The 57,671-nt window shown below is 45.3% G+C and carries 55 protein-coding genes (2 of these 55 cut by a window edge); 27 read left to right on the top strand and 28 right to left on the bottom strand.

Annotated elements, in window-relative coordinates; genetic code table 11:
* Positions 1-1,159, top strand: partial view of an NAD(P)/FAD-dependent oxidoreductase gene (locus tag JHD44_RS06595; protein ID WP_199461976.1) — the 3' portion only. Its footprint begins 134 nt before the window's first position; the window shows 1,159 of its 1,293 coding nt (coding positions 135-1,293); its start codon lies beyond the left edge, outside the window; the stop codon is at positions 1,157-1,159.
* On the opposite strand, the gene JHD44_RS06590 is transcribed toward JHD44_RS06595, so the two are convergent.
* A complete protein-coding gene (locus JHD44_RS06590; protein ID WP_199461975.1) occupies positions 1,119-1,610 on the bottom strand; it encodes a hypothetical protein in 492 nt (163 codons plus the stop codon). The two genes, JHD44_RS06595 and JHD44_RS06590, sit on opposite strands and share 41 nt — an antisense overlap.
* A gap of 208 nt (positions 1,611-1,818) precedes the next feature.
* Here JHD44_RS06590 and JHD44_RS06585 point away from each other — a divergent pair, with 208 nt between their 5' ends.
* Together JHD44_RS06585 and ypfH are read left to right on the top strand one after the other, a co-directional pair.
* A complete protein-coding gene (locus JHD44_RS06585; RefSeq protein WP_199461974.1) occupies positions 1,819-2,592 on the top strand; it encodes a pyrroline-5-carboxylate reductase in 774 nt (257 codons plus the stop codon).
* Between the two features lie 142 nt (positions 2,593-2,734).
* Positions 2,735-3,355 (top strand): esterase, encoded by a 621-nt coding sequence (gene ypfH, locus JHD44_RS06580; protein WP_199461973.1) that lies wholly within the window; start codon positions 2,735-2,737, stop codon positions 3,353-3,355.
* Position 3,356: 1 nt separating this feature from the next.
* Here ypfH and JHD44_RS18905 read toward each other — a convergent pair whose 3' ends face one another.
* Positions 3,357-3,863: a 4'-phosphopantetheinyl transferase family protein gene (locus tag JHD44_RS18905; protein ID WP_199461972.1), complete on the bottom strand. Its 507-nt coding sequence runs from the start codon at positions 3,861-3,863 to the stop codon at positions 3,357-3,359.
* Between the two features lie 124 nt (positions 3,864-3,987).
* Complete coding sequence (locus JHD44_RS06570; protein WP_199461971.1) at positions 3,988-4,425, bottom strand: excinuclease ATPase subunit; 438 nt, start codon at positions 4,423-4,425, stop codon at positions 3,988-3,990.
* Positions 4,426-4,611: 186 nt separating this feature from the next.
* On the opposite strand from JHD44_RS06570, the gene JHD44_RS06565 reads away from it, so the two are divergent.
* From JHD44_RS06565 to JHD44_RS06485, 17 genes are read left to right on the top strand one after another with little or no spacing between them, the layout of a single operon-like run.
* Complete coding sequence (locus JHD44_RS06565; protein ID WP_199461970.1) at positions 4,612-5,337, top strand: beta-ketoacyl synthase chain length factor; 726 nt, start codon at positions 4,612-4,614, stop codon at positions 5,335-5,337.
* A gap of 12 nt (positions 5,338-5,349) precedes the next feature.
* Positions 5,350-6,117, top strand: coding sequence for a lysophospholipid acyltransferase family protein (locus tag JHD44_RS06560; RefSeq protein WP_199461969.1), 768 nt, complete (start codon positions 5,350-5,352; stop codon positions 6,115-6,117).
* Positions 6,110-6,376 (top strand): phosphopantetheine-binding protein, encoded by a 267-nt coding sequence (locus JHD44_RS06555; protein ID WP_199461968.1) that lies wholly within the window; start codon positions 6,110-6,112, stop codon positions 6,374-6,376. Before JHD44_RS06560 ends, JHD44_RS06555 begins: the two co-directional genes overlap by 8 nt.
* A gap of 5 nt (positions 6,377-6,381) precedes the next feature.
* The gene (locus tag JHD44_RS06550; protein WP_199461967.1) at positions 6,382-6,627 is read left to right on the top strand and encodes an acyl carrier protein; all 246 of its coding nucleotides are present in this window, start codon (positions 6,382-6,384) and stop codon (positions 6,625-6,627) included.
* Entirely contained in the window at positions 6,627-7,166 is a 540-nt protein-coding gene (locus JHD44_RS06545) for a hypothetical protein (RefSeq protein WP_199461966.1), read from the top strand. The genes JHD44_RS06550 and JHD44_RS06545 overlap by 1 nt, the downstream gene beginning before the upstream one ends.
* 6 nt (positions 7,167-7,172) lie before the next feature.
* Positions 7,173-8,849, top strand: a complete 1,677-nt coding sequence (locus JHD44_RS06540; RefSeq protein WP_325097053.1) for an AMP-binding protein — start codon at positions 7,173-7,175, stop codon at positions 8,847-8,849.
* Positions 8,827-9,597, top strand: a complete 771-nt coding sequence (locus JHD44_RS06535) for a glycosyltransferase family 2 protein (RefSeq protein WP_199461965.1) — start codon at positions 8,827-8,829, stop codon at positions 9,595-9,597. Before JHD44_RS06540 ends, JHD44_RS06535 begins: the two co-directional genes overlap by 23 nt.
* Complete coding sequence (locus tag JHD44_RS06530; RefSeq protein WP_199461964.1) at positions 9,590-10,549, top strand: lipid A biosynthesis acyltransferase; 960 nt, start codon at positions 9,590-9,592, stop codon at positions 10,547-10,549. The genes JHD44_RS06535 and JHD44_RS06530 overlap by 8 nt, the downstream gene beginning before the upstream one ends.
* 5 nt (positions 10,550-10,554) lie before the next feature.
* Positions 10,555-10,962, top strand: coding sequence for an acyl-CoA thioesterase (locus tag JHD44_RS06525; RefSeq protein WP_199461963.1), 408 nt, complete (start codon positions 10,555-10,557; stop codon positions 10,960-10,962).
* Complete coding sequence (locus tag JHD44_RS06520) at positions 10,959-11,525, top strand: outer membrane lipoprotein carrier protein LolA (protein WP_199461962.1); 567 nt, start codon at positions 10,959-10,961, stop codon at positions 11,523-11,525. Before JHD44_RS06525 ends, JHD44_RS06520 begins: the two co-directional genes overlap by 4 nt.
* Before the next feature lie 2 nt (positions 11,526-11,527).
* Positions 11,528-13,822 (top strand): MMPL family transporter, encoded by a 2,295-nt coding sequence (locus JHD44_RS06515; RefSeq protein ID WP_199461961.1) that lies wholly within the window; start codon positions 11,528-11,530, stop codon positions 13,820-13,822.
* Positions 13,815-15,053: an NAD(P)/FAD-dependent oxidoreductase gene (locus JHD44_RS06510; protein WP_199461960.1), complete on the top strand. Its 1,239-nt coding sequence runs from the start codon at positions 13,815-13,817 to the stop codon at positions 15,051-15,053. Before JHD44_RS06515 ends, JHD44_RS06510 begins: the two co-directional genes overlap by 8 nt.
* A complete protein-coding gene (locus JHD44_RS06505; protein WP_325097052.1) occupies positions 14,981-15,595 on the top strand; it encodes a DUF3261 domain-containing protein in 615 nt (204 codons plus the stop codon). Before JHD44_RS06510 ends, JHD44_RS06505 begins: the two co-directional genes overlap by 73 nt.
* On the top strand, positions 15,595-16,761 hold the full coding sequence (locus tag JHD44_RS06500) for a beta-ketoacyl-[acyl-carrier-protein] synthase family protein (RefSeq protein WP_199461958.1): 1,167 nt from the start codon (positions 15,595-15,597) through the stop codon (positions 16,759-16,761). Before JHD44_RS06505 ends, JHD44_RS06500 begins: the two co-directional genes overlap by 1 nt.
* On the top strand, positions 16,761-17,204 hold the full coding sequence (locus JHD44_RS06495) for a hotdog family protein (protein WP_199461957.1): 444 nt from the start codon (positions 16,761-16,763) through the stop codon (positions 17,202-17,204). The genes JHD44_RS06500 and JHD44_RS06495 overlap by 1 nt, the downstream gene beginning before the upstream one ends.
* A 1-nt stretch (position 17,205) precedes the next feature.
* Entirely contained in the window at positions 17,206-17,931 is a 726-nt protein-coding gene (gene fabG, locus JHD44_RS06490) for a 3-oxoacyl-ACP reductase FabG (protein WP_199461956.1), read from the top strand.
* Positions 17,931-19,154 carry a beta-ketoacyl-ACP synthase gene (locus tag JHD44_RS06485; RefSeq protein ID WP_199461955.1) on the top strand — a complete coding sequence of 408 codons (1,224 nt, stop codon included), beginning with the start codon at positions 17,931-17,933 and terminating at the stop codon, positions 19,152-19,154. The genes fabG and JHD44_RS06485 overlap by 1 nt, the downstream gene beginning before the upstream one ends.
* Before the next feature lie 61 nt (positions 19,155-19,215).
* Here the strand turns inward: JHD44_RS06485 and JHD44_RS06480 are convergent, their stop codons facing one another.
* Positions 19,216-19,869, bottom strand: a complete 654-nt coding sequence (locus tag JHD44_RS06480; protein ID WP_199461954.1) for a glutathione S-transferase family protein — start codon at positions 19,867-19,869, stop codon at positions 19,216-19,218.
* A 116-nt stretch (positions 19,870-19,985) separates the two neighbouring features.
* Here JHD44_RS06480 and JHD44_RS06475 point away from each other — a divergent pair, with 116 nt between their 5' ends.
* Positions 19,986-20,864: a LysR family transcriptional regulator gene (locus JHD44_RS06475; RefSeq protein ID WP_199461953.1), complete on the top strand. Its 879-nt coding sequence runs from the start codon at positions 19,986-19,988 to the stop codon at positions 20,862-20,864.
* Here JHD44_RS06475 and JHD44_RS06470 read toward each other — a convergent pair.
* Positions 20,836-21,729, bottom strand: coding sequence for a LysR family transcriptional regulator (locus tag JHD44_RS06470; RefSeq protein WP_199461952.1), 894 nt, complete (start codon positions 21,727-21,729; stop codon positions 20,836-20,838). The two genes, JHD44_RS06475 and JHD44_RS06470, sit on opposite strands and share 29 nt — an antisense overlap.
* Positions 21,730-21,840: 111 nt before the next feature.
* Here JHD44_RS06470 and JHD44_RS06465 point away from each other — a divergent pair, with 111 nt between their 5' ends.
* From JHD44_RS06465 to JHD44_RS06455, 3 genes are all read left to right on the top strand, one after another.
* Positions 21,841-22,566 carry a sulfite exporter TauE/SafE family protein gene (locus tag JHD44_RS06465; protein WP_199461951.1) on the top strand — a complete coding sequence of 242 codons (726 nt, stop codon included), beginning with the start codon at positions 21,841-21,843 and terminating at the stop codon, positions 22,564-22,566.
* A gap of 346 nt (positions 22,567-22,912) precedes the next feature.
* Complete coding sequence (locus tag JHD44_RS06460) at positions 22,913-24,280, top strand: hypothetical protein (RefSeq protein WP_199461950.1); 1,368 nt, start codon at positions 22,913-22,915, stop codon at positions 24,278-24,280.
* A gap of 211 nt (positions 24,281-24,491) precedes the next feature.
* Positions 24,492-25,835, top strand: a complete 1,344-nt coding sequence (locus tag JHD44_RS06455; protein ID WP_199461949.1) for a PPC domain-containing protein — start codon at positions 24,492-24,494, stop codon at positions 25,833-25,835.
* Between the two features lie 62 nt (positions 25,836-25,897).
* Here JHD44_RS06455 and rarD read toward each other — a convergent pair whose 3' ends face one another.
* The 4 genes from rarD to JHD44_RS06435 all read right to left on the bottom strand — a co-directional run bounded on the left by rarD (position 25,898) and on the right by JHD44_RS06435 (position 30,865).
* Entirely contained in the window at positions 25,898-26,800 is a 903-nt protein-coding gene (gene rarD, locus JHD44_RS06450; RefSeq protein WP_199461948.1) for an EamA family transporter RarD, read from the bottom strand.
* A gap of 117 nt (positions 26,801-26,917) precedes the next feature.
* Entirely contained in the window at positions 26,918-29,272 is a 2,355-nt protein-coding gene (locus JHD44_RS06445; RefSeq protein WP_199461947.1) for an ATP-binding protein, read from the bottom strand.
* A 1-nt stretch (position 29,273) separates the two neighbouring features.
* Positions 29,274-30,101 (bottom strand): substrate-binding periplasmic protein, encoded by an 828-nt coding sequence (locus tag JHD44_RS06440; protein WP_199461946.1) that lies wholly within the window; start codon positions 30,099-30,101, stop codon positions 29,274-29,276.
* A 32-nt stretch (positions 30,102-30,133) separates the two neighbouring features.
* Positions 30,134-30,865: a response regulator gene (locus tag JHD44_RS06435; protein ID WP_199461945.1), complete on the bottom strand. Its 732-nt coding sequence runs from the start codon at positions 30,863-30,865 to the stop codon at positions 30,134-30,136.
* A gap of 724 nt (positions 30,866-31,589) precedes the next feature.
* Here JHD44_RS06435 and nhaC point away from each other — a divergent pair.
* Entirely contained in the window at positions 31,590-33,110 is a 1,521-nt protein-coding gene (nhaC, locus tag JHD44_RS06430) for a Na+/H+ antiporter NhaC (RefSeq protein WP_199461944.1), read from the top strand.
* A 101-nt stretch (positions 33,111-33,211) separates the two neighbouring features.
* Here the strand turns inward: nhaC and JHD44_RS06425 are convergent, their stop codons facing one another.
* The 7 genes from JHD44_RS06425 to JHD44_RS06395 form a co-directional block, all read right to left on the bottom strand.
* On the bottom strand, positions 33,212-34,528 hold the full coding sequence (locus JHD44_RS06425) for a Na+/H+ antiporter NhaC family protein (protein ID WP_199461943.1): 1,317 nt from the start codon (positions 34,526-34,528) through the stop codon (positions 33,212-33,214).
* 223 nt (positions 34,529-34,751) lie between these two features.
* The gene (locus JHD44_RS06420) at positions 34,752-37,088 is read right to left on the bottom strand and encodes a glucose/quinate/shikimate family membrane-bound PQQ-dependent dehydrogenase (protein ID WP_199461942.1); all 2,337 of its coding nucleotides are present in this window, start codon (positions 37,086-37,088) and stop codon (positions 34,752-34,754) included.
* Between the two features lie 259 nt (positions 37,089-37,347).
* Entirely contained in the window at positions 37,348-38,481 is a 1,134-nt protein-coding gene (locus tag JHD44_RS06415) for a DUF5666 domain-containing protein (protein WP_199461941.1), read from the bottom strand.
* Positions 38,474-39,286 carry a DUF6502 family protein gene (locus JHD44_RS06410; RefSeq protein WP_199461940.1) on the bottom strand — a complete coding sequence of 271 codons (813 nt, stop codon included), beginning with the start codon at positions 39,284-39,286 and terminating at the stop codon, positions 38,474-38,476. Before JHD44_RS06410 ends, JHD44_RS06415 begins: the two co-directional genes overlap by 8 nt.
* A 73-nt stretch (positions 39,287-39,359) precedes the next feature.
* Positions 39,360-40,694, bottom strand: a complete 1,335-nt coding sequence (locus tag JHD44_RS06405) for a hypothetical protein (RefSeq protein WP_199461939.1) — start codon at positions 40,692-40,694, stop codon at positions 39,360-39,362.
* Positions 40,695-40,705: 11 nt separating this feature from the next.
* The gene (locus JHD44_RS06400; RefSeq protein WP_199461938.1) at positions 40,706-41,941 is read right to left on the bottom strand and encodes an NAD(P)/FAD-dependent oxidoreductase; all 1,236 of its coding nucleotides are present in this window, start codon (positions 41,939-41,941) and stop codon (positions 40,706-40,708) included.
* A 201-nt stretch (positions 41,942-42,142) separates the two neighbouring features.
* The gene (locus JHD44_RS06395; RefSeq protein ID WP_199461937.1) at positions 42,143-42,646 is read right to left on the bottom strand and encodes an Lrp/AsnC family transcriptional regulator; all 504 of its coding nucleotides are present in this window, start codon (positions 42,644-42,646) and stop codon (positions 42,143-42,145) included.
* 206 nt (positions 42,647-42,852) lie between these two features.
* Here JHD44_RS06395 and JHD44_RS06390 point away from each other — a divergent pair, with 206 nt between their 5' ends.
* Both JHD44_RS06390 and JHD44_RS06385 read left to right on the top strand, forming a co-directional pair.
* Positions 42,853-44,559, top strand: a complete 1,707-nt coding sequence (locus JHD44_RS06390; protein ID WP_199461936.1) for a thiamine pyrophosphate-binding protein — start codon at positions 42,853-42,855, stop codon at positions 44,557-44,559.
* A 197-nt stretch (positions 44,560-44,756) separates the two neighbouring features.
* On the top strand, positions 44,757-45,800 hold the full coding sequence (locus JHD44_RS06385; protein ID WP_199461935.1) for a LacI family DNA-binding transcriptional regulator: 1,044 nt from the start codon (positions 44,757-44,759) through the stop codon (positions 45,798-45,800).
* A gap of 62 nt (positions 45,801-45,862) precedes the next feature.
* On the opposite strand, the gene JHD44_RS06380 is transcribed toward JHD44_RS06385, so the two are convergent.
* The 12 genes from JHD44_RS06380 to JHD44_RS06325 form a co-directional block, all read right to left on the bottom strand.
* Positions 45,863-47,038 carry an enolase C-terminal domain-like protein gene (locus JHD44_RS06380; RefSeq protein ID WP_199461934.1) on the bottom strand — a complete coding sequence of 392 codons (1,176 nt, stop codon included), beginning with the start codon at positions 47,036-47,038 and terminating at the stop codon, positions 45,863-45,865.
* A 39-nt stretch (positions 47,039-47,077) separates the two neighbouring features.
* Entirely contained in the window at positions 47,078-48,970 is a 1,893-nt protein-coding gene (locus JHD44_RS06375) for a TRAP transporter permease (RefSeq protein WP_199461933.1), read from the bottom strand.
* A 125-nt stretch (positions 48,971-49,095) separates the two neighbouring features.
* A complete protein-coding gene (locus JHD44_RS06370; protein ID WP_199461932.1) occupies positions 49,096-50,067 on the bottom strand; it encodes a TAXI family TRAP transporter solute-binding subunit in 972 nt (323 codons plus the stop codon).
* A 361-nt stretch (positions 50,068-50,428) separates the two neighbouring features.
* Positions 50,429-51,487, bottom strand: a complete 1,059-nt coding sequence (locus tag JHD44_RS06365; RefSeq protein WP_199461931.1) for a class I SAM-dependent methyltransferase — start codon at positions 51,485-51,487, stop codon at positions 50,429-50,431.
* Positions 51,477-52,076: a gamma-glutamylcyclotransferase family protein gene (locus tag JHD44_RS06360; protein ID WP_199461930.1), complete on the bottom strand. Its 600-nt coding sequence runs from the start codon at positions 52,074-52,076 to the stop codon at positions 51,477-51,479. The genes JHD44_RS06365 and JHD44_RS06360 overlap by 11 nt, the downstream gene beginning before the upstream one ends.
* 104 nt (positions 52,077-52,180) lie before the next feature.
* On the bottom strand, positions 52,181-52,723 hold the full coding sequence (locus JHD44_RS06355; RefSeq protein ID WP_199461929.1) for a copper chaperone PCu(A)C: 543 nt from the start codon (positions 52,721-52,723) through the stop codon (positions 52,181-52,183).
* Between the two features lie 40 nt (positions 52,724-52,763).
* Positions 52,764-53,162, bottom strand: coding sequence for a hypothetical protein (locus tag JHD44_RS06350; RefSeq protein ID WP_199461928.1), 399 nt, complete (start codon positions 53,160-53,162; stop codon positions 52,764-52,766).
* 108 nt (positions 53,163-53,270) lie between these two features.
* Positions 53,271-54,800, bottom strand: a complete 1,530-nt coding sequence (locus tag JHD44_RS06345) for a DHA2 family efflux MFS transporter permease subunit (RefSeq protein WP_199461927.1) — start codon at positions 54,798-54,800, stop codon at positions 53,271-53,273.
* A 12-nt stretch (positions 54,801-54,812) separates the two neighbouring features.
* Positions 54,813-55,877 carry an HlyD family secretion protein gene (locus JHD44_RS06340; protein ID WP_199461926.1) on the bottom strand — a complete coding sequence of 355 codons (1,065 nt, stop codon included), beginning with the start codon at positions 55,875-55,877 and terminating at the stop codon, positions 54,813-54,815.
* Positions 55,878-55,911: 34 nt separating this feature from the next.
* Entirely contained in the window at positions 55,912-56,328 is a 417-nt protein-coding gene (locus tag JHD44_RS06335; RefSeq protein ID WP_199461925.1) for a MarR family winged helix-turn-helix transcriptional regulator, read from the bottom strand.
* A 179-nt stretch (positions 56,329-56,507) separates the two neighbouring features.
* The gene (locus tag JHD44_RS06330) at positions 56,508-57,329 is read right to left on the bottom strand and encodes a sugar phosphate isomerase/epimerase family protein (protein ID WP_199461924.1); all 822 of its coding nucleotides are present in this window, start codon (positions 57,327-57,329) and stop codon (positions 56,508-56,510) included.
* Between the two features lie 16 nt (positions 57,330-57,345).
* Positions 57,346-57,671 carry the 3' portion of an NIPSNAP family protein gene (locus tag JHD44_RS06325; protein WP_199461923.1) on the bottom strand. 292 nt of this gene lie beyond the right edge of the window, so 326 of the gene's 618 nt are visible here — the last part of the coding sequence; the start codon falls outside the window, past its right edge; the stop codon is at positions 57,346-57,348.

The raw sequence follows: 57,671 nt of genomic DNA, 5'->3' as shown, positions 1-57,671 counted from the left end.
CCTGTTAGATGGTAATGAGCCAGGACGAGCGGCTTCTTTTGGCAACGCTGGTTACTTAGCCACCGAGGTCATTGAGCCTTTAGCCACCCCCGCTACTGTGCGTAATGCTCCCAAGCTATGGCTTAACCCAGATGGCCCTGTTTGCATCCCTTTTAAATATTTACCCAAAGCCTTGCCTTGGTACGCAAAATTTTTAAAAGCAGCAAGACCACAACAGGCGATGCAGGGAACCCAGGCCATTAGCGCTCTAAATAAGCGTTCTCAGCCTGCATGGTTGCGAACTTTGTTAGATATAGGACAAGAAAATTTACTGGTTAAAGCAGGAAACCTTGTCGTGTGGGAAGATGATCGACAAAAAGTCGCAGCACATCAGCTGGCGAGTAAACTTCAACAACATGAGGTCGACTGCGAAGTAGTGGAAGGGCAGCGCTTAGCAGAGCTAGAACCTGAGTTATCCTTGAAACTGAGTCATGCGGTTTACGTTCCTGAAATCTATCGTTTGTCCGACCCTTATGAGGTATGCCAAGCCTTGTTTCAGGCGTTTATTGAACGTGGCGGCCACTTTATCAATGAAAAGGTGATGTCTCTTCAGGCCTCCACTCACAATATTGAAGTGCATATTCCTGGGCATCGCCATCAATTTGGTCATGTTAGCTTATGTGCTGGGGCATGGACTCAAACACTGCTAGAGCAAGTCGGCATCACCGTCCCTCTGGAAGCTGAAAGAGGCTACCATCTAACTTTTCCTAAGAACCAGTCGCGCATTCGACATACTATTTTGTCAGCAGATCGACGCTTTGTTATGTCACCCCTAGACAGTGGCTTACGGGTTGTTGGCATGAGTGAGATAGGCGGTACTGAGTTACCCCCCATTGAAAAGCGTTTTTCTGTATTGCGCAAACATACCAAAGCATTGTTGCCGAAACTGTTCGGCCCAGAGGACGCTCAATCTTCCGAATGGATGGGCCATCGCCCCACATTGCCTGACTCTTTGCCGGTCATTGATCAACATCCCAAGTTTCCTCGCCTTAGCTTTGCCTTTGGGCACCAACATTTGGGGGTTACGCAAGCGGCTATCACCGCCGAGTTACTATTACAAAAAGTGGACAAAAGGCCAACTAGCGTGGCACTTCGTCCTTATCGGGTTGACCGATTTTAGCCGTTGTCTGTGGGGCCGTGTCGCAAGGAACATAATGCAAAAATACCCCTAACGCGAGCAATAGAAATGCCGCACTGCCGACGATGGCAACAGGGTAATATAGATTACCCGCCATGTCGGCTTGGCTGTATTTTATCACCATAATCAGCCCCTCAAGAGAAAGCGCGACACATACGGTACTGATAAATCGCGGCAACGTACGACGAAGCATCACAATCACATCATGCTCATCTTTATTGCCGTATTCTTTATTGATCACCATCGCCAATTCGAAAACAGCGATCGCGATAATATTAGAATTAATCACCTGAATAAGAATTTGAGTTAGTTCTTGACTAGATTGATACTGCGATAATGCCGTTACCAAACTGCTACCACACACCATGGCAGCTAAAATGAAAAACAGTAGCGCTAACGCTTTGGCAAAAATTTTCTGAATGGTCGCACTCATGCACCGTTCCTTTGATTACTGAATGTCTTTACAAACTACTCAACGTCAGCAAACTTCGCCAGAGTGCGCCACTGAATGCCTGAATCCTTCCTCAGAGATAAAACTGGTTTGGCTTTCTTTACAAAGCCATAACGATTTCGCACGCCTTGAATTACAAGAATCGCCTATGAGATAACAAACACCGCTACTTCATACAAAAGGACATCACATGAAATTAGGTTTTATTGGCACGGGAGTCATTTCTGAAGCCTGTATTCGCGGCTTATTTGCCAGCGAGCTGACTATGGATCAGGTAAGCGTTAGTCGTCGCAGTCATGCACTTTCCGCAAAACTCGCCGCTGAATTCTCTAGCGTTCAGGTGCTGGACGACAACCAAATGATCATCGATCAATCCGATGTCATTGTGCTCGCGGTACGCCCACAAATTGCCGAAGAAGTGCTAGCCGGGCTTCAGATTCCTTCGGATAAGGTGGTGATCAGTCTCATTGCGACACTAACCCACACAACCTTGCAGCAATGGTTTGGTCAAGACGTGAATCTGTGTCGCGCCATTCCTCTCCCCTTTGTCGCGCAACGTCTTGGCGTCACGGCTATTTATCCAAGACAGCAAATCGCGGAAACACTGTTCGACGCTATAGGGACAGTTGTAAGCGCGGAAACCGAAGAAGAGTTTGATCGCTACGCGGTTGCCAGCGCCACCATGGGCATTTATTTCGAATCATTAGCAACCTTGTCGGAATGGATGACCAATGAAGGCACCCCACAAGAAAGCGCACAACGATATTTTGCTGCGCTATTTAGCGGTCTAAATCACACCGCTCTTAACCACACAGAGCACCCTTTTGCTGATCAAGTGCCAGAGCATTGCACGCCTGGCGGTTTAAATGAGCAAGCCGTGGATGTCTTCAAACGACAAGGAGGCAAAGACGCTTTTATTGCGGCACTCGACAGTTTGAAAGATCGTTTACAAGGAGCGAAATAAAAGCACGGCAATAAGGAACCTATTGCTTGGTTTTGGTTCCAAAAAGATTATTCACTTTTTTGTAATAGTGTATTCGTGAATACCGTATTTATTCACGAATTAATATCTTTTAATGTTGCGCCATTCAAGTATGGAGCCTCTTATGTCAGACATCGTGATTCAAAAGCCTGCTATCGCCAACCGCCTTATTCTATTGTTTCACGGTGTGGGATCACGCCCTGAGAGTTTAATGACTCTAGGGCGATGGCTGGCCGACTCATTGGATCGTGCCATGGTGGTGTCGGTAGCCGCCCCTCACCCATTTGACTTAGGAGAAGGTCTTCAGTGGTTTTCAATCAAAGATATCAATGAAGAGAACCGCCTAGACCGAATCAAAGTCGAAATGCCGCGTTTTGCTGACAAGATTCGTTTTTGGCAAGACATCGCCAAAGTAGAGGTGAATGACACCGTCATTATCGGCTTCTCACAAGGCGCCATCATGTCATTGTCGTCCACGCAACTAATAGCAACACCGCTAGCCAAACATGTCGTGTCCTTGTCAGGACGCTTTGCCAAAGCACCACAGCACAACCCATCACCAAGCAACGTCCACTTTCTACATGGCAACGCCGACAAAGTCATGCCCGTCCAACATGCAATTCAAGGCCATGACTGGCTTGAAGCACTAGGCGCTAGCACCACACTGGACACCTTTGACGGATTAACGCACAGCATCAACCATGAAGAATCCATACGCTTGTTGGAGGTTTTGCAGCAGTCATAGCTTAATAACTAAGGCTTTCTGCTCTCAGAGCAACAGACAATACAAACTGGTTGTTTAAACAGGAAGTCGTTCTAATTAGGCTTCCTGAGCGAACAAAATCAATTTGTCTTATATCTGACAAACCTAGGCCATACTGCTGCTTTCTCTCTAAAGACTTAAAAATAGCTTCTTTACTTGCCCATTCTTCATAAAAACTAAATAAGCGCGACTCCATCTCCGCCCCCAAAAAACCATCTAACTCCTCTGGGGCCATAAACATATTTGCTAATTCCGCTAAGTTTTTACGAGGTTGGATATGTTCAATATCAATACCGACAGGTTCACTAGCCACTGCAACAGCAATTACACCGTGACTGTGTGATATCGAAATATGGTAATTAGTATTGTTTAATCGAGGGCCTGTATCTGTATCTTGGTAACTGCGCGCAAGACTGATACTTGGTAAGTGAGTTTGGATGATAAGGTTAAGCAATGATCGGCTAAAGCAGTATTCCTTTCTGCGCTTCACGCTTTTTAGTCTATGATAAAAACTCCACTGTTGCGGCTGAAGAGCTGCCCGTTGTAACTTAACAGGCAGCTCATCCGACATTCTCGTATCGAGTAATGCTAGCTTTATCACGCCTTAGATAAGGTTATTTAAGAGTGACAACATCAGCGTTCAACGCTACACCGGCCATAATCGCACCCGCATGACACTCAAACTCTGAGCTGCTGGATACTTTGTTCTTCTTGTAGTAACTCGAAATATTAACGACAGCATTTGCTCCTTCCGCCTTTGCTCTCTCTTGAAGAGCTAACAAAGCAGAAAGAAATACCCAGTTACAGGCACGTTCGTCGCTTTTCCCTACAGCATTTGTTTTTTTATTCGTCGTGAAATTACCTGCTTTGCTCACCACTTTTGAGTGCGTTTGGTCGCCAAAATACAGCTTAATACTACCATCTAGCTTTTCTTGAAAGTCAGAAGATTGCATAGCATCATCAATAGATAACATATGTTTTGTATCGCGAGCTTGAGAGATCGAAGGGAAGAATAGACAAAGTGAGGTTAAAATTACTAAAAGTTGTTTCAAAGCATGCCTCCATGCAAATAATGACAAAAAAGAAGCGCGGATTATAAAGAACATTAATTAGACAAGTAAATCCTTTCAGCTATTGCATAAATTGCTTTTGCAGGTAAAATTTCGCCAGTTTTTCGCAAGAAATAAGAAAGAACATATCAGTGTTCTTCGACAGGGAACTTATTTAACGAGGTTAATGTGTTGGATTTTAGGCTGGAGAAATGGAGTGCGGTAGCACCAGGCCTGACCTCTGAAAAAGATTGGAGCGATTGGTTAAATAGCAGATTGTATTCTGCCGATGAAGATAACATTAAAACCGGCTTAAAAAAGATTTCTCCCATGCTACGTCGCCGGTTCACGAAGATGGGTAAAGTTGCGGCCGCAGCACTATGCGGGCTAGAGCTTGATGAAAACACTCCTTTAGTCTTCGCTTCACGTCATGGCGATGTAGATCTTACACTTTCATTATTACAAAATATTGCCTCTGACCAAGACCTATCGCCAACGGGATTTAGTCTAGCGGTTCATAACGCGATTGCGGGACTGTTGTCTATTGCCCAAAAAGACACTTCATCCATTACCTCTGTGGCAGCATGCCAAAATATGCTACCAACCGCTTTGCTAGAAGCAGCTATCCAACTGCAAGATTTCTCCAAAGTTGTGTGTTTAATATGCGACACACCGGTTCCTAAGATTTATCAGCCATATACAGAGTCAAGTGATATCCCTTACGCCATTGCATTGCTCCTAAGTCGTGATGTCGGCACTGCCTTGAAACTATCTAAGAACGATAGTTCTGCGGCTATTCTCGATGAGACTGCCCCTGACTACATGCAATTGCTAACACTACTTTTAACGAACCAGAGTGAAGTAATTTTCGCCGAAAAAAACACGTCAACCCATTGGAAGCTTCAAAGTATCTAGGCTCGTCATCTTATGTTCACAAAAATTGAATTTTGTTGGCGCTGGTTTGCCACAGCATTTAGCTTCTTTGTATTTGGTGTAGGCGGAATCACGCTTAGCATTGTTGCTTTTCCAATTTTGCGTTGCCTTCCTGTAACCGCTGTACGTCGCGCTTTTTTGGCTAAACGTCTTATCCACTTAATTTTTCGCTTTTATATCGAAATGATGCGTTTTCTAGGTGTACTTACGTACCAAACTAAACATCTAGAGAGATTGCACAACGCTAAGCTGGTGCTTGCCAATCACCCATCACTCATCGATGTGGTCTTTCTGATCGCATTAATTCCCAACGCAAATTGTGTCGTGAAAGGTAAGTTAACGCGTAATATTTTTACTCGCGGCCCGATCAAAATGGCTGGTTACATTATCAATGAAGAAAACGAAAATGTAATAGAGCTGGCACGAGAGGCCATCGCAGAGCACGATGCACTGATTGTTTTCCCTGAAGGCACTCGCTCAGTACCAAATGAGCCTATTACGCTAAAACGCGGAGCATCACAGATTGCTCTACGCGTGCCAGCTGACATTACACCGGTCATAATTCAATCTTTTCCATCAACGCTAACCAAGCAAGACCGTTGGTACCAAATTCCAAAGACTCGGGTTCACTTTACCTTAGAAGTGAAACCAGTCATTTCTGTTCAGCCTTATATTTCTGACATGCGGCTGCCTGTCGCAGCACGACGCTTGTCATCAGATTTAGCCGAATTTTTCAACGAGGAGCTCCAATTAAATGTCTGACCTAAATACCGAACTTAAGCAAATGATCATTGATGCGCTTGATCTTGAAGACATAGATACCAGTGACATTGAAGACGATGCTCCTCTTTTTATCGAAGGCCTAGGATTAGACTCTATTGATGCTCTTGAGATTGGCCTAGCGCTGCAACAGCGTTATGGCATTAAACTGAAAGCTGATTCCGAAGAAACCAAAGCACACTTTGCCAGCATCAATGCGCTCGCTAAACTTGTTCAACAACACCAAACAACCAACGTATAAGCACTATGAACCAGCAAGAAATTTACCAACGAGTTTCCGACGTTCTACAAGAACTATTTGAACTGCCTGCCGAAGACATTACCCCTGAGGCAAACCTCTATCAAGACTTAGACATCGACAGTATTGATGCGGTGGATTTAATTGTCGAATTAAAGAAGATGACCGGAAAGAAGTTACAACCGGAAGACTTCAAGGCCGTAAGAACGGTACAGGATGTTGTCATTGAAGTTGAAAAATTGATGGCTGAGTAATGGCGCTGAAGGTTGTTTTAGGGCTACTAACCATTGTCTACCCTTTTTTGGTGTATTGGGTAGGCTCAACCGGCGGTAGCACTTTCATCCTTCCTATGCTTGCACTTATTTTAGTATTAAGGCTAAGACACAAGTCCAACATCAACACTCGCGCTGGCATTTTATTCATTGCTGCGACTATGTTGTTGAGTGTGATATTTTTTGGTCCAGACCTAAGTGTCAAACTGTATCCCGTACTTGTCAATTTAAGCTTATTTTGCCTCTTTACAGGTAGCTTATTTACTCAGCAATCAATTGTAGAGCGCTTAGCCCGAATCCAAGAACCAAACTTACCACCAAGTGGTGTGCGTTACACACGTAATGTTACCAAAGTATGGTCTGTCTTTTTCATCCTAAATGGCACGATTGCTCTTGGTACAGCATTATGGGCCAGCATGGAAGTTTGGACTTTTTATAACGGATTTCTTGCCTACCTTCTGATTGCGACCTTAGCCGGCTCAGAATGGTTAATCAGAAAGAAAGTAAGAGCAAAGGAATAGATTGAAGTGCTATCGTTATCAAACTGGTTTGAGTCAACGCCAGACCAAGTGATCGCTTGCTCACCAGATGCATCTCACAGCAAAGCGGATTTAATGGCGCGTATTAATGATTGGCGAACGTTTTTACCGCTTGAGCCCAAGCAACGGTGGGTTGTATATCATTCCGATACATTTGAATTCATCGCCATTCTTTTTGCGTTGTGGCAGTCAAAGTGTATCGCCTGCTTGCCTAGCGATATCTGTTCAGACACTATCGATAGACTAGCGCCTAACAGTGCAGGCTTTATTGGTGAATTCCCAGATCTTGAACAGGCATTTTTATACCCACCAAGCAGTATGCAATGCTCACCCTTAGTCCCCTTAGACAGGGAACAAACGGCTATTGAGGTATACACTTCTGGTTCAACAGGCACGCCCAAACCCATTCTTAAAACCATTGCTATGATAGAAGATGAAATCGCCTCTGTTGATCAGCTTTGGACAATACCTAAACACGCAACTCTGATATCGACGGTACCACATCAGCACCTCTTTGGTTTAACCTTTCGCTTATTCTGGCCATTATTAACTGAGCGAAAATTTCTAACCAAAGCATGCACTTTTACTGAAGATATTTTCCGCCAAGCTCAGCAGCTGGCATGCTACGTGTTGATTTCCACTCCGTCCCACCTTAAACGCTTGAACGACCAACTGGATTGGACCTCCGTTGCTGGCCATTGCCACCAAGTCATATCTTCTGCAGCGCCCTTAGCGCGTCAGGACAGTCTATTTGCAGCCGAGTTATTAGGTACGCCCGTTCATGAAATTTATGGCAGCTCAGAGACTGGAGCCATAGCGTGGCGCACACAATCAAACAATAATGAGCATTGGCACTTATTACCGCAGATTGATATGCAGATTCACCAAGGTCGTGTCCACATTTCCGGGCCCTACATCGAACCGAAGCATGCCTATTTAAGTGACCAAATTGATATCTCAACATCAGGCTCATTTCGTTTACTTGGACGTCAAGATAGAATTCATAAAGTAGAAGGCAAGCGCTTATCTCTAACCAAGATGGAACATGAAATCGAGCAGACAAAGTGGATTAGAGCCGCTAGAGCGCTGGTCTTGGCACGAAAAAGAGATGAAGTTGTTGTTGTGGCTGAGCTCTCAGAAGCTGGCAAGCAATTACGCACACATGGCTCACAGAAAGAGTTGGTTAAATGCCTTAAACAAGCGCTACGTTCTTCTTTTGAAGCGGTACTATTACCAAGACGTTGGCGTTTTCTATCATCACTCCCTTACAACTCTCAAGGCAAATTATCTATGGATCGTCTGCATTCGTTATTTGATAACCATGAAGTAAAGTGGCCAGTGGAACTGAGCCGGAATACTCTTGATGAACATATCCAGCTAGTCTTCTATATTCCCAAAGAGCTGATCTACTTTGAGGGGCACTTTGACCAGCATCCTATTTTGCCAGGTATTACTCAAACCCATTGGGCACAACATTTTGGTCGCAAACACTTTGCTATTGAAGGACGCTTTACAGGCTTAGAAGTGATTAAGTTTCAGCATGTCATCCAGCCTGATACTGAGGTGACTTTGTCATTAACGTATAACAGCGCATTGAAAAAGCTGACGTTCCAATACCTTTCAGACAAAGGAGTTCACTCAAGTGGTCGCATCTGTTTCGCCTAACATAGAGTTTAACCCGGCTATTTTAATCCCTGTGTACAACCATGAACACGCCATTGGCAGTACACTTAAAAATGTTCTCTCTTATGGCTATCCGGTGCTGCTGGTGGACGATGGAAGCTCAGCTGAATGCCATGATGTGCTCAAACAATTAGCAAAAGAACACGCTTCACAGAGTGTCAGCCTCATTAGACTTCCTATCAATCAAGGTAAAGGTGGCGCAGTAAAAGCAGGAATAGCTGAGTTATTCCATCATGGATTCAGCCATGCACTGCAAGTTGACGCTGACGGCCAACACAACTTATCAGACATACCCGATATGATTGCCGAGGCGAAAAAGCAACCTAAGGCGCTTATTGCTGGCTGTCCAGTATATGATGAAAGCGTCCCTAAACATCGCTTCTACGCACGTTATTTAACTCATGTTTGGGTATGGATAAATACTTTATCTTTTACTATTAAAGATTCTATGTGCGGTTTCAGAGTTTACCCTACCGCCGCCTGCCGTGAGCTAACCTCGCGTCATAGTTGCGGAAATCGTATGGAATTCGATACAGAAATTCTTGTTCGTTGGGTTTGGGAGGGTCATACCATCGTGAATCGAGCGACAAAAGTACACTATCCCATAGATGGGGTTTCTCACTTTAATAAGCTTAAAGACAATGTGCTGATTTCTGCCATGCACACCCGCCTCTTTTTTGGCATGCTCAAACGCTTACCCATGCTGCTTAAGGGGAAGTGTCGTGGCTAAGTCTACGCAGCATTGGTCTAAGATAGGAGAAACGGGGTCCATTATAGGAATGAAGATCCTATTGAGCTGCTACCAACTCTTTGGACGTAATGTATTTCGCCTCGTCTTACTCCCTGTCATTGGCTACTATTTTTTATCCAATAAACGTGCACGACATGCGTCACAAGATTACTTAAAAAAAGCTAAGCCCTTATGCCCTAAACAACCAAAAGAACTTACCTCATTCCGTCACTTCTGGACTTTTGGTGAGCTGCTTTTGGATAAGTTCTTGGTCTGGATGGGGCATATACAGCCGCAAGATGTAGCTTTCCACAACCAAGCTACTATGCAACATATGGAGCAACGTCAGAAAGGAGGGATTATTGTTGTCTCTCATCTCGGGAATACGGAAATCTGTAGTGCACTGGCTCATCAAATGCCAAACGTCAAAGTGACAATGCTCGTGTATACCCAGCATGCAGAAAAGTTTAACCGCATGTTAAAACAAGCCAACGCCAGCGCCAATATTCGTATGATGCAAGTGACTGACATGTCACCAGCAACCGCTATGACTTTATCTGAGCGTATTGAAGAAGGTGAATTCATCGTAATTGCGGGAGATCGCACGCCTGTGCAAAGTAACGCACGAACGACTGTGGTGCCTTTCCTACAGCAGCCAGCCCCATTCCCTCAAGGAGCGTTTATTCTCGCTAATTTACTGAAGTGCCCAGTCTATTTAATGTTCTGCTTGAAACAAGAAGCCAAATACCACATTTACATTGAGCTTTTTGCCGAACAATTAACCGCTCCTCGAAAAGCGAGAGATCAGCTTCTCAATAATGCTGTGTATGATTATGCAAAACGGCTAGAACATTATTGTCTTATGCAACCCTTACAGTGGTTCAATTTCTATGACTTTTGGCATATCGAACCACTAAACAGTCACACCAAACTTCATAAAAAAGGACATTAATAGCCATGTTAGAACATGAAATCGAGTTAGAAATTCCATTTCATGATGTCGATGTCATGCGCATTGCATGGCATGGCCATTACGTAAAATACCTAGAAATTGCCCGTTGTGCATTACTAGAATCCATCGACTACAATTGCGATGAGATGGAACAGACTGGCTATGTTTGGCCTGTTATTGAACTAAATATTCGCTACGCTAAGCCATTGCGCTTCAAGCAGAAGATCCGCGTTCTAGCAAAAGTAATAGAGTGGGAAAATCGACTCAAAATCGCTTATACATTATTTGACAGTGAATCCGGTCAACGCTTAACCAAAGCCTACACTGTACAAGTAGCAGTTGATGCTGCGAACGGTGAGATGCAGTTCGCTTCCCCACAAATCCTGTTAGATAAACTAGGCGTCAGCGCATGAAGTCAGCGATTCTCTTTTTGATATTTTTTAGCCATGCTATCTGGGCAGCTTCAGTAGACGAGCTCAAAGAATTACTGCACACCCCAGAACAACTGTCAGGGCATTTTGATCAAGAAAAATACTTAGCGGCTGTAGATACATCACTTAAGTCTTCTGGCACTTTTGCCTACATTGCCGAGCAAGAAATTTCTTGGCATACCTTAGCGCCAATTGAAAATACACTTACTCTTACCCCTAACCAAATTATTACAGCTCAAAATGGACAACAAGTGTCCGTCTTAGATAGTCAAAACAATCCTGTAGTACAGGTTTTTTCTGACTTGTTTTTTGGTGTGATGACTGCTGACTGGGATCTACTGCAAACCTACTTTCATATAGAAGCGCACACTTCCCAAGAGCAATGGCAAGCGCAACTGACACCAAGCGATGTCAACATCGCCCAAGCAATTACGCACGTGAGTTTATCTGGAGGCGCCTTCTTAGAGCAGGTTGTGTTACAGGAAGTGAATGGTAATTCCACGACTATTCAATTCTCAGAGTTATTAGCCGAGGGCTCGCAGTAATCATGCGCAAGGTTGCAGCATTTATTTGGCTAGTCATCGTGTTGGGAATCTGCTCTATTGCATGGCTTAAAGGGCCAAGCTTTGAGTCGAGTATTATGGCACTCTTACCTCAGTCCGAACAAAGCCCTTACAGCGCGGCGGCTATGCAGTCTCAGTCTGATGCCATGGGGCAATTATTGACGTTAATGATTCTGCACCCTGAAGTCGATAAAGCACGTACAGCAACCCTTAATATTCAGTCTATTTTAGCGGACTCACCTATACTGCTTGAGCAATCTCCTGAGCATTTACAGCAGCAGTCTCTCAACCCTAAATTCCGTTTTAGCGTACTCAGCGATCAAGTGAAGCGACGACTTGAAAACGGTCAATGGCAACAACAATCTGATATCGCTCTAGGACAATTATTTAATCCCGTTGCCAGCGCACCGGTTGATTTAAAAGCCGACCCTTTTGGCCTTTATGGCAGCTTTTTGCAAGACAGTGTTCTCAGTAGCAACATAAAAACTCAGCAAGGCTTATTCCGACTATCATCTACACCTCAACCGGCTTTTGTTCTATTTTATCGTTTATCAGAAAATGCATTTTCATTGTCCACACAAAGTCAATTAGCGCCACTACTTCAACAGGTGAAAGACTATGCTTCAGCTAATCAAGTAACCGTAAAAATGTCGGGGCTAGTGATTCATGCAAGCTATGGAGCTAACCAAGCAAAACAAGAAATTTCGACCATTGGCGTTGGCTCTGTTCTTGGCATTATATTACTGATTTTAGCTGCCTTCCGTAGTCTAAAACCGCTGTTCTATACCTTAGTGCCCATTAGTGTCGGAGCCATGGTCGCTCTGGCAATCACAACACTGATATTTCCTAGTGTACACTTGATCACTTTTGCCTTTGGCGCAGGTCTCGTTGGCGTCGCTGTAGACTACTCAATGCATTATGTCTGTGCCCAATCGGGGCAAACAGAGAACCGTTTAACTAAGTCACTATTTGTCAGTCTATTGCTAGGCTTAATTTCAAGTGTATTAGCTTACGCAGGCCTCGCTTTAACACCATTCCCCGGGCTTCGCCAAATTGCCTTGTTTGCTAGCATAGGTCTCGTTGCCTCATGGTTAACCGTTCTATTCTGGCTGCCGCTGGTCTCCAATCTGTCTAACATGCGGTTACATCCATCAATTATTGATATGTGCCAGCACCTTACGCCTGTTTACTCTTCAAAGCGACATCTGCAAGCAGTCTTCGCTGCTACCACCCTTTCAGTTATTGGCAGCGTATTTATTTACTGCTCTTCCGCGAAAGATGACTTAGATACGCTTCAGACTTCTCCTATTCAGTTACTTAATGAAGACCGAACTGTTCAACAAGCAATGGGGAATGGCTACCAGAGCACCTTCCTATTAATCACGGCGACGGGGATTGAAGCGCTACTACAAAAAGAGGAGCAGGTTCGCTTAACTTTGGATCGTCTGCGCTTTGAAGGTGATCTCGGTAATTACCTCAGTATCAGTCAATCATTGCCCTCTCAAGCACAACAGCACCGTAACATCACGTTAGTTAGCGAATTGTATCGAACTCAGTTAGCCCCATTTATGAATAAAATTGGTGCATCGGCCCTCATCAAACAGGAAGCGCAGCAGTCCTTTAATCAGAATCACACAATCTTGACCCTCTCTGAATGGCAAACCTCCCCATTAGGGCACATGTTAAGTAGCCAATTGATTCGACATAAAGACGGTCATATTTCCAGCGTTATACGTATCCAAGGCAAGTTCAGCCAAGCCGCCAAGAGCCAACTACAAGAGCTTGCCTCGCATACAAACTTAGTCGAGTATATTGACCCTATAGCAGATATTAGCGATACCCTTGCACGTTATCGGACACAGCTCACTATGTGTCTTGTGATCGCTTATCTCGTTGTCTCAAGCGTATTATTGCTGCGCTATCGTAAGCAGCTCTGGCAAATTATTTTGCCCCCGTTAAGCGCCTCTATCATGGCATTTGCCATCGCCACATTACTTAATGGCGGCTACAACTTATTTAACATCGTCGCACTGATGCTGGTGTTTGGGATCGGCCTAGACATGGGCATTTTTATTAAAGAATCCCATGGTGCGGCACATACTTGGGTCGCCGTTTCACTATCGACAATAACCAGCTTACTGGCATTTGGTTTGCTGGTCTTGAGTGAAACACCAGTGCTGTATCACTTCGGTGTTATCGTACTACCTGGGTTACTTTTTGTGTGGCTGTTAACTCCTTTTATTCAGCCCATTTCTTATGGAGAAAGTCGAAATGCATAGCGCAAACGGAAGTTTTGATGTGGTGATTATTGGCGCTGGTCCCTCGGGGGCCGTCGCAGCAGCCAATCTTACGCGCAGCGGTCACAATGTTTTAGTACTGGAAAAACAATATTTTCCACGCTTTTCAATTGGTGAAAGTCTACTACCGCAAAGTATGGAGTTTTTACAGCAAGCAGGTATGCTGCAGGCCGTTATTGAAGCCGGATTCCAATTTAAAAACGGCGCTGCGTTTGCGAATAAAGAGCAATATGACTTCTTTGACTTTCGCGAGAAATTTTCGCCTGGTTGGGGTACCACGTATCAAGTACAGCGAGCGCAGTTTGATAAAATCCTTGCAGACTGTGCAGTAAAAGAAGGTACTGAAATTCGCTATGGGCATGCCGTTGAATCCTATACGGAGTTGGAAAATAACACCGTACAACTCCATGTATGCGACGATCAAAACAATGAATACGACGTCTCTGCTAAATTTGTTCTCGACGCCAGTGGCTTTGGTCGTGTATTGCCAAAACTACTAAATTTAGAGAAAGAGTCCACTTTATCAACAAGGGTCTCTTTGTTTACCCATGTTGAAGACCGCATTGGTTTAAAAGACTTTGATCGAAATAAAATATTGATTTCAGTTCACCCTGAAAACAGTGAAATTTGGTATTGGTTAATTCCTTTTAGTAATGGTCGATCATCTGTTGGCGTTGTACTACCTCGATCCGTTTATGAACAACACCAAGATCAGGAAGATGAGCTGATACTAAAGCACTTTATCACCCAGACGGGCAAAATGTGCGAAAGCTTAACGGAAGCTCAATTTGATACAGCGGTTGGGAAATTGGCGGGCTACTCGTCTGATGTTACTCAAATGTCCGGTAAGCATTTCGCTCTGTTAGGTAATGCGGGAGAGTTCTTAGATCCAGTGTTCTCGTCTGGCGTGACCATTGCGCTGAAATCAGCTTCGCTCGCCTCTGCAGTCTTAGACAAACAATTACATGGTGAACAAGTAGATTGGCTAAGCGAGTACGAACAGCCACTGAAGTTGGGAATCAACACCTTCCGCACCTTCGTAGAAGGCTGGTATGATGGCAGCTTACAGACAGTCATCTTTACCGAACAAAAGAATCCAGCAATAAAAGAAATGATCAGTTCTGTTTTGGCGGGTTATGCATGGGATACAAACAATCCATATGTAAACACTCCAAAGCGTCTTCATGTGTTGGCTCAGTTATGCCAAAAGTAATGAAATTATTTCACCTCGCTGTTTTATGTTTGATGCTTAGCGCCTGTAGTTTTTTTCCTGGGCATCAACGTCAAACACCTGCACCTGTCCTTCTCGCGCCGTCGTCTGAACTTCTGCCTCAGATTTTGAAGCAACATCTGACTCTAACGAGTGCCAAACAGAGCGACAGCTTTATTGCGATACTTCGACTCACTCACACGCAAACGAGTATGGTTGCATTGACCCTAGCAGGACAACCATTCTTGAACCAATCTTATGACGGGCAACTTTGGCAAAGTCAAAATTTGTCTGGACAGCCATTACCTGAAAAAGAAATATTCAGCATGATGCAATTTGCTCTTTGGCCTAAAGCATCATTGCAAAAAAACTATCTTAAGGAAAATGGCTGGAAACTAGAATTTAAAAAAAACGAACGCGTCGCATATTATTATGAGCAACCCTACCTAGTGGTAAAAAGGTCCAAAAGTAACACCAACATTGAACACAAAATGGGACATTATCAAGTCACCATCAACACTTTTGAAACGGAGCCATTACGTTAATGGAACAATGCTATCTTAACGCTATGGGTATGCTGAGCGCTCTAGGGGATGGGCCAGAAGCTACTTTCAATAATTTGCGTATTGGACAAACTGAACTTACCCTAAGCAACGCCTATCATAATGGCGAGCCACTTCCACTTGGTTTGATTCAACAATCTCTTCCTGACTTGCCCCTGCTAGATAGCAAATGGCGCAGTCGAAATAACCAAGTCACTTGGCACATTGCCCAGCAGATTCAATCTGAGATTGAGGCAGCCATCCTCCAGTATGGTCCGGACCGTATTGGCGTTGTAATTGGCACATCCACCTCAGGCATTGCTGAAAGCGAAGTGCACATGCGCACCCTAGCTGAAACAGGCTCGCTACCTGAAGATTATCACTATCGCCTCCAAGAGATGGGAGCGCCAGCAGATTTTCTAGCACAAGCCTTCGGATTATCAGGGCCGTCATATGGTATTTCCACTGCTTGCTCTTCTGGAGCAAAAGCGCTCGCATCGGCTCGCCGACTTATACGATCAGGCGTATGCGATGCAGTGATCGCCGGTGGCGTTGACACTATATGCCGCTTAACCGTGCAGGGGTTTTCATCACTAGAAGCGGTAAGTGCGAGGGCCTGCAACCCCTTTAGTGCTAATAGAGACGGTATTAATATTGGCGAAGGTGGAGCTCTATTTCTTGTGACAGCTGAAGCAAGTGACATTGCTTTATCAGGCGTTGGTGAAAGCTCCGATGCACACCATATTTCTGCACCAGATCCATCCGGGCAAGGAGCCATCCGTAGTATGTCTTATGCCTTAGCTGATGCGGGCATCGCAGCAGAAGCTGTTAACTACATTAACTTACATGGAACTGCTACACCGCTTAATGATCAGATGGAGTCTGTTGCAGTCAATACGTTGTTTCCATCGAGCACACTTTGCAGCTCAACTAAACCCTTTACGGGGCATACATTGGGTGCTGCAGGTGCATTAGAGGCGGCGATATGCGCTCTATCACTGAGGCATAATTTTCAGCCAATACACATTTGGGATGGCATCCCTGATCCAGAGCTGCCCACTCTCAATTTTGTAAATGCCGCTTCGGAGTGCATCATGCAATACGCACTCAGTAACTCATTTGCGTTTGGCGGCAATAATATTTCCCTTGTTTTAGAACGGATTTCCTAATGCAGAAATACAGCGTTGAAGAGTTAGTACCTCATTCAGGTCGCATGAGTTTACTCAGTCGCGTTACCGTAGTAGAAGGCGATAGTCTGTTCGCAGAAGTCGATATACACGAAGGCGCTACTTTCGCTGAGCAGAATGGCGTCCCAGCTTGGGTCGGTTTAGAATACCTCGCTCAGGCAATAGGCGCTTACGCGGGCTATCAAGAACGAACCCAAGATGGAGTACCCAAAATTGGTTTTTTACTTGGTACACGTAAATACAGCTGTAATTGCGAGTATTTCCCACTTGGTACAACGTTAACACTTAAAGTCACGCGCAACATGCAAGCTGACAATGGCTTAAGCGCCTTTGATGGAGAGCTGTATGCCGAAGGAATTAACGCAAGCGCTCGACTAAACGTCTTTCAACCAGACAACGCCGAAGAGTTTTTAAAGGAAGCATAACGTGAGTAATACAGTTTTAGTGACGGGATCGAGTCGAGGCATCGGTAAAGCTATCGCTCTACGACTAGCAAAAGATGGCTACGATATTGTGTTGCATTGTCGAAGTAATTTGACGGAAGCGGAACAAGTGGCTAAAGAAATCAAAGCCATGGGGAAAAACGCTCGTATTCTTCAATTCGATATCAGTGACCGTGAGCTCGCTTGCCAAACCCTTGAGCAAGACATGGAAGAGCACGGTGCTTATTACGGTGTTGTGTGCAATGCTGGAATCGCTCGTGACAATGCATTCCCAGCTATTCCAGGTCATGAATGGGACGAAGTATTACGTACCAACCTTGATGGGTTTTATAATGTTCTACATCCCGTCTCGATGCCTATGATTCGTCGCCGTCAACCTGGACGTATTGTGACCCTATCTTCTGTGTCAGGTGAAATGGGTAACCGTGGACAAGTCAATTACAGTGCTGCTAAGGCGGGTATTATCGGTGCAACTAAAGCTTTAGCAGTAGAGCTTGCAAAGCGTAAGATCACAGTAAATTGTGTTGCACCAGGCTTTATCGAAACCGATATGACCAATGATCTAATGGTTGAAGAAGCGCTAAAAATGATTCCTATGCAACGTGCTGGCTCCACTGATGAAGTTGCAGGAACAGTGAGTTTTTTAATGTCTGAAGATGCGGCCTACATCACACGCCAAGTCATCTCTGTAAACGGCGGTATGTTCTAATGAAACGAGTGGTTGTAACAGGAATGGCAGGCCTTTCCCCAATCGGCAATGACTGGCCTACCGTAGAGAGAAACCTAAGAACCCAAAAAACAGGCATCGTGCGCATGCAAGACTGGGAGAAATACGACGGTCTTAATACTCGCCTTGCGGGTCCTGTTATGGATTTCTCTATGCCAAAGCATTACACCCGCAAGCACTTACGTAGCATGGGACGAGTGGCACAAATGGCGGTTTACAGTACAGAGCTTGCATTACAAGACGCAGGCCTGCTTGACTCAAAATTACTCTCCAGCGGCCAAATGGGGGTTGCATTTGGTTCCTCTGCAGGTGATACCCGTTCATTTATTGACTTTGGCAACATGCTGACCAATAACTCAGCGGACGGTCTGAATGCTAATTCATACATTAAAATGATGGCACATACTGCACCGGTTAATATCGGTGTTTACTTTGGTCTAAAAGGCCGAGTATTAACCACATCAAGCGCCTGCACTTCCGGCAGTCAAGGGATAGGACTCGCCTACGAAGCCATCAAATACGGCATGCAAACCGCTATGGTTGCTGGTGGTAGTGAAGGGCTTTGTGCTACTGAAGCTGCTGTATTTGACACACTTTATGCAACCAGCACAAAGAATGACACACCTGAGCTCACGCCACGCCCATTTGACCGTGATCGCGACGGCCTAGTCATTGGAGAAGGCAGTGGTACTTTAATACTTGAAGAATACGAACACGCTAAAGCACGTGGAGCAAAAATCTACGCAGAGATTGTCGGCTTTGGCACCAACTCTGATGGCAGCCATGTAACCCAACCCAATGCGGATACCATGGCAGAAGCCATTCGAATGGCACTAGCCGATGCTCAACTAGACAAATCTCAAATTGGCTATATCAACGCTCATGGCACAGCGACAGATCGTGGTGATATCGCAGAAACAAATGCTACTGAGGCGGTTATGGGCTCAAACACTCCGATCAGCTCCATGAAAAGCTATACCGGTCATACCTTAGGTGCTTGTGGTGCATTAGAAGCGTGGTGGTCCATTGAGATGATGCGCAACAATTGGTTTTGTCCAACCGTTAACCTTGATCATGTCGATGAAGCTTGTGGCAAACTGGACTACATTATGCACGAAGGTCGTTCAATCGAGACCGATTACATTATGAGTAATAATTTTGCCTTCGGCGGAATCAACACCTCGTTGATCATTAAACGTTACTAGGAGTAACCCTAAAAGCCTCATAAGCACCTGTTTATGAGGCTGACTGAAGGTGTAGCGCTAGTTAAACCGGCTCACCCGCTTCGTCTTCTTCGACGATATCGGTTTCAGTCAAAGCATCCGCTAACCACTCTTGCATCGCAGGGTGGTTAAGCATCGCTTGATGATAGTCTTTAGCGACGCCTTCTAACTCAATGCCGTAGGTCACAAAGCGGAAGGCAACCGGCGCAAAAAACGCGTCAGCCAAGCTGAACTCGCCGAACAAATAGGGACCTTGGTCTTGATGCTGCGATCTCAGGCTTTCCCAAAGGTGGCAGATGTTTTCGAGATCTTGTTGTGCTCTTTGGGACAGTTCGATCTTGCGTTTCGCACGACAATTCATCGGCATTTCATTGCGTAAGGCACTGTAACCACTGTGCATTTCAGCCACCACTGAACGCGCTAAGGCGCGCTTTTTTACCTCAGCAGGCCAGCCTTTTCCAGATAAATAGGTCTCATTGACGTACTCAGCAATCGCCAAGGAATCCCACACACTTAAGTCGCCATCTACCAACACTGGCACCTTCTGCACAGGACTATACAAAGATAAGGTGTTGTAAAAGTCTTCTGTGAAAAGCGATAGCTTGATTTCCTCAAATGGGACGTCGAACGCTTTCAGCGCCAGCCAACCGCGTAGGGACCATGACGAATAATTTTTGTTGGCAATGATCAGTTTCATGTGGGCAATTCCTTAGCAAATGATGAGAAGAGATTTGATTGTGAGCCCTTGCTATTCATTTGACTAACGAATAGTTTTAATGAATTACTTTCGTTTTTCTAATGAATGGACAACCCATGGATATTGATGCATTACGCAGTTTTGTCGCCTTTGTCGATACTGGCAGTTTCACACGAGCCGCCATGCAAACCTATCGTTCGCAAAGTGCGATCAGTATGCAGATGAAGAAGCTCGAAGAGGAAACTGGCCAAGCGTTATTTTCTAAAAGTGGCCGCAACGTTGCTCTTACAGAGCGGGGCCAAGAACTGGTGAGTTATGCACGGCGAATCTTATCGCTGCACGATGAAGCCATTAGCCACTTCAAACACTCTGTGCAGCATCGCCCTTTGATCATTGGTTGTCCTGATGATTATGCGGAATCCGTACTACCTGATGTGATCGCTTTGATTCGCCAGAAACTGCCACATCAAACCTTGAAGATTGTCTGTGACTGTAGCACTCAGCTACGTTTACTGATGGACCAAGGCAAAGTAGACGTTGCCATTTTAACGCGCGCTCCCGATGCCGAAGAAGGCTATTTGTTAAAGCATGACAAAGGCGTCTGGGTACATGGAGGCCAAGATATGAAGGTGACACCACTGCCACTGGTGTTGTATGAACCCGATTGTAAATTTCACAGTGCCGCTATCGACGGCATGGAGAAACAAGCGCGCGCTTACACCCTAATGGCCAGCTCCTCCAGTGCAACCGCGATCAAGAGTATACTTAAGCGCGGCATTGGGGTCAGTGCCATGGCGGTCTCAAGTGCGTCTTCAGGCTTGACGATTCTCCAAGATCATACATTGCCGCCCTTACCTGCAGTGGATATTGTTTTGTCAGTGGCACCTGTTCCTCATCCAGCCTTTGGCGCGCATTTAGCTGCCATCATCAGTACAGCATTTCAGCAAGAAGCCTTAACCCCTAAGACTACAGAGATGGTTTTAGCGCCGCTTTAACAAAGCGCCAAAATGCATTAGCTTCATGACTCAGTGTTTGATTGCGTAGACGAATCATAAAAAGAGGGAACTGACTGTGGGAGCTAAAGTTCTCGACATCCATACGCACCAGACGTCCCTCTTCTAAGGAGTCTTTGATCATGTAGTTGGGCATACGTGCCCAGCCCATTCCCGCTTGAACCAAGGTCTTTTTCGCTTGGAAATCGTTCACATGCCAGCGCTTCCCAGTTGGCAGAATAAAACGGTGCTCTTGATCTTCCGCCGTTCGACTGACTAGAATCTGGGGTAATGAGTAGAGCGCTTGTTGCTTCACCTTCTGAGCTCCTGCTTGAAGCTCGGGCAGCAATTCAGGGTGAACAACACAGGTCATTTCTAATTTTCCTACTTCGACGAACACATGGCGATCATCTAGGCCATAACTTGGCCCGATTGCAATGTCTGACTTGTCTTTAATAAGATGTTCTTGCACGCCGTTTAAGTGGTCGGTTGTCAGCTCAAGGGCGATATTAGGGTGCGCTTCTTCGAAGGCTTTTAATAGCTGCACAATGGGTTCAGTCAAACTCATTTGACTGATACACAGTCTGAGCGGCTGCTGCTCTTCTCCTTGGGCGAGGTGGTGTCCTAAATGCTCAAGTTGATTCACCTGCAACAACAGCTTCTTACTTTGTTTAAAAAATGCATTGCCCTGAGCAGTCAGCGTCGGGCGATAACTATCACGATCCAACAACACAATACCATACTGCTCTTCCAACGCTTTAACAGCGGCACTAATGCTGGGCTGCGTTTTATGAATGGCCTCCGCTGCCGCACGAAAGCTACCACTTTCTACTACAGCGATAAACGCTCTTAGCTGATCCAATTTCATGATTTGTTTTTCCTTTCATGACAATCAAAAAATGAAATTATTTTTATTTCATTATTGACGCTATTCTATGGCCAATCAAGTAACACTTTCGAATCAACAAGGGGGACCATTGTGACAACCGCATTAGTGGTGATGTTTATCGCTGGTTTAATCACCGGCTTCTCTAAATTCTCAGTCGGCGGCATGGGGCTGCTGGTATTACCAATCGTCATGATTGCCTTTCCAGGCCCCGAGTCACTTGGGGTGCTGTTACCGCTTTATATCATTACCGACATCATGGCCGTTTACAGTTACCGAAAACATATTTCTTGGCCTGTTCTGGCGCGCTTCTTACCTTTAGGTTTCTTGGGGGTGTTTGTCGGAGCTCAGTTGCTATCAGGCATTAATGCCGATCAATTCGTCGCTTTGTTGGGTGGCATCATCATTGCCATGATTGCACTGGGCTTCTATTTGGATGCACGTCCAGCGACCTTTATGCAAAAGCCGATTACCGCCTACTCTATGGGGTTTGCTGGTGGTTTAGTCAGTATGATCGCCAACGCTGCTGGACCATTGTTCAGCTTATTCTTGCTCGAACAAAAGCTCAGTAAAGATAGCTATGTCAGCACCAGAGCCTGGGGCTTCTTTATCATCAACCTTGTGAAATTGCCTATGTATCTGAGCCTTGGTTTGCTGACACAAGAAAGCCTTACTATCAGTACCTACGCCATACCAGGACTACTCGTTGGCGCTTTTATCGGCTATCACTTTTTGAAGCACGTTAAACCCGTTCACTTTAAATGGTTGATTCGAATTATGTCGACCCTCGCAGCAATGAAGCTGATGTTGTTTTCTTAAAGATTGTATCAAGCATTGCGATGAGTAAAGTCGTAGTGCTTGCAATATCTATCCAACTCAAACCTATTTAAGAATCACTCTCAAGTATAATTATTCAGCATGAAAGAGAAATGAGGCAGATCTAGAATCCTAAATAAATATATAAATCATAAACTTAAATAACATAAATTTAATAACAGTGGATTTACATTGACTCTTTTCATACGTAAATTTTTATATTCTAGCTTTTCCGAACCTTAACAATCACCTGACACCCACTTGAAAAAGAATCCTCTACCTTGGATGGCGTGCAAGCAAATAACTTAACGCTTAGCACTCTGAAACCAAACTTAGGACGGAGGTCTTCATGAAATCTGAAAAGCAATTTTCGAATCAGGGCAATGCTTTTGGCACTATTACACAAGGTAATTTGAGTACACCGGAATCTATACTCACTAACCTATATCAACAAAATCTTACTTCAGATGGTGTTGCCCAGATTCTTGATAGCTTACCGCCTGGTCAAATTGTGCGTTACTTTGCACAAAATGGACTGGAGGCATTATTCGAGCAACAGGAAGAAACGACCGAAGACAATTATGGTAGCAACGCGACAACACTAGATCTCGATACAGCTCTCGAAGCGAGTATTGGTACCGAAATGGAGAATGACCTTTACTCTATCGAACTAGAAGAAGGTGTTACTTATACCCTTAACGTCAGCAGCGATGAGCTTTCTTCAACTCACCTTGTATTACGTGATGAGACTGGTGCACGCATTGCAAGTGACTTCCAAGAAGATGGGGAAGACAGCACTACCATCAGCTTTACCGCCCCCATATCAGCTACTTACTATCTAGATCTCTCCGACCTTGAAGACGATGCTTCAGGCACTTATAACATCAGTGTATCTACCCAGGAGGACGAGGAGACTGAAGTAGAAACAGGCGATAACTCTTCTGAAGAAGAGGCCAATTCAGACGAATCGGTATCAGACTCTGTTGCTGACGGAGAAGAGTCATCAGCTGACAATGATGAAAGTGAACCTAGCTCCGACAGTGAGGGAGAAGAGTCTGACATGGAAGAAGACAATACCTCAAACCAAGATGTCTCGGAGACCACTGATGAAGAAGATGCTTCAGTGACAGAAAACGATGAGGAAACGGAAGTCACAGAAGAAGGTTCTTCTGAAGACAACAGCACCAATCAAGACGATTCTGAGACTACAACAGAGGAAACAACAGATGACAGCTCAGAATCTGAAACAGCTGATGATTCAATAGCGGTAGAGGAAGATAGCTCTGAAACAACGACTGAGAACACTGAAACCTCAGAAGATGGCCTCAATACAGAAGACACCGTGTCGCTCCCCGAACTGAACGATGACGACATTTCCGCAGACATCTTCACAACAAGTTTATTAGATGTCGGTAGCACGGTTGAAAGCTCAATCGACTTTGCAGGGGATGATGACTGGTTCGCCGCCTCTTTCGAAGCTGGGGTAACGTACGATTTCACATTAGAAAGTGAATCCGACACAGCTCAACTTACGATCATGGATAGCGAAGGAACACTAGTATCTTCATTTGAAAATACAAGTGAAGACGAAGGTTTATCATTTACCGCCGAAGAATCAGCTACGTACTTTATCAGTGCATCAGATGCCGATTCAGGGGCCACTGAAGACTATTTGATTGGTGTCCAGCAACAGAGTGAAAGCGATATAATTGCTTGATAATTAAAGGGTAATAGTAAATTAAAAAGCCAGCGCTCTTTGCTGGCTTTTTTTTGTCATTAGCGCTTAACATCCATGTGCACAATTATTGCTTAATACTGTAGCATGACGTAAAACACATTTTTTGTGTAAATTTTTCCCACTTTAATAAATTGTTGTGCTATGTTTGGTTTGTAGACGAGCTTTTTTACCTAGTTACAAGGAGATTCCCGTGAAAGCATCTCAACATTTATCCTCATACAACATAAGCATGAACGATGCTCGTTCATTCGTAACAAGTAATGTGAATAACTTAAGTTATCTTATCAGCGTTTGTTCTCAGTTTGGCGTCACAAATGAGATGCTCGCGGAAATCTATGGCGATATCCCACGCGGATTAGTTGTTCGCTATTTCGCAAAATACGGTATCAACAGTCTTTACCTTGATGATGCTGATTACGATACGGAAGATGAAGATAGCGATGAAAGTGATTACGGTCTTGATGCTGAAGCACTGACATTGAATGTTGAAACAGCTGATGACATCGAAGAACGTTCAGACAGCAACCTTTACTCTATTGAACTGGAAGCGGGTGTTACTTATACCATTACCCTAGCAAGCGATGAGCTTTCAACAGCTTATCTTGTTCTTCGTGACGCAAACGGAGATAAGCTAGAAAGTGATGTTCAAAGTAGTGGTGAAGACGAGGCAACGCTGACGTTCACTGCTGATGAGTCTGGCACATACTTTATTGATGTATCAGATTTACGCGACATATCTACAGGTGAGTTCACCTTAATCGTTGAAGGCGAAGAAAGTAGCTATGATGACGATTATGCAGGTAGCACTGCAACTGAAGGTAGTCTTGACGCTGGTGATACAATCATTGCTGAAATAGAAGAGTATGGTGACACTGACTGGTTTGCTGTTGAAGTTACTGCAGGTGATACTTACACCTTCACATTAAGCACCGATGACCTTGAAACGCCTTACTTAGTATTGCGTGACGCCGATGGTGAAGCCATTGACGAAGCTTTCAACATCACTGGTGAAGACATTGTTATCACCTACACCGCAACAGAAGATGAGACTTTTTACATCGATGCGTCGGATCTAGCAAGCGACTCTACTGGTAGTTACCTTATTTCACTTGAAAGTGATGCTGAGCCAGTTGTTGATGAAGAAACGACTGAAGAGACCGAGGAAGTAACGACAGAAGACAGCACTGAGGATGATTACAGTGCTGACATTCTCACAACAGGTCTAATCGATGTTGACAGCACCGCGACCGGTAACATCGAAACCGAAGGCGACGCTGATTGGTTTGCGATTAGCCTAGTTGCTGACACAACATATGAAATTACTATGACCAGTGATGAACTATCACTTGAAACGGTTACTGTATTTGATTCTGAAGGCCTAGAAGAAGCAAGTGCAACCCGCACTTTGACTGAATCTGGTGCGTCGTTGACGTTTACTGCTTCAGAAACCGGTACGTACTACATTGAGGCTTCTCAAGACCTTGATAGCGAAACAGGTGCTTACCTAATCGGTGTACAAGAAGTCCTTAGCTAAAACCTAAGGCTCTTCTTGTTACCAAACTTGTCCATACATTGGCCAGCGCAAGCTGGCCTTTTTTATGCAGCGGGCGCAATCGCGTCTGGACGCTTGCGGAGCTTTCGTAACGAGTCCAACATAAGAATCAGTAAAGCGCTCCAAATTAAACCGAAGGTAATCAGTTTCTCGCTACCAAAGGTTTCTCCGTACACGAAAACCGCCAAGAGAAAAATGCCACTTGGGGCGATATATTGGAAGAAACCAAGTGTGACCAGACTAACGCGATTGGCCGCTGCAGCAAACAACATAAGTGGCACCATCGTGATCGGACCCGCTGCAAATAAGAGGATATTTAAGCCCATATCGTTATTAAACATGTTGCTCTGGGGGTCACTCGACCAAAGCAGCTGTAGCGCCGCAAACGGCAGCATGAGCCCGGTTTCCAGCGCCATGCCCGTGAAACTGTCTACCGCTAATTTCTTGCGCACCAAGCCATAAAAACCAAAGCTAAAAGCAAGTACCAAGGTAATCCAAGGCAGGCGGCCAAATTGAATGATTTCAAAGACAACCGCCATCACACATAATGCAGCGGCCAATTTGCGCAGACGGTCTAACTTATCCTGAAAAAAGACCATACCAATGATGATACTCACCAAAGGGTTAATGTAATAACCAAGGCTTGCGCTGAGCATTTGATCGCTGTTAACGGCATAAATGAACGTGCCCCAGTTAGCAGCGATTAATGCGGTAGAGGCACATAAAGCCAATAGTTTTTTAGGGGACTTTATAACATTGAATAGCACACTCAATTTGCCCATCGCCGCAATCAGCAATACCACGATCACACATGACCAAATAACGCGATGCGCCAGTATGTCTAGTGCCCCAATTCCAGATACGGCTTTGAAATAGATCGGCGCAATGGCCCACCATACGTAAGCAGTGAGTCCGTAAAAAATACCCGTTTTTGTTGACTGATCCATGATGCATTCTTCTTATAGTACATCTGGGTTCCACTACCCAGAGGACCCATGACTATAATCGCTTCTTGTCGACAAAAACGTTACTTAAACCACTTTGCACGAAGTTTGCACAAACGGTCAACTTGAGTGGGAATCAAAAACCTGACGATAGGCATCAGACGTGGCTTGATAAACCTGCAAGAGCGATACGATATCTTGCTCATAGTCACGATTTGCCCCTTCACTAGACAGTACCTCGATGGTTCGCAATGTCTGAGCTACCGCTTGCGCGCCAACTGCATCGGCATCACCCGCCAAACGGTGAGCAATTTCCGCTAATTCGTAATGGTCTTTCTCAATGTTCATTTGCTTAAGTTCTTCGATCCCTTGGTCAAGAGCACGTTCAAAAGACTGCACGAGATGACTTAAACGCTGCTTACCTAGAGCAGTAAAATGAGAGCGAATCAGCGCCATATCCAAGATGTCATCCGTAGCATTCGAAGTGCTCAGGGTCGTATCATCTGTTGTTTGAGCACGCATTACTTGATGCAACACATCGCGACTAAAAGGCTTAGGAATCACCGCCCAAATGCCAGCATCGTGGCACTTTTTCACATTACTCGGTTGAACATTAGCAGTCAGAGCGACCATCGGTGTAAGAACATTTAAACCCGCATCCGCCCGAATCCGCGCGGCAACCTCTAAACCACTCATGCCAGGTAGATGAATGTCCAAAAGTATTAGGTCGAATGTTTCCTTTGTCGCCCATGTTAACGCCTCAGGGCCATCTTTTGCTAACGTCACACCATGACCATCTTGCTGGAGCAATTCCATTGTCACAGCCTGATTAATCGGCGTATCTTCAACCAACAGAATATTCATAGATGCCAGCGGCACATCTTCATCAAGAGGTGCTTGATGAGACATCACGGGGAACGTATCAATGGCAGCAAGCGGAACGTAGAACCAGAAAACACTGCCTTGCCCTACGGTGCTTTCAACACCAATTTCACCATCCAATAGTCGAACTAATTGAGCGGTGATCGCAAGACCTAGCCCCGTTCCACCAAAGCGCCTTGTAATGCTGTCATCCGCTTGACTAAAGCGCTCAAAGATATGAGCGAGATAGGTCTCAGGAATACCAATACCGGTATCCTCTATTTCAAATAGAACCCCAGAGGAATGATCGGGATCTTCATTACTAGGAAGCACGTTGATGACAACTCTTCCTCGCTCGGTAAACTTAATCGCATTAGACACCAAATTCGATAAAATTTGGCGTACCGCACCAGCTCCACCTTGATAAAACTCATCTAATTCATCGCTAATATGAACTTCTATTTGAGTACCTTGACCCTCTGCTTGAGCTGAGAATAGCAAACACGTCGAGTTCACTAACTCTTGTATCGAGAATGGTAAAATTTCGGGGCTATACATCCCCTCCTCTAAGCGTGCGTAGTCTAATAAACCATTTAGTATTTCCAGCAGCGCTTCACCTGATTGATAAATAGCGGCTAGCTTTTCTTGGCTATCTTGCGGTTGTGGAGCACGTTGCAAGAGCTCAACCATACCTAAAATACCGTTAAGAGGCGTTTTAATCTCATGACTCATCGTTGCCAAAAACTGACTTTTGGCAACATTGGCTTCTTCTGCGGCTTCTTTTGCATGTTGTAGACGCTGTGTTCTTCGCTGCACTTGCTCTTGTAGCTGATCTCGGTGGAAACGTAGTTCTGCTTCGATTCGGTCTTTCTGCTTGATATCCGCTAAAATGGCTTCGCGCATATCGTTCATCGCGTTTACAACAGCGTCAATTTCATCCTCTTGCTCAAGCTTTGTTTTGTGAGGTAAGACCAGTTTTAGCTTTAAGTTCCCTGCACCGATAGATCGAGTATAGCTCGACATATACTCCAAATGGCGTGTCACCATGAAGTGCACTATAAGCAAAAGCACTAACCCATTTATCAGAACTAACACGCTTTGAAATAAGGCAATTTCAATGGCTGAACGTAACAGGCGAGACTGTATAGCCGCCATATCATGATAAACAGTCAATTCACCTAACAGGCGGTCGGTTTGCAGCCCTTGACGATCGATATAGTAAATCGCAAATGTTGTACCATAATCTGATGAAACTTGCTTAGGAGGATGTCCGACAACAATGTCATCCTGCCAATCTTCAGAATGTAATGTCACCGCACTGACATTCGAAAAGTTCATAATGCCTTTTAATTGCAACAACAATTGTTCGCTGTCTAAGTCCCATAATCCTTTGCGAATCCCTTCAATATGGGAAGATGTGATGTAGTCTGTTTGCTGCTGCATGGCCGCACGTTCACGGCGATATTCATTGTATACCTGAATACTGGTAGAAATCAGGGCCAGTAACAGGCTAAGAGACAACAGTTTAATAAAAATACGATACGCAAGTGGTCGATTCTGTTTATATCGAACCAAGCGAGAAAACAAGGACAAGCGAGGCGCTGTGTGCAGCATATTATGGCGCTTCCTTTGATTGAGATTGCTCTGAGTCTAGATACAACGCTTGCTGCCTTTGCAGTAAACTGCGAATGAGTGCTGGAGACTTCAGGATTTGTCTTAAGCGTTCATTTAACTCTGGAAGCCAAGCATGTAACGGAGAGCGGTTTGAGACACCCACATACCAATAATCACTGACATCGGTAGCGGTATAGCCAATCCTGCCTTGTAAACCTAGGGAAGCAATTTGTAATTGACCTGAAAGTTTCCCCATTGGCACTGCGTCCAAGCGCTTATCGGCCAGTTTCAATAAATTCTGGTTTTGAGTCGAAACTTGTTCCAAGACAGGATATCGACGTAACGCTTCATCAGGGCCATCCCCAAAACTATCGCCCATCAGCACACCAACCCTTAAGCCCGCTAAATCTTCCCATGAAGAAAACGACACTGGTGCGTCAACTGGGTAATACAAGTAAATCGACTCATTGATAACTGGCGTATCAAGGAAAGTCATGAAATTTTGCCTAGCTTCAGTCCTAAAGCCAGAAATAATATCGACATTGCCTAGTTCCACTTCTTTAAGACAGCGGCGCCAATTACTGTTTTGTTGATCGTCTACTTGCACTCCTAATGGTTGAAGCAGCGCTCTAATGACGGCAGCATTCACGCCTTGTACTTGACCATTAGGAGATACCCATGAAACTGGAGGATAAGCTGGTGTTCCACAGATGCGCACAGACAGCCCTTGTAAAGGCTGACGTATAGACAGCCCTTGTAAAGGCTGACGTATAGACAGTTGCTCACTTTGAGCAAAGGAGAGGCAACTGAGCCATAATACACTGGCCATCAGGAACGCATACTTGCCTACCCTTAAAAAGCTCACGCGATATCCGTGGTATGAGAAGGGCTCATTAGGTAACCAACACCATGCACGGTTATAATCAACGCTGGGCACTGAGGGTCTTCAGCAAGCTTGCGGCGAATACGACCGATGAGAACATCAATAGTACGGTCCGTTGCATTCCAAGTTCGATTCTTGATACGGTCCATTAACTGATCTCGCGTTAACGCCACCCCTTCATTTTCTAACAACGCAACGAGTAGCTGGAACTCGCCCTCTGTTAATTGACTGATACTTTTGTCAGATTTAATCAACACTCGACGAGCCGTATCGAGCTGCCAAGTACCTACTGTTTTTAGGGCTGGTTCTTCAACAGGCTTATGAATACTGCGCTGCTCACGAACACGACGGATTAAGTTCTTGCCACGTGCCAGAATTTCTCGAGGATTAAAGGGTTTACAAACATACTCATCGGCACCGCACTCTAATCCAATAATACGGTCAATTTCATCTTGTTTACCCGTGACAAGGATAATACCGACCTCAGAGCGTGTTCTTAACTCACGAGTCAGAGTCAAACCATCCTTGCCAGGCAAGCGAATATCCAACAGAACGAGATCAAACTCATTCTCGCTAAGCAACAGTTCAGCTGCCTCGGCGGTATCTGCCGTTGATACAGAGTATCCTTCCTCTGCAAAATAACTTTGTAGCATTTCTCGAGTGACGCTAGAGTCATCGACCACGAGAATTTGAATGTCAGACATTAACATAGGTTATGCACTTAAACGGTCAAGGGAAGATAGGTTGTTATTATCGTTGTCGCACTCATCGAGTGAATAATCGATCACCTTTGAAAGAACTATACCAAGTCAACGTCAAAAACATAAGAGAAGAAAACACGCTTGGAACACCCAACAGATTTAAACAAAATGTAAATGAAAACAAGCTTTATAAATAGCCGTTTATATATGACACCATTTTATTGATAGGTTGCGGCAAGCTTTTAAGATAATGAATTTTACGACCTACATTTCGTCAGTTTTAATCTTCAAATTGACAATCAGCATGACCTAAAATATTCCACCCTCTCTTAATTTGCTCCTTTTTAAAGCATTCTTTGATTCAATGAACGCTCTAGCTCATCTTCTTCAGGATTCATATCCAGCGTACTCGGTACATTTATCAACCAGCGGATACTTTTGGTGCGAGGCTTAAACATAAGAAAGGTAATAACATTCCAGCTGGCGGTCTTTCGCAATACGAAATCTCATCAATTCATTCTTAAAAGTGTTTCAAACCATATAAAAGCATCAAAATAAGCTCGAAAAAATGTCATAAACCTCTATTTCTTGCTTTCACATTGTTCATACAAGTTATTACGACTTGTTTGCGAATTAAACACTGCATCCTGTTAAAACGTTGTTATGAAAAAAGACGGCTGCTGTTTAACGTCTTTTTAAAAACAAAGACATTAAAAAGAAACAGGAACATACTATGGCGACAAACTCCTCACGTACGGCAAATATGCCAAGCTTAGGCTTAGCATTGCTTCCCGTTGTTCTGACGTTGGCTCTACTAGGCGTACAGATTTTTTACTTTGGTGATTTCACTCCACACATTCCTCTTGCCATCGGCCTGGCGATCACAGCTTTGGTCGGTATCAAACAAGGCTTGCGTTGGAAAGATATTGAAGAAGGCATTTTCCACGTTATCCATGTTTCCATGCCATCAGTGTCTGTACTGATTCTTGTCGGCATGATCGTTGGTGTATGGATCGCTTCAGGTACGGTTCCTACTCTGATTTACTATGGCTTAACCATTCTCTCTCCTGAGATTTTCCTAGCCGCAGCAATGATTCTATGTTCGGTAGTTTCTCTGTCGTTGGGTACGTCTTGGGGAACCGTTGGTACAGTGGGTCTAGCACTAATGGGTATCGGTGCAGGGTTTGAAATACCAATGTATTGGACTGCTGGCGCAGTGGTTTCGGGTGCTTTCTTTGGTGATAAAGTGTCACCGCTATCTGATACAACGAACCTTGCTCCTGCAGTGACAGGTACAGATGTGTTCTCTCACATCAAAAACATGATGCCAACAACCATTCCTTCTATGTTGATTGCCTTGGTCATCTACTTGGTTGCAGGCTTTACCTTGATTGATAGCGATAACGCATCATTCGAGCGTATCAATGCCATTACAACATCACTACAAAACAACTTTGAAATCTCTGCGTGGCTACTTCTTCCTGCATTAGTGGTTATCGTACTTGCAGTAAAACGCATGCCGCCGATTCCTTCTTTGTTCGCTGGTGTACTAACCGGTGCTGCCGTTGCCATGTTTACTCAAGGTGCAGGTGTACACGATGTACTAACGTATGCCAACAGCGGTTACTCCATTCAAACTAGCTCGGATGCTATCAACAGCCTACTTAACCGTGGCGGCATTCAATCTATGATGTGGACAATTTCTTTGATCCTGATCGCACTAGGTTTCGGTGGTGCACTAGAGAAAACACGTTGTCTTGAAGCGATTATTCGCGCCATCATGTCTAAAGTTGATTCATTCCGCGGTGTTCAGTCTTCTGCCACCCTTACATCGGTTGCTACTAACCTAGTCGCAGGCGACCCATACCTGTCTATCGCACTACCTGGTCGTATGTACGCACCGGTTTACCGTGGTATGAAGTACTCAACGTTGAACTTATCTCGCGCTATTGAAGAAGGCGGTACCTTGGTGTCTCCTTTGATTCCTTGGAACGCGGGCGGTGCCTTCGTTATCGGTGCACTAGGTCTAAGCATTGGTAATGGTAACTTCGAGAATTTACTCTACATTCCATTGGCATTCGCATGTTGGGTCTCACCAGTACTTGGCCTAATCTACGCTCAAATTGGAGCCTTCTCTCCTAAAGCCACTGCTGAAGAGCAAGAGCGTTGGGAAAAACAAGGCGAAGAGATTGCTGATTACGCAACAGGAACTGCGACTGATCAAAATGTATCAGGCGTTTACGCTGCTAAATAATCCTTCCCCCCTAAAGACTCTTGTTGCAGTTTAAACAAGCGTCTTACAAAAAAGCGCTTCTAGAAACTCTAGAAGCGCTTTTTACTTATTACTGCCTGCGTTTAATTCTTTCGGACTTTAGGCCAAGTCAGCACAATCGACAACACACCAACCACAGCGAGCACCCAGCTGTACTGTACGTGGCCGATCACTTCTAACGGCGATACTTTTGCCATTGAGGAAGCCAATAGGATTTGGGCCCCATAAGGAATTAAGCCCTGTACTACACAAGCAAAGATATCTAATAAACTGGCACTGCGACGCGGGTCAACGTTGTAACGGCTGGCAATGTCTTTTGCGACCGAACCATTAATCAGAATCGATACCGTGTTGTTTGCCGTACATAGGTTCGTCAAAGCGACTGACGCGCTAATACTGAACTCACCCGCTCGTTGAGAACCATCTTTTGCGCCCAAGGCACGGCTGATACGTTCAATGCTTTGAACGATCCAGTCCAAGCCGCCTTGAGATTTCATCAGTGCACCCAAACCACCGATCAACAGGGATAGGATCATGATTTCTTGCATACCAGTGTAACCGGCATAAATATCTTTGGACCAGTTCGCAACGCTGTAATCCATCATAGTGGCTAAGCCAACACCCCCGGCCAATACGATGCCAGTGAACAGCACCAACAGGACGTTAACACCTAAAATCGCCAACACTAACACGGCCACATACGGCAACACTCGCCATAAATCGTAATCGCCAACTTCACTAAGATGTGCTTCAGAGCCTTGGAAATATAACCAGATTAATACCAATACCGCAGCGGGTAGCGCGATCTTAAAGTTCATACGAAACTTGTCGCGCATGTCACAACCTTGAGTACGAGTAGCCGCAATGGTGGTATCGGAAATAATCGACAGGTTATCACCAAACATTGCACCACCGATCACGGCCCCAACGGTTGTCAGTAGAGGCAAATCTGTAGCCTCCGCGACCCCAATCGCAATGGGCGCAATCGCGGCGATGGTACCCATTGAGGTTCCCATCGACGTCGCTACAAAAGCGGTGATAATAAAGATGCCAGGTAAAATAAAGCTCGTAGGAATAATGCTTAAGCCAAAGTTCACCGTTGCATCAACACCACCAATGGATTTTGCCACGCTGGCAAAGGCACCGGCGAGCAAGTAGATCAACACCATAGTAATGATGGTCTGATCTCCAACGCCTTTCATGAAGGTATCAATACGTTTATTCAGCTCACCGCGACTTAGAAGAATCGCCAGAACTAAGGCAGGCAGAATCGCCACTGGTGCTTGAATTTGGTAAAAGGCAAAGTCGACGCCTTGGCTTTGATACCAAAGGCCGCTCCCAACGAAAAGAACTAAAAAGAGAAGCAATGGCAATAATGCCAAAGGAGTGGGTTTCGTCATGATTACTGATGTTTCCAGCTTATATTTAATTGGTTCGCAGCTTTTGGCCACTGTTGAGGCGGGCATAATAGAGAAACACTATTGGTATCTCCAATACTTTAATGGTCTTTCTACAAGCGGTTTCGTTATAACTTAAAAACCATTATTAAGTTAGAATCAAACATTTAAGTAATAAAAAGCTCGGCCTAGCCGAGCTTTTAGAATGACTCTTTAAGTAAAACAATTACTTGGCGAGTTTATAGGCAACAACATAATCACCGATAGTCGTTCCAATAGAGCCATGACCGCCAGCTACCTGAACCACCATTTGCTCACCTTGGCTGTTCATATAGGTCATTGGCGTAGCTTGTCCGCCTGCTGGTAGTCGAGCTTGCCATAATTGGGTACCCGTTTTGACATCGTAAGCACGCAGATAGTTATCAACACTAGCAGCCATAAAAGCGACGCCACTATCGGTGATAATCGGTCCACCAATGCCTGGCACACCCATTTTAATAGGCAGTTTTAGTGGCGTTAGATCTTCGATAGTGCCGTTTTTATGCTGCCAAGCCGTTTTACCAGTTTGCAAATCAACACCCGCTACATAACCCCAGGGCGGTTGCTGACAAGGTACACCGAGTGGCGATAAAAAGGGCCCCATTTCTACCGCGTAAGGAGCGCCTGCATTTTCGTTGACACCTTGCTCGCCTTGGTTGGTCGCACCAAGGTCTTGGCCACTTTTTGCCACCAACTTAGAGGTAAACGCTAGATAAAGCGGCATCCCAAACATGACTTGTCGTCTAGGATCGACCGCCACACTGCCCCAGTTGAAGACCCCGAAGTTACCCGGAAAAATGATCGAGCCATTTTCAGAAGGTGGCGTATAACGCCCTTCATAATCCAAGCTGTTGAACTCAATGCGACATAGCATTTGATCAATTGGCGTTGCGCCCCACATTTTCGCTTCGGTCAGTGGCTCGGGCTTAAACGTTACTGCCGAAGTCGGTTGCGTTGGCGCAGTGAAGTCCCCTGGAATAGCGCCTTGCGGAGCTGGTTCCTCCGTAATAGGGAAGATGGCTTCACCTGTAGCTCGATTCAGCACATAAACATCCCCTTGCTTGGTTGGCACTACCAAAGCAGGTTCAACCCCTTTATCTGTGTTGAGATCCAACAGCACGGGCTGAGCAGGGGTATCCATATCCCAAAGGTCGTGATGCACAAATTGCTGTACCCATTCCACCTGACCCGTTTCAAGATCTAGCGCCACCACCGAGGTCGCGTATTTTTCTTCCGCTGGAGTTCGATACATCCCCAACTGATCCGGAGTACGGTTACCCATCGGGAAATAAGCTAGACCCAATGCTTCATCGGCACTGGCCACAGACCAGCTGTTCGGAGAGCTGACGGCATAGGTTTCGCCTTCTCCAATCGGAGCCGTTTCGTCAGGGTTACCTGCGTCCCAATTCCACTGTAAGGTACCCGTTTTCGCATCGTAGGCACGAATGACACCCGATGGGGAATTAATATCGTAATTGTCATTCACTGACCCTGAGACGATGACATGACCACCCGCTACCAATGGGGGAGAAGTTGAGTAGTAATAACCTGATTGGGTATAAGGCATGTTATGCATCAAATCCAACACACCGTCGTCGGCAAAGTTTGCACAACGAGCCCCCGTTTTAGGGTCAACGGCAATCAAACGCGCATCAGAGGTTGGTAAGAAAAGCTGTGCATCACATTGCATGCTGGAGAGCGTTTCTGCAGGTTGTGTAGCAGGTTCAACGATATTCGTTGCTGTATCATTTTCTGGTGCTAAATAGGAAACCCCACGACAGGTTTGGTGTTGTCGCTGACTCTCTGCAGGCACTTTGGCGTCATAAACCCAAAGCTCTTTTCCTGTGTCTGCGTTCAGTGCGATTAACCAGTTATGCGGTGTACAGATATATAAAGCATTACCAATCTTAAGGGGCGTTGCTTCGTAAGTGGTTTCACCGACATCATTCGGACCTTTCAGGTCACCGGTTTGATATTCCCAAGCCAGCTCAAGATCAGTCACATTTTCGGTTGTGATTTGATTGGCCGGAGAAAAGCGCTGGCCTAAGTTAGTACGCCCATAAGCCTGCCATTCATCATCTTCCTGAAAACCAATGTCTGCCTTCGGTGACACTACTTTTTCGGCCATGGTGCCTTTCACGGCAGTAGGCTCATCCATTGCTAATGGGCTCAGAGTCACCACCGTACAAATGGCCCAAACAGGGAGTAATAAACGATTTACGGAAAGACGATTGCGAGCAAAGATCAACAACGGCAAGGCCAATACGAGCCATGCGCCCATGCGACTTGCCAGAGGCCACCAACTTAGTCCCGACTCCCACAAGGCCCATATCAATGTGCCTAACAGCAAAGCCGCATAGGACATATTGGCAAGCGTACGTCTCTTACGAAGCGTCATCGCAACGACCAGAAACACCACACCTGCGATCAAATAGTAAAGGCTACCATCCAGCGCCAACAACCAAATACCGCCGACTGTTAACACAATACCGATTACAAAAAACAGCACTGTTAAAAGTAACATGGCAATTCAGCTCTCCCTGAAGATTAAGGTTTTTGTTTAACAACTTCATTAGAGTTAAAACTATTTTCAGGAAAGTTGAAAGTGAATGAGGAGGTATCCCCGATTGTTAACAATTAGCCTAAAGTGTGCATTCATATATTAGTAATATACGATTTAAAATGAGGGGCAACTATACGAAACACATTCAAGATTGGATCAAAAAAACTTACAACTATAAATTTATTTACAAGAATTAATGCTGTGAGGAAGTCTCTAAGAATCACCTACCGGGGCCTCTAGGGCCGCCGCCTCGGCCGCCGCTTTCCGCTCGACCACCACCTGGTCCACCGCCACGATCTCCAGAGGCCCCGCCTCGATCCCCAGATGGTCCACTGCGATCACCAGAAGGACCACCTCTGTCATTATCTGGTGCAGACCTTCCGCCTTCTTCTGGTGAGGAAGCATTTGGACCTTCAAATGACGGACTATTCGACGACTTCATAGAAGGTTGGCTGAGCCCCTCCAAACTAGGTATAGAATCAGGGTCGACCGGCGCAGCTCTAGAGTCAAACTTTTCCGACTTTTGAAATGGTTCATTCCCTTTAGTACGTTTGAACATTCTCATTGACGCTTTAGCGTCTTTCATTTGTTGGACCGACAGCTCTTCTACTCGGTTACTGCCGCGCTCCAGATCAGGTCTTTCAATGATAAATCGGTCCACTTTATCAATAAAAGGTACAGTCTCACGCCCAATGAAGAACGGTCTATTTACCTCTTTTTGAATATCCCCTTTAAGGGTAATCCATTCTCCTTCTTCTGCGCTTAGAACCGCATCAGGCAAAGGAATCGCACCAACCACTAAGCTCTCATCTTTTGCAACAGAGACAGGCGCGTGTAATTGCCATTGATCAATAGCTCCCGCCGAAACCACATCTGTCGCATAAAGCATTCCTTGATAGAAATGTCCGCTGACCTTGACGGCTTCGCCCACTGAAACAGTTTCCAGCTCTTTTGCTAGGTTGTTAGCGGGAGTAACTTCCACGCCTTGTACAAGCCAATTTTGATCATCAGAAACCGCTTCCACCACACCAATGAGAGCATGCTGAACTTTGATGGATTGCGCCCACCATTGACCATCCTTTTGAGTGGCTAACACAGCAACTTGTTGTCCCAAACGAAGGTCGCCTTCCTTAGCCGATGCCCCATCAATAGTAATTAAGGTGCTGTCATCTAACTCAATCTCTAAGCCATTCACCCATATGCTGCCGAATTCGGAAATGGTACCTATTACGCCTGTACCCCCCAGACCTCGCTCTTCATCCGCATATTTCCCTGTTCCACCCATACCGCGATCTTCACCGGCCCAGATAACAAGTGAAACACATGCGATTAATAAGCTAAGCCACCTAAGCATCGCTCTGCTCCTGCTCTCGATAAAAGTATGTCCCTAATATAAAACGATGTTGGCCGCCACCATTGGCATCATCATGCTCCGCTAACTGCTGAGCTTTCTTATTCACACCCACCAACAGTTCTTGGCTGGCCTGACTAATATAGGCCTGCAGCTCATCAACAGACTCTTTCGAAAGTTGGTTGTAATAAACAGAACGCTCCGGGTAAAGGTCACCACTCCCTTGCAGGTTGTGATCACAGGCCGCAATATGGTTTGACGTATTTCTCGCGAAAAAGGCAATTTTTGTGGCAAGGTCATCGGTTGGGTATAGTGCAGATTGGTTTAATGCAAAACCGCTCTCTAACTCTTCAACTAACCCCCTCTCACGCCACTCATCCAATATGGTTCTTGCTCTGACGTCTTTGCTGACGCTACTAACCAGCTCTTCAAATGAGTTTGAGCCTTGTCGAGGCAAAACTTTTGGTTCACCGTGATCATCTAAAAATCGGCTATCCCCCAACCATAGACTGACCAAGCGCGCCGTCAAGGAAACCTTTTCTGGAATGGAATCTTCATCTTGTTCTTCTATGAACCGTTTCACATCTTTACGGTGAACACCACTCACTACGCTAATCCTGCTTAGCGTCACTTTTTCATTTTTTCTCGCTAACTCTTGTCGAACTTCTTCCACATAAACTCGTTTGAGCAATTCTAAAAATTCAGGATACGTCATGCCAAAGCGAACAACTAAATGCACCAAGGAGGACAAAACCTTTTTCAAAGCGGAAAGAAATGTTTTGTTGGATTGAAGAGAGGAGTCAGGCATATGCGCTCAATACTGGAATTAATTTATAAAAAGTGTACGCCTAAGTGGGAAATTTTTCCACTTCACATTCTATTTAAGATGCTGGAAATATAGAACTTAAAACAAACAATGCAGCCGCTACTAAGACTGACATCAACGCGCCATAAAACCAATTATATTTCGCTAATTGATAGTTATCGACCCCGTATTTTCCCGAAATCGACAAATTTATTCCAGAAAGCGGACTAATGGAAGTACCAACCGCCCAAGAACACAACGAAACAAACGCCAGTAATGTGTTATTAACCTCTGTGTACGGTACAAAAGAACTCATAAGGGAAATGCCAACGATAGGATGCAAACCTAATAGTGCGATACCACAAATTGCTAAATAGCATAGATACGCTTCAAAAGCGCCAAAGTGTTCAAATAAAGACCACTCTGAACCGAGCCACCCCTTCAACGCCAAGCCCACCGTCGTGGTTAAGAAGCCCGCAGCTAAGAATAACGATAACTCATTAGACATGTTCGCTAAGCGAAAATTTGCATGGTCTCTTAGACGCTGCCTTGAATGACGCGGACCAGATTTAAGCATCAATAGAGTCACTACTGAAACGGGGCTGAGCAGTGTCACAATGGCCAGTATCGCTATATCTGGCATGACATAGTAGTGAAAAATGAGTACCAGCACGGCCAGCACCACAGGAAACAATAATGATTGTAGAGAAATTGGAAATCCCACAAAGTGGGCGGTCACTCCCTTTCGTTTAAACTCCCAGCAAGACAAGGCACAAGCCATTAAAGCAATAGGCACCCCTATCATAGCTAGGTGGTGAAATGCAGCATTCGGTGCGATAGATAGTGCGACGGCAACGGACGCAAAGAATGGCGACCACCAACCAGCACTTGTCAGGGCTCGTGTCAGAATAGCTAGCTGCTCCGAGCTCATGTTTTGAGATAATCGCTGAAGTTTATCGCCTACCACAAACACGGCCGACATATTAATCACAGCACCAAGCAGTTGAACACTTGCCCAAGTACTTATGACCCCTTTTGTGCCAGTAATAGGTGCCTGCTGTTTTGTGTTGTCTGGCAATAAACCTAAAAAGGAAACCCCCGTTAACATCGCCACAATACCTAAATTCCCCTCTAGCAAATGTACGAACGGAATCGTCACCTCTGTTTGCAGAGCGAAGAATAGAGCAACCAAGCCAACCCCAAGCAATAAGACTATCTGACGCTTATTACGCTCATTAATACGCGGCCAAGCAGCGATACAAACGAGCCAATATATCAAAGCAGATACAATGGATAGGCTGCTTAACCCCGGAATAAGAGCCAGCAAAAACACAGCACCTGCCATAGCTACACCGAACCCAGATAGCACTTTATTATTAAGCTGATTCAGTTTAAACGTCGGCAAACGCATGTGAGCATCCTTTAAAAACGATTGGGCAGAAACGGTGTCGCATCAATGAGCGTTGGCTCTCCCACCACCATTTCTGCAATCAAACGTCCGGTTATGGGCCCAGTACTGAAACCCACATGTTGATGGCCAAAAGCCAACCACACATTCTCTTGATCGGGGCATGGGCCAATCGCTGGCAATGAGTCAGGTAGCGTAGGACGATTTCCCTTCCAAATCGAACTTCCTATGACATTCCCCATATTCAAAGCTTGCTTTGCAAACGGAACAACGGCTTGTAATTGGTCTGGTGAATTTGGGGCATCTTTATCTTTCAATTCAGAACCACAAGTGACTCGATAACCTTGCGTCGTATGAGCTACAACAAACGACTTATCTGCGTCCAAGAAGGGACGCTCTAACGTCGTCCCCTTTGGAACATCAAAATGCTGGTGATAGCCTCGTTCAAAGCACATGGGCAAAGGTTTTGCGAAACCTTTAAGAAGATCATTTGACCAAGGCCCAGCCGCTAGTACAAGTCGATCTGCCTGATATTCCTTATTATTGCCATGAAGCACTAATACACCATTTGAACGAGTAATCTTCGAAACGTTATCGATTACTTGCTTACCACCGAGTGAAAGAAAAAGATCAATATAATGCTGAGTCACCTCACCAGGGTGATCAACGGAGGCAGTATCTTTGATATGTAAGCCACTTTTATAAATAGGTTTTAAAGCAGGTTCTAATGATGCAATGTCATCTTGAGTCAGTATCTGTATATTTATCCCCAACTCACGATAAATGGACTGCTCATATACAGTTCCCTGAACCCCTTGCTCAGTGCGAAAAAGTTTTAGCCAACCCAGCTCCTTCAATCGGCCTAGCTGGCCACTTTTTTCAAGCCACTTTTTATGTTCGGGCACTGCATGAGAAATCAAAGCATCAAGTGAGCGAATGTTCTTTTCAGAATGATGTGATAAAGACTGATACAAAAAGCGTGATGCCCAGTTGGCATTCTTAATCAAATACGAATAATCCAACCGAACCGCTAAACTTTGATTAAAGATATATTTTCGCAGATTTGGAATTAGATTTTTGTTATTCATCAAAAAGGCTGAGCTTCTTGCAATGACGCCCGCGTTACCAAAAGAGGTCTCTTTCACGTCACTTGAGCGATCAAGTAACGTTACATCGAATCCTTTCTCCTGCAAATTTAGGGCACAACTTACCCCCACAATGCCACTGCCCACTACATATACACTGGTCATTCAAATACCTCAGATAAAACGTCAGAACTTAATCTTCTAGGTGCATCTCTAACACTGGATTCATCGCTTTTCGAATACTCAGATGTCAGTAGATACTGAATCGAGATGATGCTTAATAGCATTCAATCTACCCAGTTTGACGCCTGGCTACCCCCATCAAATTGCCGGATTCCCATCAAAAGTGGCTTTTTCTACATCACTTTAGCCATTTTCGACTTCATCAATCTGACTGCGAACCATCTCTAGCACTTCTTTGTATCGACGGTCGAACTTTCTACTCAATACGATCGAAGATGTTGAACGTTCGACACCAGGGATATCACCAATTTGGTCCAGTAACTCATCTAGCTCTTCTAAGGTTGGCTGCTCAATGCTCAAGAAATAATCGTAATTACCATTGATCGCCAAACAAACTTTAACGGCTGGAAAACTGTTTAACCTCGCGACGACTTGTTTACCACGCTTTTGCTCCACCTCTAGCATCACCATAGCTTGCACATTCCCTTCTGAAGGGTTTCGGCTCAATACCGCGGAATACCCCGTGATAACTCCGGTTTTCTCAAGTCGGAGAATCCTTTCATGTACTGTTGAGCGAGCAACTCCAAGCTTTTTCGCTAGGCTACTAGTCGATTCCCTCGCATTAACCTGTAACAGTGCCACCAATTTTCGATCCAACTCATTCTTAAACCACTTTGTCATTTTCATACCTTCATCTTGCCGGCTATATAAAAAAATCCGACATTTTGCACAGTTATATTCGGCCGCTTTGCATAGGACACTGAATAACAAGCGATCAACAAGCGTGCCAACTTATTTGGCCTCAGAGGGATTATTAGTGCCACACACCCTGAGAAGCCGTAATGCAGCCGCTTCATTTTATTGATAAAAAAACTCAGTTTTGGGAGCGAACAATGTCTGAACAAACGAAGAAAATCACGGGTGCCGACGCGATGGTAAAAATGCTGGATAAAATGGGGGTAAAGCATATTTTTGGCGTGTGTGGAGATACTAGCCTACCGTTCTATGACAGCTTAAATAAGTTAGAGCATGGTATCACTCACATCCTCACCAGAGACGAACGCTCTGCGGGGTATATGGCAGATGTCTATGCTCGTTTAACTAATCGTGTGGGGGTCGTAGAAGGCCCTAGTGGTGCTGGTGCAACCTATATGGTTCCAGGTATTGCGGAAGCTAATGGCACTACCATTCCAGTTCTCGCGATTACTTCTGACATCCCTGTCGTAGGGCGTGATCGCTTCGTTTTAACAGAATGTGATCAAGAAGCCCTATTCGGCCCTTTTACAAAATACACTCGGGTTGTAGAAACCCCAGAAGTCGTCCCGACTGCCATGCGAGCTGCATTCAATGCCATGACATCCGGCACGCCCGGTGCGGCCCATATTGGCCTTCCTTACGACGTGTTAAAAGGCGAGCTGGACGAAAATGAAATTTGGGGGGATGTAGACTTCGGACAGTTTCCTTGTCGCAGGACAGTTCCTACAGAGGGTGATTTATCTAAAGCTATTAGTCTATTAAAAGAGGCTCAAAAGACCGCAATTATTTGCGGCGGCGGAGTGATGCATTCCAGTGCAGTAGAAGAGCTAATCGCTTTCGCTGAGTTCCTAGGTGCTCCCATTGGGACCACTATTTCAGCAAAAGGTACGGTTACCGAAACACATCCACTCACCATCGGCACCATCGGCACAAATGGTTCTACCGCTGGCACTCGTGACGTCTTACGAGAAGCAGATACTCTTATCTACATTGGTTGTCGCGTTGGCTCAGTCACCAGTGAAAAGCGCACTAATCCACACAATGGTGAAAAGAAGATTTTACATATAGATATCGACCCTAAATCCATTGGCGCGAACTATCTAACCGATGTATCCCTAGTCGGGGATGCAAAAGAAACACTAAATGCTCTCCATAAACAGCTCATAAGCAGCAATATGCCAAGTCGTATATCTGAATGGGGACTTAAAGCTGCCATCAGAGCAAAAGCTCAAAAGAAAGAGCGCTTCGACCGCTACTCCCAATCGAATGCCATGCCTATTTACGGTGAACGCTTTGTAACAGAATTACAGAAGTCATTACCAGATGATGCGATCGTTGTCTCAGACCCTGGCACTCCAACCCCTTTCTTATGTGCATTTTTTGAAACACAACGTTCTGGTCGCTCATTTATCTTCCATCGTTTCCATGGTGGTTTAGGCTTTGCGTTACCAGGGGTGGTCGGCGCGCACTTCGCCAACACAGGCCGTAAAGTCGTAGGCATTATGGGAGATGGTAGCTTTGGCTTCTCATCAGGGGAACTCGAAACCATTGTCCGCTACAACTTACCGGTTACCTTGATTGTATTGAACAATTCTAGCTTTGGCTGGATCCGAGCAGGGCAAGACCGTTCGTTTGGCAAACGCTACTTTTCTACCGAGTTCTCGACTACGGATCATGCCAAAGTTGCAGAAGCCTATGGATTGAAATCTTGGACAGTAAAGGATCCTAATAACTTAGCAGAAACGCTGGCTGAAGCCTTCGCAACAGATGGACCAACATTGGTAGACATATATACGCGTCGACTTGAAGACAGCGAAGTGCCAGTAACGGCTTTCCTAGGATAGCTGACCAATGCCTCAGTAAGAGTCTGTTTTATAATGCTTTACTGAGGCTTTTTAATCGCACTATTATAAAATCCTAGCCACGATGCATTCTGTAAGACTGGCGAACGATATCCTACTTGCATTATCCAAGCGCTTTATTAACGCTGACCGCTTAACGCACTCTTATTGAATACTTTTATGTAAGGAGATCTCTGCATATGGCCACACGAGCTAAGCCTAATCTGAAGCAGGTCGCCGAACTCGCAGGCGTCAGCGAAGCCACGGTCGATAGGGTGTTAAATGGTAGAGGAGGCGTTCGACCTGCTAAAGAAGCATCCGTTTTAAAAGCTGCTAAAGAGCTCAATATTGACCGAAACCTACAGCTTGTTCCCCTAAAACCTCTACGATTTGCGGTACTGATGCATCACCCTGAACGTTTTTTCTACAAACGAATTTATGATGCAATCGATGAATATCAAAAGATACGCAGTATTGATCAGTTCACCTGTAACTTCCTCTACTTCCCAAGTCAGACACCAGAAGTGATTCGTTCACGCATTCAAAGTATTCGAGGTGGGTTTGATGGCGCCATTATCGTTGCCTATGACCACCCCTTTATCAATGATGCTCTGCAAGAGCTGGCTCAGCAAATGCCGCTTGTGACCATCATTTCTGATCTACCCAACTGCGGTCGCTCTCAATACATTGGCGAAGATAACCGAAAAGCTGGGCGCTTAGCAGCCGATATGATGGCCCGCTTTGCACCAAATGAAAATGGCGATATTTTGATTCTCAGTGGTAACCCAAGCTACTTGGCTCATGCAGAAAGAGAGACAGGATTCCGTCAGGTGATTTCATCCAAGTACCCAAAACTTTCGACACGGCATATCCTTCAATGTAAGGAAGGTAAAGAAAACCATCAAAAGAATATTCAATCCCTTGCCAGCTATATGAATGCCCATGCTCCGTTTTTAGGGATTTATAATATATCTCAATGGAATGCAGACCTCGTTAGCGAACTCAAGACCACCTATGATTTCAAAGATACGATCTTTATTTCTCATGGCCTGACTCTTAACTCTCGCGAGATGCTGATAGAAGGCGTTCTAGATGCTGTGATTGATCACGAACCAGAATACTGCGCACAAGCAGCTGTAGATACTCTACTTGAACATCATTCACGAATACCAAGTAGCAAAAATAAACGTAACAAATTTCTTGAAATCTATATGCAAGAGCGACTGCCAGAAAACTGGCCTTAGCCACCCAAAAAACCTCCTTCGGTTTTGCGAAGAAGGTTTTCCAAGGTCGATCCTTAAATGACTTATAGGGACATCGTATTGACGGCCGTCCGCCCTAAAACGTCTTCATCAATCGCTAACCCTAAGCCAGCTCCAGATGGGGGAATGACAGTCCCGTTAACAATATTTACCTCAGCTTCCAGCTCTTCAGGAGAGAACACGTACTTCGGCATATAAAACTCACACCCTAGCGAGATATTTTCCGTGGCGGCAATTAAATGAGCTCCCGCATTTAATGCGATAGCTCCTTCAAATAACGTACCACCATAACAAGGGATATTGGCAATCTCGGCAATGGCCGCGATCTTTTGAGCATCCACAAAACCGCCTGATTTCATGATTTTTATGCTAAACGCATCGCCTATACGCTTTTGAACCCCCGTCATCGCCGCATAGGGATCAAAAACACTTTCATCTGCTAAAATAGGCGTATCTATGCGACGAGTTAACTCGGCCATACCCTCTAAATCTGTTGCTTTTAGTGGTTGCTCAATAAACGTTAAGCCAAACTGTTCCATTTCTTTCAGTTTGGCAACTGCACCGAATGCTTGAAGGCCTTGATTGTAATCGATACGAAGATCCACATCGTCAGGCAAGGTACTGCGAATCTTAGCGACTCTTTTCACATCATCCCGGTGATCCGGCACAAAGCCTGTTTTGATCTTGAAAATTCGACTTCCCTCTTCGTACATAGATTTAGCCAAACGAAGATCAGCTTCTAAATCAGGGTTTGCCAACGAGAAGCTAAATGGGATGCTATCACGCACTTTGCCGCCCAGTAATTGATAAATTGGCAGGCCTGAAGCCTTTCCTACGATATCGTAAAGCGCCATTTCAATGGCCGCTCTAGCTTCCGAGTTACCCACAACGGTTTGCTTAAGACGCTTTATTGTTTTCGGAATATCAAACACATTCTGCCCCTTTAAAAGCGGCCAAAAGTAGTTTGATAACGTATTCCAAGTATTTTCAGTTGTCCCAGAAAACACAGGCCATGGCGCGGCTTCCCCATAACCCGAGATGCCCGCATCCGTATCAATTCGAATCACAATACGCTTGTTAGTATTTTCGATCGAACCAATTCCCTGAGAACGTTTCATCGCTAATTTATTTTCTATCAGCCATAAGGTCATTTTCGTCGCATTGATAGTTTCAGAAGCGAGTAAACTTCCAACTGGGTTTGCATGTGCAAGTGAATTCATAATTTAACAAGCCTTTTATTAAGCGAATACATTGAATCATTAACGACTGGATACTTGAGGCATCGCTTGACTTCGAGCACGAAGCCCTGCAATCAAAACAGCCCCAATAATTAACAAAGACAAAAGAAAACGTAGCTCTAAAGACAAGGTGACACTGAATCCAACAGTGATTCCCAGAATCAAAGCAATTCCCCTTCCTAAAGCAGACACAGGCGACATGAAGTAACCAATCGAGGCAATGCTTATCATGGTGACCGCAACCAAGTTGATGAAAGTGATCATCAAGGTCTCTAGCAATGTGCCTTGCCACATAAAGGCCGGCACAAACACAAAGCTGAACGCAACAATTAAACCACCAATGGCCAATTTCCACGCTTCATAGCCAGTTCGCATTGCATTCGATTTAGCAATGACAGCGGCAGTGAATGAGGCAACGGACACAGGAGGGGTCGCATCCGCAAGAATAGCGAAATAGAACACGAATAAGTGTGCACCCAATAAAGGCGCTCCCAAATCGACTAAAATCGGTACTCCAATGACGGATACAATTAAGTAGGCTGGTGTGACTGGCACCCCCATACCCAAGAAGAGACTAACCAGCGCCACCATCACACATGCTAACCAGAGTTGGCCACCGGAAGCGTCATGAATAATCGAACTAATAGCAATGACCAGTCCTGTAGTTGTTAAGCCTGCAACAATGATCCCAGCGGCAGCGATTGCCACTGCGACAATACAAATTAATTTGCCAGCCTCAGCCAAGGCTTCATAAACTTGTCGCGGTCCCATACGTGTTTCTGCCTTGAACCATGACGTAACAATGCATACTCCGATTGCACTGATGGCGGATAGACGTGGTGAAAAGCCACTCATCAGCATCACAAAAACCGTAATCAAGGGAATTAGCAAATGAGCATCTTGACCGATAATGCGCCACGATGGGATTTTATCGATAGGCATTCCTTGAAGGCGCAGGCGCTTTGCTTCCAAGTGCACCATTAGCAAAATCGTTGCGTAATAGAGCACAGCACCTAATGACGCGGCGATGATGATGTCTCGATAAGGAACCCCCGTCACTTCCGCCATTAAGAAGGAGGCTGCTCCCATCACAGGTGGCATAATAGCCCCACCCACACTGGCAGCGGTTTCTATTCCGCCAGCAAAGCTGCCACGATAGCCAAGACGCTTCATCAACGGAATGGTCACAACACCGGTAGAGGCTACATTTGATACAGCTGAGCCACTCATTGTGCCAAATAAACCAGAACTGATGACCGCTACCTTAGCGGGACCACCCGAGTACTTCCCAGCGATAGCCTCACCTAGATTAGAAAATAGTCGTCCAGTTCCACTGATACGAACAAACGCACCAAAAGTAATAAACACGGTAACAAGCGTTGCTGAGATCCCCATTAACGGCCCATAAATACCGCGCCCTGAAATTAGAAACATGGTTTCAACTATTTGACTGACGGGCATATTGCGGTAATACCACATACTCGGTAGATAGTGCGCTACAAACATGTAGCCAATTACCATTGCGGTCAAGACGGCTAAAATCGGGGTTAAGGCTCGTCTAACACCTTCTAAAATCAAAACAACAATCAGCACCCCAAGAGCATACTGAAGATCTGTCAAAGGGGTCAGATACTCGGAGCGCATATATACGCTCTGAGCATTTAAATAGATATATAGATTTGGTAGTAAGCTTAAGAAGGCTAACCCCCAATCCATTAACGATGGCGCATCCGTGTAATGGTCTTTCCTTGCTGGAAATAATAAAAAAACTAAAGGAAGAAAAAGTGTGAAATGAAGGGCTCGAATGGTCAATGGTTCGGGCCAACCAAAGGCTGCATAATAAATATGTAACGCTGTGGCAGCAGCAGCCCAAGCACCGATCACGGCACCTTGTACGCCTGATAAATTTCTCATGAAAGAACCTGTTATGTCGCGGGTCGAACAACCTACCAGTAGATAAAGCCAATCCAACTGGTAGGCCTTACCATAATCCCAAAAACCTTGTTGGCACTCGATTTACTGCCAACACAATCTAGCGATTACTTCATGTATCCAAGTTCTTTGTAGAGTTTTTCTGCTCCAGGATGAAGAGGCACAGAGGTCTGCCAAGCTGTAGCTGGATCAAACCCTGTTAAGGAGTTATGAATAGCACCGAACTTATCCGTATTTTCAACCAAGGTCTTTGTTAGAGTGTAGACAGTCTCATCGCTCAGATCCTCAGAGACCAACATAATGGTTCCCATGATTGGTGTTTTCTTTACGCCATCTTGAATTTCTGAACTATAAACGCCATCAGCGATGCTGCCTTTGCCATAACCATACGTCGTACTCAAGAAGTCAATGACTTCGTCAGGGAAATCCACCAATTTGATCTCACGACGTGAATTAGCCAGCTCAATAACAGAAGAGCCAGGCACCCCTTGAGCATTGAAAATAAAGTCAATCTGCCCGTCCTTGAAGGCCGAATTCAGGTCACTGTAATTTCCATTAATCACCTTACCACCTCGGCTTCGAATATCATCGTATGAGGTGCCGTAATGCGCCATGATGCGAGCAAACGTTAGCTCATCTGATGAGCCCATTTTATTAACCCCAATACGAAGGCCATCATCTTTTAAGGCAGTCTCTAGGTTGCCTGTGTAGTCTTTTGGACCAATGAAATGGAAAATGTTGTCAGACCAGCCTTGTCCAATAGTACGAATCTTGTCATGTTCGTAAGTATATGGATCTGTACCTTTAAGAGCTGCGTAAGATAGGAAGTCTAGACCCATACCTACTTGACTAATACCAGCTTGAATCTTAGAAGGATTATCTTTACCACCGCCAGGGACGACTTTAAAAACTAGATCACTATTTTCCATCACTAAATTCGATAGACCCGCCCCCATACCATACCAACCACCACCCAGCTGACCAGTCGTCCATTCAAGGGTTTGAGCATTTGCTTGGAGTGAAAGGCCAACAGCAAGTGTTGTCGCCAACTTCATAGATGAGTGTATAAATTTACGCATTTTTTAAGTCCTCTTGTGATTTTATGTGCCAATCTGTCGACGAAGCGTGTTGGCTTAAATTCAGATTATGTCCATTAAATGAACACAGCAAGGAAAAGTCTGATGGAAAACCATCAAAAAATGACGATTAGCCATCAGATAAAAAGAAGGACTATTATGGGGCGATATTCATTAAGCAAGAGAAGCTTAACTTATTGAAAACATTTGCTTTTATATATCCTGCCCCATAAAAAACACGCCAGACTCCACAATAGCTCATGATCAAAATAGTCAATCAGATGGTATTGCTGAGCTTCAATAACAATAAAGCCATTTTTAATGACTAAAGCGGCGAGTTAAAGGCTCTGACCAGCAACAACACTTATGGCTTCTGCTGGCGAGCATGATAGACCGCGAATCCACGACCTTTGGTAAGCGTTTGATGTTTACCCAATGCCGCATCAATCAAAGGTGGGTAACGCAGAAAGTCATTAGCCACGACAAATAGTTCGCCGTTCAAGGTTAGATGTTTCTTCACATCGATAAAGAAGCGCTCAGCAATGGAGTAATCGGTATTAATTCCTGTATGGAATGGTGGATTCGTGATCACATAGTTAAAGCGGCCTTTCACCTCAGATAAACCATTAGAAGGCACCAACGTCAGGGCTTCGCTGGCGTCATTGGCAGCAAAGGTCAGCTCGGTCGCTTTAAGTGCCAAAGCAGAGTCATCCAAAGCGCTGATGTTCGCCCCGGTACGTTTATGCAACCACATACTGATGACGCCATCCCCACAACCAAAATCCAGTAAACGGGCATTGGCCACATCACTCATAAAGCGATGCTGTTCCAATTGCTCTAGTAACAGAGCTGTGCCTTTATCCAGCTTACCATGACCAAAAACTCCTGGGATGCTGCACAGGGTAAAGCTCTGACCTGCAACGTCTTCTTGCCAACGGGTGATCCAATCGTTTAACGCAAATGGCTTCGCCTCACCACGAAGATAGCCGTTAAACAGCAAGCAGTGTTTAGCACTGTCGACCTTACCCACCTCTTCCAGTGGTGCTGTTAAACGCTTCACGGACGATTTCACACCACTTTTGTTATCTCCTACCAACCAAAGCTGTCCACCTTGTTTTAGGTGTGGCAAGGTAGCTGCAAGCAGGTAATCTAGTAACTCTTTCGCCTTTGGCTGATAGATGATGACATGGTCGAACGCTTCTACTCGCCCAGCACCCCACTCTGCCCCAAAATGACGTTGCTCGTCCGGCAGGCCAACACGAGCCAATTGCTCGTCCACCGCTTTAGATTGACACCAAGTATAAATATTCGCTTGTGACATCAGCGTCTGTGCGTAAGTGTCTTCTGGGTTGGCAAACAGTACGTTGCCCGTAAACTGCGCCTCGTTGCGCGCCAGCAATAAGCTGGGGGGATTAAGCGTCATAAGTGATAGCTAACTCATTTAAAGTCAAAGTGGAAACAGGCGCCAGTAAATGACTAAAGCGCTCTGTCGATAATTCAGTTTGTGCTCGTGGGTACACCGGAGCACGTCGATCGTTGACCAGAGGGGCACGCCATCCCCGAGTGAGTGAGAGGAAATCATGTAAAAAGTGATCCCCATGCTCTAAACACCCAGCTAAGATCACATCGACATAACTCAAAACAATAGGGTAATGCTGGCAAGGTGCCACCACTTCGTCGGTATGATAGACCCAATAGGTGCCTTCTGGCAGCTCTTCCTCATGGTATGGATGTAGCTGATCTCGTGATACTTGTGAGCGCTCATAACCATGTTCACGCTCATCAAATAGAGGGAATTGGTCTTCTTCCACCTCAATTAATACCCCATTACAGGCTTTATCAGGGGCTTGGATGACCGCCACAGAGCTCATACCTAGTGCTTGAGACATGACCGACCAGGTTCGCTCATATCCCTTCAGTTTAACAGGCCATACTTGGCCGGTTTCACCAGTTTTTGCACGGCTAGTCGAACTGATCAGACTGCCATAACCTAGGATAAAATGACGATTCATAAGCACTCCTTTTAAGGTGAGAGCAATTCAAAGAGCCGTGATCATAACCTGTGCAAGGGGGGCTGGCTAGACGCAGAGGAGACGTCTAGCCTAGGGTAGGGCTATTAATGGTCAGAGTGACCATCTTCCATTAAATGCTTATGCTCGCCATGATTCATTTTAGAGTGATCCATCGACTTCATTTTCATGCCGGCTGGCATATATTGCGCCATCTCTTCTGGTGACAGTACTGGCGCTGTCATTGGTAAACGCTCGCCATTTTTCATAATCAAAGTAAAGTTCACTTGATCGCCAGCCTTTAACGTTTTTTTCAACCCTACGAGCATAATATGGTAGCTACCAGGCTTTAGTTGAGCTTGACCATGAGCAGGTACTTGCACTTGTTCAACCTGGTACATTTTCATGGTGTCACCCTGCATTTCACTCAAGTGCACTTCTACAGCATCTGCCACATCGCTTTCTGCTCCGATCAAGTAACGCTCGTGTTTGGAGTGGTTCATCAATGTGACGTAGGCTCCGCTCGCCGGCGCGCCTGGTGGCATAGCACGCACCGCAGGATTGCTCAGTTGGATATCACTTGCTAAAGCAAGGTTTGATGCACAAAGGGTGGCAACTGTCGCGACAGTCGTTAAAAAACGTGAAGACATAATACATTCTCTTATAGTGGGTTATTGGTTAACAACTAATTCAGCTATAAAAGAATGGTGGGGCTCTCGGGTCATAATGAGCATCGAAAGTCGCAATAACGTGCCCACTATAGGGTTCGCTCCAGCGCACAGGCACAAAAGGCGTCGCTGCAACGGAGTAATCTGCCCCTAAAATCGATAAATGATCGACATTTAAGCCACACTTACAACTGGCGTGTAACTGGCCAATGTGATCCTTAACTTGGGTGTCAGAAAACTCAGAAAGGGGTACTTTGATAAACTGGACACCGTTCATCAAACTACAAACACGCAATACCACGTAATCGTTTTGCACGACAGGCTGAGTTGGCACCACAAGAGGGCCAAGCAACGACACACACCAAGCAAATAATACCCAGCGTCCGTATTGACGTAATCGTGCAAGTAACGAAATTGGCATAATCAGACCGAAACTAAACGTGACCACATTGTAGAGAAAACCAACAAAAAAACCTAGAACCTTGATCAGGGTGACACCACCTAAACAAGGTTTTATTGCCTCAGTCGTTTACGCGCTCGTGGTTTTAGGCTGTGGCCGCCCTAAAGCAAACACCAACGGTAGCGCAGCAACCGTCACCCACATCATCAAACGAAAGTCCTGCAGGTAAGCCATGGTGGCTGCTTGAGCACTGACCATTTGATTCAAAGCAGCCAATCCTGCTACAGACTGTGTAGAGTAAGCCCCCGCCTGCTCGGCCAGATGCAATCCCATGTTAAACGGGTTGATGGATTCGGCAAAAATCGCGTGGTTAATCTGCGTATGCTGGGTCAGATAAGTGGCGACTATAGAAATACCAATACTACTGCCGATATTTCGCAACAAACTGAATAACGATGACGCTTCGGTTCGCAAATGCGGCGCTAAAGTCGAAAAGGAAATTGTCGAAAGCGGCACAAAAATCAGCCCTAATCCAGCACCTTGCACAACGCCCGTTCTGACAATATCCGCAGCAGTCGTATCCAAGGTAAACTGTGTCATCTCCCACATCGATGAAATGATCAACAGCAGTCCAACGAAGATAAACAATCTCGGATCGACTTTCTCCGATAGTTTGCCCACTAGGATCATCATTGCCATGGTTCCAAAACCGCGAGGGGCTAAAATCATCCCGACATCAACCACTTGATAGCCCATCAGGTTTTGCATAAATGGCGGTAATAGCGCCATGGTTGCCAGCAAAATAATGCCGACGATAAAGATGAACACGAGACCTACCGAAAAATTACGATCACGGAACAGGGCGGTTTCAATGAAAGGACTGCTGTGGGTATTAATGTGCACCACAAACATATACAAGCACAAGACCGCCAAGCCCGCTTCAATGATGACTTCTAAGCTACTGAACCAGTCTAAAGTTTCCCCACGATCCAGCATCATCTGTAACGCACCAATGCCAAGTGCCAGCAGTAAAAAACCGTAAAAATCGAACTTACGTTGGCGGTTGAGATCCGTTTCTTTAACAAAGCTCGTGATGCCTAACCAAGCCAAAATACCAAACGGCACATTGATGTAAAATACCCAACGCCAGCTGTAGTACTCCGTCAACAAGCCCCCTAAAAAGGGACCAAGAATAGGACCGACCATAACACCTACACCCCACATGGCCATCGCTGAACCATGCTTTTCTTTAGGGTAACTGTCTAACAGAATGGCCTGGGAGAGCGGTACTAAACTTGCGCCAAACACGCCCTGTAACAGACGAAAGAGGATGATCTGATTCAGGGATTGAGCCATACCACACAATACTGATGTCACGGTAAAGCCAACAACTGACCACAGAAATAATCGCTTACGACCAAAGCGGGCGGATAAAAACCCAGTCAAAGGCATACAAATCGCTGCAGCAACGATATAAGAAGTTAATACCCAAGAAATTTGGTCCTGTGTCGCCCCCATCGCGCCTTGCATATGCGGCAGAGCGACGTTGGCAATCGTCGTATCCAATGCTTGCATAATGGTGGCAAGCATGACCGATACGGTGACCATGATGCGCTGAAAAGATTGATCTCCCGCGCGTTTTGATTGAGTGAGGGTCATGCCACACCGACCTTAAAGCTTCACGCCAAGTAAGCTGGTTTGATGCTCTGTATCAACGGTAACTAGTGTACTTAATCCTGCTCGTAACACTTGTTCATTATCATTAGCATCGATATGAATGCGTACCGGAACACGCTGCGTCACTTTCACCCAATTACCGGTCGCATTTTCAGCTGGGATCACCGAAAACTCAGAGCCTGTCGCAGGGCTAATGCTTTCAACGGTTCCCTTCCAAGTCACACCAGGGTATGCGTCCACTTCGACTTCAACCTTTTGTCCTGGTTTCATATAAGTCATGTCTTTTTCAGTGAAATTGGCTTCAATCCATGGATTTTGGTTAGCAACCAAGACCATCGCACTAGCACCTGTCGTTATGTATTCACCGGACGTCGGCACATTGGTAACGATTCCGTTTGCCGGTGCATAAACCTGTACATGGGAAAGATTCAACTTTGCTTGTTCCAGCTGTGCCAGCGCTGCTTGATAACTTGGGTGCTCCGTCACTGGACGTGAGGCATCGCCACCCAACACTTCACGCAAACGACGCAAATCCTTTTCTAACGCATCAATTTGTAAACGACTAGTTTTCGTTGTCTGAGTGGACGCATCGTACTGTGAATCGGAAATATAATGCTGTTTTAACAAGTCAGCCTGACGCTTTTCATCACGCTGGTTGTAGGCAAAAGTGCTCTGCGCCAACGTGATTTCAGCTTCTTTCTCTTCATAGGCCGCCTGCTGGGACAATAGCTCAATGCGCACCTGCTCCAACTGCGCCTGAGCTTGTGCCACGGCAGTTTGATAAGGCACAGGATCAATCGCAAACAACAACGCCCCTTTCTCAACGGCTTGGTTTTCTTTTACCGCCAAGGTCTGAATCGATCCGGAGACTTCTGCTGTGATCATCGTCTTATCGTTTTTCACAAAAGCATTGTCCGTTTCGACATAGCGACCGCCATGCAAGTAAACATATGCCGAAGCCGCCACAGCAACTACCGGCACAACAAACAACAGCAAACGGCGTTTGTTTCGCTGGGTGACTTGCTTAGGTTCTACGGCAGGGGTATTGGTTTCACTCATTCTTTAATGTCCTCTCGAAAGTGACGCCATGGCATTAGTCTTGGCTAAGGTTGCTATGCATCACTTTTAACAAATGCAGTAATTGGTCGATTTCATCCGCACTTAATCCTGCAACAGCCTTTCGATTGACGTCTTCAACCACAACGCCAATATCATCTAAAAGCGCCTGTGCCTGATCGGTTAAATAAAGACAATGAGCGCGGCGATCCGTTGGATCTGGACGGCGTTCTACCAGTCCCTCGTCACTCAATTGATCAATCAAACGTGCAGTGGTAATCGGTTGAATCTCTAAAATATCGGACAGAGCCTTTTGGCGAAGACCTTCAAAACGCGACACATAAACCAATGCACGGGCTTGCATTGGGGTGATGGGTAAATCGCTTTTCAGATACTCTCGGCGCAGCAAACGCTTCACGTCCGTTAATAAAAAGCTCAGTTCTCTAACACTCATAAGGGGATCCATAATGGTATAAATGGATTATTGTATACATTGCTTACTATAAACAATATATAGCTTTATATCTGCACGCTTGTTCCTCGATAGCTGCTGCGATACCGATATTTCTTGCACAAATCGCAGAGACAAAAAAAGCGACCCGAAGGTCGCTTTTTAAGAAACAAAATCACTCGTTAGTAAGGGCTGTTGCTTGCCTGAGCAATGACGCCTTTCATTGCAGCAAGAGCGTTTGCTGCACGTTCTTTGGAGGTTAGCGATTTTGCTTTATCAAAGTTAGGCACTTCTATGCTCAACATCGCATGCTTGGGAATCGCTTGGAATAAACTCACCAAATCAATTTCCCCTTCACCAGGGTCCAAACGTGCTTGACGAGCAACGTGGATCAAAGCATCTGTTGAATCATCGAATGCGGCCAAGGCATCGCAGAATTGAACATAGTGAATACGCTTAGGGTCAATTATCGCAATATCGTCTAAGGTCATATGCGCTCGATGGTAGTGTAATGCGTCAATCAATACACCGCCATTGGCTTGTGCTGCGTTACTCACTACACGATTTGCTTTCGCGATATCGGGTACTTGTGTCCATGGCATAAACTCAAGATCCGCCGTTAAGCCAAACGAGTCCGCCGCCTCACAAAATGCAGCAAACGATGCCGTCAAACGACTTTCATCGGGGTCATCGCCTGCAACAAGTACATTTTTTGCACCAAGCCGAGCCCCTCGCTCTAGAAAAGCTAATGTATCAGACACTTGGAACTGCTCGCCTAATCGAACAATCTCAATGTCAGCGACTTGAATGCCTGTGTCTTGCAATGCGGCCAGTGTTTCCTTAAATACTCGATCATCAGTCATTAAAGGAAAAAGGCCCTCAGATCCTGAGGGCAAGAGTCGTAAGCCTACATGAGAATAGCCCGTTTCAGCGGCTATTTGGATGGCTTCACTTGGAGTCGCATCAAACACAGTCAGAAAGGCTAAGGAAAATTGATAAGACATTCTGACTACCTACACATTATTTCAGCGGAGAAAAAGGCAATGGCATCGCCACTGTCGAGGTCATATTCGGTGTTAGGAAATCCGGACCTCCTTTTGGCGGCCATACGCCTTCTGCTACGGTTTTAGCGCGTACTTCAGCACGTTCATTAGTTGAGCTGTAAGGCCAAATTTGTGTAAAGCGTGATCCGCCATCAATGGAATACATCGCCATCGTCAACTTCGAATACTCCGTGCGCTTTGGCACGGCATCGCGCCACTTTTCAATCGTAGGAGCCAAACCATTTAAGGTTGTATGGTAAGTACGAATTTCATAAACAGGACCAAATTCCCCTGTTTCGATAG

This window comes from Marinomonas ostreistagni (assembly GCF_016461785.1).
In the GTDB taxonomy this organism is placed as follows: domain Bacteria; phylum Pseudomonadota; class Gammaproteobacteria; order Pseudomonadales; family Marinomonadaceae; genus Marinomonas; species Marinomonas ostreistagni_A.
This window is presented reverse-complemented; position numbering and strand designations above follow the sequence as displayed.

Bases quoted from the DNA above. Each gene is read 5' to 3' on its own strand.
- JHD44_RS06590 (WP_199461975.1), bottom strand. From the start codon at position 1,610: ATGAGTGCGACCATTCAGAAAATTTTTGCCAAAGCGTTAGCGCTACTG.
- JHD44_RS06585 (WP_199461974.1), top strand. From the start codon at position 1,819: ATGAAATTAGGTTTTATTGGCACGGGAGTCATTTCTGAAGCCTGTATT.
- ypfH (WP_199461973.1), top strand. From the start codon at position 2,735: ATGTCAGACATCGTGATTCAAAAGCCTGCTATCGCCAACCGCCTTATT.
- JHD44_RS06560 (WP_199461969.1), top strand. From the start codon at position 5,350: ATGTTCACAAAAATTGAATTTTGTTGGCGCTGGTTTGCCACAGCATTT.
- JHD44_RS06555 (WP_199461968.1), top strand. From the start codon at position 6,110: ATGTCTGACCTAAATACCGAACTTAAGCAAATGATCATTGATGCGCTT.
- JHD44_RS06550 (WP_199461967.1), top strand. From the start codon at position 6,382: ATGAACCAGCAAGAAATTTACCAACGAGTTTCCGACGTTCTACAAGAA.
- JHD44_RS06545 (WP_199461966.1), top strand. From the start codon at position 6,627: ATGGCGCTGAAGGTTGTTTTAGGGCTACTAACCATTGTCTACCCTTTT.
- JHD44_RS06525 (WP_199461963.1), top strand. From the start codon at position 10,555: ATGTTAGAACATGAAATCGAGTTAGAAATTCCATTTCATGATGTCGAT.
- JHD44_RS06520 (WP_199461962.1), top strand. From the start codon at position 10,959: ATGAAGTCAGCGATTCTCTTTTTGATATTTTTTAGCCATGCTATCTGG.
- JHD44_RS06515 (WP_199461961.1), top strand. From the start codon at position 11,528: ATGCGCAAGGTTGCAGCATTTATTTGGCTAGTCATCGTGTTGGGAATC.
- JHD44_RS06510 (WP_199461960.1), top strand. From the start codon at position 13,815: ATGCATAGCGCAAACGGAAGTTTTGATGTGGTGATTATTGGCGCTGGT.
- JHD44_RS06505 (WP_325097052.1), top strand. From the start codon at position 14,981: ATGGGATACAAACAATCCATATGTAAACACTCCAAAGCGTCTTCATGT.
- JHD44_RS06500 (WP_199461958.1), top strand. From the start codon at position 15,595: ATGGAACAATGCTATCTTAACGCTATGGGTATGCTGAGCGCTCTAGGG.
- JHD44_RS06495 (WP_199461957.1), top strand. From the start codon at position 16,761: ATGCAGAAATACAGCGTTGAAGAGTTAGTACCTCATTCAGGTCGCATG.
- JHD44_RS06485 (WP_199461955.1), top strand. From the start codon at position 17,931: ATGAAACGAGTGGTTGTAACAGGAATGGCAGGCCTTTCCCCAATCGGC.
- JHD44_RS06480 (WP_199461954.1), bottom strand. From the start codon at position 19,869: ATGAAACTGATCATTGCCAACAAAAATTATTCGTCATGGTCCCTACGC.
- JHD44_RS06475 (WP_199461953.1), top strand. From the start codon at position 19,986: ATGGATATTGATGCATTACGCAGTTTTGTCGCCTTTGTCGATACTGGC.
- JHD44_RS06470 (WP_199461952.1), bottom strand. From the start codon at position 21,729: ATGAAATTGGATCAGCTAAGAGCGTTTATCGCTGTAGTAGAAAGTGGT.
- JHD44_RS06460 (WP_199461950.1), top strand. From the start codon at position 22,913: ATGAAATCTGAAAAGCAATTTTCGAATCAGGGCAATGCTTTTGGCACT.
- rarD (WP_199461948.1), bottom strand. From the start codon at position 26,800: ATGGATCAGTCAACAAAAACGGGTATTTTTTACGGACTCACTGCTTAC.
- JHD44_RS06445 (WP_199461947.1), bottom strand. From the start codon at position 29,272: ATGCTGCACACAGCGCCTCGCTTGTCCTTGTTTTCTCGCTTGGTTCGA.
- JHD44_RS06440 (WP_199461946.1), bottom strand. From the start codon at position 30,101: ATGGCCAGTGTATTATGGCTCAGTTGCCTCTCCTTTGCTCAAAGTGAG.
- JHD44_RS06435 (WP_199461945.1), bottom strand. From the start codon at position 30,865: ATGTTAATGTCTGACATTCAAATTCTCGTGGTCGATGACTCTAGCGTC.
- nhaC (WP_199461944.1), top strand. From the start codon at position 31,590: ATGGCGACAAACTCCTCACGTACGGCAAATATGCCAAGCTTAGGCTTA.
- JHD44_RS06425 (WP_199461943.1), bottom strand. From the start codon at position 34,528: ATGACGAAACCCACTCCTTTGGCATTATTGCCATTGCTTCTCTTTTTA.
- JHD44_RS06420 (WP_199461942.1), bottom strand. From the start codon at position 37,088: ATGTTACTTTTAACAGTGCTGTTTTTTGTAATCGGTATTGTGTTAACA.
- JHD44_RS06415 (WP_199461941.1), bottom strand. From the start codon at position 38,481: ATGCTTAGGTGGCTTAGCTTATTAATCGCATGTGTTTCACTTGTTATC.
- JHD44_RS06410 (WP_199461940.1), bottom strand. From the start codon at position 39,286: ATGCCTGACTCCTCTCTTCAATCCAACAAAACATTTCTTTCCGCTTTG.
- JHD44_RS06405 (WP_199461939.1), bottom strand. From the start codon at position 40,694: ATGCGTTTGCCGACGTTTAAACTGAATCAGCTTAATAATAAAGTGCTA.
- JHD44_RS06400 (WP_199461938.1), bottom strand. From the start codon at position 41,941: ATGACCAGTGTATATGTAGTGGGCAGTGGCATTGTGGGGGTAAGTTGT.
- JHD44_RS06395 (WP_199461937.1), bottom strand. From the start codon at position 42,646: ATGAAAATGACAAAGTGGTTTAAGAATGAGTTGGATCGAAAATTGGTG.
- JHD44_RS06390 (WP_199461936.1), top strand. From the start codon at position 42,853: ATGTCTGAACAAACGAAGAAAATCACGGGTGCCGACGCGATGGTAAAA.
- JHD44_RS06385 (WP_199461935.1), top strand. From the start codon at position 44,757: ATGGCCACACGAGCTAAGCCTAATCTGAAGCAGGTCGCCGAACTCGCA.
- JHD44_RS06380 (WP_199461934.1), bottom strand. From the start codon at position 47,038: ATGAATTCACTTGCACATGCAAACCCAGTTGGAAGTTTACTCGCTTCT.
- JHD44_RS06375 (WP_199461933.1), bottom strand. From the start codon at position 48,970: ATGAGAAATTTATCAGGCGTACAAGGTGCCGTGATCGGTGCTTGGGCT.
- JHD44_RS06370 (WP_199461932.1), bottom strand. From the start codon at position 50,067: ATGCGTAAATTTATACACTCATCTATGAAGTTGGCGACAACACTTGCT.
- JHD44_RS06365 (WP_199461931.1), bottom strand. From the start codon at position 51,487: ATGACGCTTAATCCCCCCAGCTTATTGCTGGCGCGCAACGAGGCGCAG.
- JHD44_RS06360 (WP_199461930.1), bottom strand. From the start codon at position 52,076: ATGAATCGTCATTTTATCCTAGGTTATGGCAGTCTGATCAGTTCGACT.
- JHD44_RS06355 (WP_199461929.1), bottom strand. From the start codon at position 52,723: ATGTCTTCACGTTTTTTAACGACTGTCGCGACAGTTGCCACCCTTTGT.
- JHD44_RS06350 (WP_199461928.1), bottom strand. From the start codon at position 53,162: ATGCCAATTTCGTTACTTGCACGATTACGTCAATACGGACGCTGGGTA.
- JHD44_RS06345 (WP_199461927.1), bottom strand. From the start codon at position 54,800: ATGACCCTCACTCAATCAAAACGCGCGGGAGATCAATCTTTTCAGCGC.
- JHD44_RS06340 (WP_199461926.1), bottom strand. From the start codon at position 55,877: ATGAGTGAAACCAATACCCCTGCCGTAGAACCTAAGCAAGTCACCCAG.
- JHD44_RS06335 (WP_199461925.1), bottom strand. From the start codon at position 56,328: ATGAGTGTTAGAGAACTGAGCTTTTTATTAACGGACGTGAAGCGTTTG.
- JHD44_RS06330 (WP_199461924.1), bottom strand. From the start codon at position 57,329: ATGTCTTATCAATTTTCCTTAGCCTTTCTGACTGTGTTTGATGCGACT.